Raw genomic sequence first — 54,490 nt, forward strand, 5'->3', positions numbered from 1 at the left:
TGGTCAATATGGGGATCGGCGGCAATCGCCTGCTGGCCTATGGCCGTGGCCCGTCGGGGATTGAACGGTTCGGGCGCGACGTGCTCGCGGTTCCCGGGGTCACGCATGTCGTGCTGCTGGAGGGGATCAACGATATCGTCCGCAGCGCCAGCCCGCGCGAGCGCGCGATCGGATCGGCACAGCTGATCGCCGGCTATCGCCAGATCATCGAGATGGCGCACAAGCGCGGGATCAGGGTGATCGGCGGCACCATGACCCCGGCATGGGGATCGCGCTTCATCACGCCGGAACTGGAGCGCATCCGCCGGGAAACGAACCGCTGGATCGTCGAACCGGGCAATTTCGATGCATCGATCGACTTCGAATCCGCGCTTGCCGACGGCACCACGCCGCCCGCGCTGAAGCCCGCGTTCGATTCGGGCGATCACCTGCATCCCGCCGATGACGGCTATGCCGCAATGGCGGCGTCGGTGCCGCTGAATCTCTTTGCTGCCTCTGTCCCGATGTCTGGAGCGAAACCGGAATGACCTTTATCCAGACCCCCGAAACGCGATGGGCGGGTACCAATCTCGAACGTGCCGCGAACCACAATCAGCGCATGACGCTCCACGCGATCCGGGTGCATCGCGAACTCACCCGCGTCGAACTGGCGGCGATCACCGGGCTGACCGCGCCGGCGATCTCGAACATCACCCGCCGCCTGCTCGATGAAGGGCTGATCGTGGAGAGCGGGCAGCGGCGCGGCGGGCGTGGACAACCGGCGACGCGGCTGACCGTGCGGCCCGACGCGCGACATGCGATCGGCCTGAACATCGATCGCGATCACATCACGCTGGTGGTGCTCAACTTCACCGGCCAGGTCCTCGCCCGTGCCACCCGCGACGTGCGTTTCGCCCTGCCGGAACAGGTGCGCAGCTTCTATCGCCAGGCGATCGTCCAGCTGCTCGAAGAGGCGGGCGTGCTCCATGAAACGCTGATCGGGATCGGCGTCGCCGTGCCGGACGATCTGGGCGTGGTGGATCTGGAGGGGCGCCCGGCCGCCTACGCCCAATGGTCTTCGACCAACCTGACCGAGCTGCTGTCCGATCCGTTCAACCTGCCCGTCTTTGTCGAGAACGACGCCGCCGCCGCCGCGCTGGGCGAGTTGCAGTTCGGCCTGGGCCAGCGGCACCGCAGCTTCTTCTACATCCTGGTGTCCTCCGGCCTGGGCGGCAGCCTGGTCATCGACGGGTCGCTGTTTCGGGGCGCCAACGGACGCAGCGGCGAACTCGGCTTCATGCGCAGCGCGCCCGATGGCGGACGCGAGACGGTGCAATCCTTCGTCTCGCTGTCCGGACTGGGGCGCATGCTTGGCGCGGCGGGGCTGGGGATCGAGGATGTGGTGGATCGTGCGGTGCCGACCGCGGCCGCGTCGCGCATCGTCGATGAGTGGATCGACGGTGCGGCCGCCCGGCTTGAGGCGCCGGTCGAAGCGATCAACTGCCTGATCAACCCCGACGCCGTCCTGCTCGGCGGGCGGCTTCCGCCGACGATTTTTGACCGGCTTGCCGATGCGATGCGTGCGCGCCTGCTCGCCCAGCGGTCAAGCGTGCCGGTCGTCTGCCCGATCATGCGTGCCGCCTTTTCGACCGATGCGCCCGCCGTGGGCGCGGCCATCCTGCCGATCAACCATTTCTTCCTCCCTGCCGCGGGCGGCTCATGGAAGAAGATGGCGGATCAGGGCGGCACGCTTGCCGACATGATCGCGTGACGCCGGTGGCTGCGCGGCAGGCCGTTACGCGCGGCCTGATCGCATCGATCGCGTGCGCCGCGCTTGCCGGCCTGTTGTTCGGCTTCGACACCGCCGTGATTTCCGGCACGACCACCGCACTTTCACGCGAATTCCGGCTGGACGCGACCTGGCTCGGCGTCACCGTGTCGGCGGCGTTGTGGGGAACGCTGCTGGGGTCGCTGGCGGCGGGGCGGCCGGGCGACCGTTTCGGCGCGCGCGACGCGCTCAAGGGGGTGGGGCTGCTGTTCCTGGTCGGCGCGTTGGGGTCGGCCCTCGCGACCGGATGGGGCGTTCTGGTCTTCTTTCGTATCCTCACCGGTCTGGCGGTGGGCGGAGCGTCGGTGCTGGCGCCGGTCTATATCGCGGAAATCGCACCGGCGCGGCATCGCGGCGCGATGGTGGTGGTGTTTCAGCTGAACATCATCCTCGGCATCCTGATCGCATTCATCTCCAATGCGGTGATCGGTGCGATTGATCTCGGGCCGGATGACTGGCGGTGGAAATTCGGGGTCGGGGCGGCACCCGCGTTGCTGCTGCTGGCGATGCTGTTCCGCATTTCCCAAAGCCCCCGCTGGCTGGTCGGACGCGATCGCGCGGACGAAGCGGCCGCCGCGCTCATCCGGACCGGCCGAACCAGGGAGGACGCGATCCGCGAGATCGCCGAAATCCGCGCCAGCCTCGCCAGCGAGCCGGTGGGTGAGCGGCTGCGCTGGTCCGCCCATGCCCGCCCGATCCTGCTCGCGATCCTGATCGCGCTGTTCAACCAGCTGTCCGGGATCAACGCGCTGCTGTATTATATCAACGACATCTTCGTCGCCGCCGGCGCCGGCGGCAGCGCCGACGCACAGGCGATCGTGATCGGTCTGGCCAATGGCGTCTTCACCTGTCTGGGGCTGGTCCTGATCGACCGGGCGGGCCGGCGGACGTTGCTGGCGGTCGGGTCGATCGGCATGGCCGGATGCCTCACGGTCGCGGGGCTGGCGCTCGACGGGGTCCTGCCAAAAGGGGCGGTGCTGTTCGCGCTGATCGGCTTCATCGCCTGTTTCGCGTCCAGCACCGGGGCGGTGATCTGGGTCTATCTCAGCGAGATATTTCCGACGGCGGTGCGCAATCGCGGCGCCGCGCTCGGCGCATCGGTTCACTGGGGCGCCAATGCGGTGATCGCGGCGGCCTTCCCATGGATCGCGGCGCGCTCGGCGGGCCTCCCGTTCCTGTTCTTCGCCGCGATGATGGCGTTGCAATGCGTGATCGTGCTGCGCTTCTTCCCGGAAACGAAGCGGGCGTCACTCGAACAGCTTCAGCGAAAGGAGGCGCTTCATGGCTGACACCGCCCCACCGGTCGTCGCGCCGGCTAGCGGCACGCTCGCCGCCTATTGCACCGTCACCACGCTTTTCTTCGCATGGGGCTTCATCACCTCGCTGGTGGATCCTCTCGTCGCGGCGGTAAAGGGGATTTTCGAGCTGAGCGATGTCGAGGCACAGCTCAGCGCGTCGGCGTTCTTCATCGCCTATGGCGTGATGAGCTTTCCCTCCGCGGTCCTCCTCGCCCGGATGCGGGCGGCGAACACGATCGTGCTGGCGCTTGGCATGATGCTCGCCGGGTGTGTGGTCATGCTCGCCGCCGCGAACGCGGCCGTTTATGGTCTCGTCCTTCTCGGCCTGTTCGTGCTCGCCAGCGGGATTACCGTGCTTCAGGTCGCGGCCAATCCGCTGGCGTCGATCCTTGGCCCTCCGCATCGCAGCCATTTGCGACTGACGCTGGCACAGGCGCTGAACAGCCTTGGCACGTTCATCGGCCCCTATCTGGGTGCGGCGCTGTTCCTTCAGCAGATCGAAATTCGTCACGACGCGGTGGTCACCGACGCGGCGCGCGACGCCGCCCTGGGCGGGATCGATCGCGCCTTTTTCTGGATCGCGGGGCTGTTGCTGGCGCTGATCGTCTTCTTCGCGACGACGCGCGGGCTGATCCGGCGCGCGACCGACGCGCATGATGCGGATGGCGGCGAGAGGGCGGGGATGTTCGCGTTGCTGTCAGAGGCGATCGCATCGCGATGGACGCTGTTCGGCGGGCTGGCGATCTTTTGCTATGTCGGGGCGGAAGTGGCGATCGGCACGCAGATGGCGTTCTTCCTCAGCGGGCCGGACGTGTTCGACATGCCGCTGCAACAGGCGGCGAAAATGGTCAGCCTTTACTGGGGCGGGGCGATGGTCGGCCGGCTGCTGGGATCGGCGGTGCTGACGCGGGTGCCGGCGGGCCGGGTGTTGCTGTTCGCCAGCATCGCCGCGTGCCTTATCTGCATCCATATCTTCACCATCGGCGGATCGACAGCGGGCTATGCCGCGCTCTGCATCGGTCTCATGAACTCGGTGATGTTTCCGGTCATCTTCACGCTGACCCTGGAACGATCGACCGCGCGGCCGGCGGCGACGTCCGGGTTTCTGTGCTTTTCGATTGTGGGCGGCGCGGCGATGCCACCCCTGACGGGGCTGGTCTCGGGAATGGCGGGTTATGCCGCAGCCTTTGTCGTACCGGCGCTATGCTATGCGGTCGTCGCCGGCTTTGCCGCGCTGGCGGCGCGCGCAGGCGTGCGACGGCCGATCGATCCGGGGCTGTCCCCGGCGCATTGACCTCAATCATCAAGACGCGGACGATGAACGACAACAGACAACAGGGGGGAGCGATGGACGAGGAACTGCTTGAACGGGTCGCGCGGGATCCCCGCTATATCCGGCTGGTCCGCGAACGCGCGCGCTTCGCATGGACGCTGTCGGCGATCGTCGTGACCGCCTTTGCCGCGTTCATCCTCGTCATCGCGCTGGACAAGCCGTTGCTCGCCACGCCGGTCGGCGATCTCGTCATGTCCTGGGGCATTCCGGTCGGCCTTGCGCTGATCGTGCTGGCGATCGCGTCGATCGCGCTCTTCACGACGCGTGCGAACCGGCGCTTCGATCCGGTGATGGCGGAAATTCTGGCGGAGCATGCGCAATGAACCGGATCATGATCGCCGCGGTGCTGTTGCTGGCGCCGCTTCCCGCGCTGGCCGACGCGTTGCAGGGACAGGCCGAGCAACAGCCGCGCAACTGGATCGCGATCGGCATGTTCGCAGCCTTTGCCGCGCTGACGATCGCGATCACCCGCTGGGCCGCGCGCCGGACGCGAACCGCGTCGGATTTCTACACGGCGGGCGGCGGGATCACCGGTTTCCAGAACGGGCTGGCGATCGCGGGCGATTTCATGTCGGCGGCCTCGTTCCTCGGGATTTCCGCCCAGATCTATTCGGACGGGTATGACGGGCTCATCTATTCCATCGGCTTTTTGATGGGCTGGCCGATCATCTCGTTCCTGATCGCCGAACGGTTGCGCAACCTTGGCCGTTTCACCTTTGCCGATGTCGCCTCGTTCCGCTTTGCCCAGGGACCCGTGCGCAGCTTCGCCGCGATCAGCACGCTGCTGATCGTCGCCTTCTACCTGATCGCGCAGATGGTGGGGGCGGGACAGCTGATCAAATTGCTGTTCGGCCTCCCCTATCCGGTCGCGGTCGTGCTCGTCGGCGTGCTCATGATGATCTATGTGCTGGTCGGCGGCATGACGGCGACGACCTGGATCCAGATCAGCAAGGCGGTGCTGCTCCTCGCCGGTGCGACCTTCATCGCGCTGTCGGTCCTGTGGCAGTTCGGCTTTTCACTGGACGCGCTGTTCGCCCGGGCGGTCGCGGTAAAGACCGACCTTGCGCTGGGGCAGGGCATGGCGCCGGCGGAGGCCGCGGCAAAGGGCGCGGCGATCATGGGGCCGGGCGGGTTCATCAAGGATCCGGTGTCCGCCCTGTCCTTCGGCCTCGCGCTGCTGCTCGGCACCGCCGGGTTGCCGCACATCCTGATGCGCTTCTTCACCGTTCCCGACGCGCGCGAGGCGCGCAAATCGGTGCTGTGGGCAACGACATGGATCGGCTATTTCTACATCCTCACCTTCGTCATCGGGTTCGGCGCGATCGTGCTGGTCACCAATGACAGCCAGTATCAGGCGCCGGGCGGCGGGTTGATCGGCGGGGTGAACATGGCGGCGATCCATCTGTCCCGGGCGGTCGGGGGCGACCTGTTCCTCGGTTTCATCTCGGCGGTGGCGTTCGCGACGATCCTTGCGGTGGTCGCGGGGTTGACGCTGTCGGGCGCGTCGGCGGTCAGCCACGATCTCTACGCCTCGATCTGGCGGCGTGGCGCTGCGAATTCGGCGGACGAGCTGCGCGTGTCCCGCATCACGACGGTCACGCTCGGCGTCGTCGCGGTCGTTCTGGGCATCCTGTTCGAGAAGCAGAATGTGGCGTTCATGGTCAGCCTGGCCTTTGCCCTTGCCGCGTCGGGCAATGTGCCGGCCCTCATTCTTTCGCTCTACTGGCGGGGGTGTACGGGCATCGGGGTCACGATCGGCGGCATGATCGGCCTGTCCTCCGCATTCGTCCTGACGCTGCTCTCCCCCGCCGTGTGGACCCAGACGTTCGGGCTGGGCGACGCGCCATTTCCCTATTCCTCGCCGGCGCTGTTTTCGGTGCCGCTCGGCTTCGTTGGAATCTGGCTCGTCTCGCTGCTCGATCGATCGGCGACCGCGCGCGCGGAACGGGCGGCGTTCCGCGCGCAGCAAATCCGCTCCGAAACGGGAATCGGCGCCTTTTCCGCCTCCGGACACTGATCGCCCGATCCGCGCGCGGACGCGCCGTGTCTATTTGCCCGGGCGCGGGACCTTGCGCGGCGTCATGCGTTGAAGCGGTGGATACGCTGTTTTGGAGATCGCCATGTTGAAGGCCGCATTGCTGTTCGCCATCCTTGCCCTGGTTCTGGGTCTGCTCGGGTTCGGAGGTGCCGCCGGCGCGGCATGGGGGATCGCCAAGATCCTGTTCTTCATCGCGGTCGCGATCGCGGTCATCCTCTTCGTGCTGGGACTGACCGTGTACAAGAAGGTCACCTGAAGCGGCCACCTACCTGTCGCCGGTCAGCGGCGGACGCGCGTCACATGCCCCATCTTGCGGCCCGGGCGCGCGTCGCGTTTGCCGTAGAGGTGAAGATGCGCGTCCGCCTCCGCCAGCAGGTCGCGCCAGCGATCGGCATCGTCGCCGATCAGGTTTTCCATCTCCACCCGGTCGCCGGTCAGATCCGCCGTGCCGAGCGGCAGGCCGCAAATGGCGCGGACATGGTTTTCGAACTGCGACGTCGTCGCCCCCTCGACGGTCCAATGCCCGCTATTGTGGACGCGCGGCGCCATTTCATTGAATATCGGGCCGTCATCGGTGGCGAAAAATTCGCATGTCAGCACCCCGACATGCTCCAGCCGGTCGGCCAGCGCCCGCGCCAGCGCGATCGCCGCTGCGGCCTGCCGGGCCACGATATCGGGCGCCGGAACAAGCGAGCGGGCGAGGATGCCCTCGACATGGATATTGTGCGGTGGCGGATAGGCGACCGCATCGCCATCGATGCCGCGCGCGAGCAGGATCGAAAATTCGTGGGTAAAGCCGACAAACCCCTCCAGCACGCATTCGCGCCCGTCCATCGTCGCCCATGCTGCCGTCGCCTCGCCCGCATGGCGCAGCCGGATCTGGCCCTTGCCGTCATAGCCTTCGGTCGCGGTCTTCAGGATCGCCGGCGTGCCGATTTCATCGAGCGCGGCGCCCAGCTGGTCGAGCGAGGCGACGGCGCGCCATGGCGCGGGGCGTCCGCCGCAATCCTGCGCCAACGTCTTTTCCCGTCCGCGATGCGCGCCGATTTCCAGCGAGGCGCGACCGGGCCTTACGGGCGCGCATTCCGCAACGACATCGATCGCGGCGGGATCGATATTCTCGAATTCATAGGTGACGACGTCGCACCGGCGCGCGAACGCGGCCAGCGCCGCCGCGTCGTCATAGCCGCCCCGGGTAAAGGCGGCGGCGACGTCGCATGCCGGGCCGCTCGCCGGGGCATAGACATGGCAGCGATAGCCAAGCTGCGCCGCCGCGACCGCGATCATCCGGCCGAGTTGGCCGCTGCCCAGAATGCCGATCGTTGAGCCGGGCGGGATCATTCGGGATCGGTCGCGACGCTTTCGGTCTGGGCGGCGCGCCACGCCTTCAACCGGGCCGCCAGCGCGTCGTCCGCCGTGGCGAGGATCGCGGCGGCGAGCAGGCCGGCATTGATCGCACCCGCCTTTCCGATCGCCAGTGTGCCGACCGGGACGCCGCCTGGCATCTGGGCGATCGACAACAGCGAATCCATGCCCTTCAGCGCCTTTGATTCGACCGGGACGCCCAGCACCGGCAGGTGCGTCATCGACGCCGCCATGCCCGGCAGGTGCGCGGCGCCGCCAGCCCCGGCGACGATCACCCGGATGCCGCGCGCGTCGGCGCCGGTCGCATAATCGTACAGCCGTTGCGGGGTGCGGTGCGCGGACACCACCTTCGTTTCGTGCGCGACACCCAGTTCGCGCAGCATGTCGGCGGCGTGGCGCATCGTCTCCCAGTCAGAGGTGCTGCCCATGATGATGCCGACCTGCGGCGCGTCCGCCATTGCCCAACCCCTTCGCTGCGGGAAGCCGTCCCCCTAAAGACGCCGCGCGCCTGCTTCAAGCCTTTGACCGCAATGCGCGGGAAGCGCGCGGCGGCGCATCGGTCTATAGCGGGTCCATGAGCAACGTCATTTCAGACGAAGAGGCCTGGGCCGCCTTTCTGCGCCGCGACCGCGCCTATGACGGGCGGGTGATCGCGGGCGTCACATCGACCGGCATCTATTGCAAGCCGAGCTGTCCGGCGCGGCATGCCCGGCGCGCGCATGTCGTTTTCTATCCCGATACGGACAGTGCGCGTGCGGCCGGGTTGCGCGCCTGCCTGCGCTGCAAGCCCGACGAGATCGGTCGCGAGCGGGTGGCGGTGGCGCAGGCGGTCGCGATGATCGATGCCGCAGAGGCGCCGATCGGACTCGACACGCTGGCGCGCGCGGTCGGCTACGCGCCGCATCATTTTCAGCGATTGTTCAAGCGCGCGACCGGCGTCACCCCGGCCGCCTATGCCCGCTCGCTGCGTGCGCGCCGCGCGGCCGACGCGCTGACCCGGGAGGCCAATGTGACCGACGCCATTTATGAGGCGGGCTATTCGGCGCCCAGCCGCTTTTACGAAACCGCGAATGCGCGGCTCGGCATGACGCCCGGCGCCTGGCGCAACGGCGGCGCGGGGGTGACGATCCGGTGGACGATCGCCGACACCAGCCTGGGTCGTCTGTTGATCGCCGCGACCGACCGTGGCCTGTGCCGGGTCGCGTTCGATGAGGACAGCCTCAGCCTCGCCGCGCGCTTTCCCCGGGCGGAGGTCGCCCCCGGCGGGGCGGCGCTCGCCGATCTGGCCGCGCGGGTCGTGGCGGAGGTCGAGCAGCCCGGTCGCCATACCGACCTACCCCTCGACGTGCGTGGCACCGCCTTTCAGGAGGCGGTGTGGCAGGCGCTGCGGTCGATCCCGCCCGGCGAAACGCGCAGCTATTCCCAACTTGCCGTCGCCGCGGGAAACCCCGCCGCGGTCCGCGCCGCCGGCAGCGCATGCGGGCGAAATCCGGTCGCGGTCCTGATCCCCTGCCACCGCGCGCAACGCAGCGATGGCGCGATGGGCGGCTATGCCTGGGGCCTGGACCGCAAGACCGCGCTGCGCCGCCGCGAGGGGGTGGAGGAATGAGCGTAGCCTCAATCGCTGCGCTTGCCGATCGGGTTCGGACCTTCAATCGCGCGGCGTATCCGCGTTCAGCGCCGCGAGCCGCTTTTGCGCCATGTCTCGCATGGGCGAAGGGTCGGGCCGGTTTGCCATCGGCGCGAGCAACGCGATGGCATCCGCGCGCAGGCCGATCCGCGCATAGAGATCGATCAACTGCCAGACGACGAAATCCACACTGGGATCTGCTTCATGGGCGCGGCGCAGATAGCTTCCCGCTTCTGCCGATACGCCATCCTGCGCGATCATGTTCCGATATCGAGCATAGAGGGCGAGGAAGTTTCGCGGGTCCCGCGCCAGCGCCTGGTCGATCAAGGCCCGTGCGGCGCGCATCCTGGTGTCGAAGCCCGCGCCCGGATCGTCCATCCCGACCCCGGTGAGTGCGAGCCCTCTCATCGCCAGTATATCGGCATTGTCCGGACTGACCGCCAGCATGCGATCGGCGATCGCGAGCAATCGGGGAAACTGATTCAACCAAAGCGCGGACAGCGCCATGACTTGCACGCCGCCGGTTTCTTCCGGATGGGTCTGCGAAAGCGCCTCGAGCCTGTCGAGCACCTCGCCCATCTCCGTGCTGCTTTCGGTATCGACAAGATCGCGCCGGGTCGCGAGCGCGATCCGGATAAGGTCGATCTCACTTTCGCCCATCTGCCGCACGGTGGCCGCGATGACGGGCGAAGTCGGCACCGGGACGTCCCGCGCGGCGGGCATCGCCAGGCGATAGCGTGCGAGCGCGGCGTCGAACCCGGCCATGCCGCCGGTGAAATAGCTGTCGGCGTTGCGCGCGAGCGTTCCTTCGCGAACCGCGCGCAGATAGGCGGCGATCTCCCGGTGACGCGGCCCGTCGAAATAGTAATGATGCACGATCAACCATCCCGAGGCGTACAGGGCGGGAGAAGGCGGTGCATCGACGCGATCCGCGGTCATGCCCTGGATCTGTGCGAACGGCGTCGATCCGCCATCGTTCAGAATCGACAGCATTTGCGGGTTGGGACCGAAGCGAACGACGCCACCGGACCTGAACTGCGCGGTTTCGAACAGGCCGGCAAATCCCTCGATGAACCAGCCAGGCTGGTTCGCACCAAGCACCGTCGCCATGAAGAGGTGCGCATATTCGTGGAACAGCGTTTCCTGCGGAACGATGCCGCCGGCCTTGTCAGGCGCGACGATCGCCATGCGGCCGAACGGCGTCGTGCGCGTGAACCCGCCGCCAAAGCCGCCGATGCCGGTTGCCCTGCGCACCGTTTGCACATCCGGATAGATGATCACCCGATGCCGGATCCGGGACTCGATCGACGGCGCGCCCACGACTTGCCGTAAAAAGGCGTCGAACCGCTCCAGATCGCGGGCCACCGCCTGGACCTGCTCGGCCGGCGCATCCGCCTGCACCGCAAGATGGGTGGTTTCGGCGATCATCCATGCGGCCTTGGCATGCGGTGCCATCACGATCGACACCAGGACAAATAGCCCCCGAAGCATGTCGCGCATGTCGCGCCCTATCCCGCCGGCTTGCAGCTGTAGACCAGCCGTTCGTTGAACACCGGCGGCAGGGCGGTGCGGATCACCTGCTGCTTTGCGGCGAGGTCGGCGCGGGCCGCGGGTTCGGCGGAGCATGCCTTCACCTTCACCTCCGCCCGGCGCTTGCGCGCCTCACCCATCTGCTTGGCGGACAACAGGTAGCGGGTGACCGAATAGGTGCGGGTCGTCGGCGCATATTCCAGTACGGAGACGGTCTGCTCCTCGTCCGGCACCAGGATGCGCTGCCAATTCTGCCCGGCCTCGGCATATTGGGTGCGGCCGTTGACGCACCCGTCGGGATTGATGTCGATCGACTGGTCGCGGGTGTCCGACACCGTGATCCGCGAACGTGCCGGGTCGATCGAGCAGACCATCTTGCCCAGCCCGCCGGTCGCGATCGCCGCCGGCACCGCGATCGGCGCGCCCGCCTCGATCGCCTTGGCGTCGAAGGCGGGGCGCATGAAGAAGGTGACGATCGCGCCGATCATCAGCACGCCGCCGCCGCTCGCGGTCCAGATCGCCTCGCGCTGCTGGCCGCGGGTCAGGAACAGGCCGCCGGCGCCGATCGCGAGCGCGCCGAGCACCAGCAGCAGCGTGGCGGCCGCCATGTAATTCTCACGCGTGACGATATTGGCGCTGCGTGCCTGCTGGATCGCGCTGTCGCGGTCGTCGGCGGCGCGCGCGGCGGCCTCGCGCTGGCGCACCTCTTCGGCCATGCGCGCCTTTTCCGCCTCGCTGCGGTCCTGGGCCAGCCGTTCGGCGATGCTGGTACAGGCGACGCCATTGGCGGGCATCGGCTGCTTCGACTCACGCAGGAACGCGGCGACCTCTTCGTTGCTGATCGCGAAGCCGAAGCTGGCGTCGCCGTCATCGGCGCGGGTCAGCGCGGCGTTGACCCCCAGCACCCGGCCGCATCCGTCGAGCAGCGGCCCGCCCGAATTGCCGCGCGCGATCCCGGCAGTATGCAGCAGCACCTGCACCCCCTGAAGATCGCGGCGGCCGGAAAAGACGCCCTGCGACCGCACCGGGCTGAGCGGCGTGATGAAATCGGCGGCGGTGCGGGCAGTGGCGAGATCGACATTGCCCGGATAGCCGAGCGCGATCATCGCGTCGCCTTCGTTCACCGGACCGTTGTAGAAGGTGAGCGGCGGCAGGCGGATGCCGCTGAATTCGATCAGCGCCAGATCGCGCACCGGATCGATCGCGATCAGCCGGCCCTGAAACGACTTGTCGCCCTCCGACGGGACGACGCCGATCATCACATTGCCGGGATAGCGGTCCGCAGCCTCGACGACATGCGCGTTGGTCAGCACCCGGTTGGGCGCGACGGCAAAGCCGCTGCCATGGCCGAATCCGACCACTTCGCCATCGACCATCGCGATGGTGACGATCCGTACCACGCCGCGCCCCGCAGCCGAGATGTCGTCGGCACGCGCCGGCGCGATCCATGCCAGGATCATCGTCACCGCCAGCAACAGTCGCGTCATCGCCCAGCCTCCACCCGCCCTCCATCGCGGAAGCGGGCGCGGGGTTCAAGCGCCCCGGCGGTTATTTCGCCCCCGGTTTCGCCTGCTTGGCCTCGGCCTGCTTTTTCAGCAGCCGGTCGTACATGTCGCGCGGGGTTTCGCGATCGACGTCCTCGCCGACCAGCGCATATTCCTTCTTTGCCTTGTCGCGGTTGCGCTTTTCGCGGGGCGACAGCTCGCTGTCGGGCTTGATCGTGTAGGCGAGCGGCCGGATCACCGCGATCGCTTCGGGGATCATGTCGCGCGTTTCATAGTCCTTCGCGACCAGATAGCGCAGGTCGTCGTCATTCGGCACCAGCTTCAGCGCATAGGCCAGTCCATTGAGCGCGCCGGGCGGCGGCGGATAGCGGCCCGCGTCCACCCAGCTGTCATAATAGACCTTGTAGACGCGCGGCACATTGGGGGCGAGCTTGATCGCGGCGAGGATGTCCTGCCGTGCCGCGTCCCATGCGGCCTCGCTGGTCGATTTCGCCGCCTTGAGCCGTTCGGTCGCCAGCTTGCCCTTGAACATCAGCGCCATCGCGTCGCGCGGCGCGACCGCGATCCAGCGTTTGAGCGCGGCATCCGCCTCCGCCGCGTTGCCGGCAAGGTCCTCGGTCTCGGTCAGGACGCCGAGCGCATAGGGGTCGTTCGGAAATTTCGCGGCGCCTTCCCGCACGCGGCGGACGAACGCGTCGATGTCGCTCTTGGCGATACCGCCGCTCAGTCGCTGGTCCTCGTCCAGCAACTCGTTTTCCGCCGGGGTCGTCGCGCGGATCGTGATGTCGCCGGTCGGGATCGGCTTGAACGAGATCTGTTGCGTGCCGAGCTTGGTGCTGCGCGCATAATCCTTCAGCTCGCTGTCCAGCGCGTTGAGCGTCGTACCGAACCCTTCCTTCGCCGCATCGGCATAGCTTTCGCCGCGGTTGATCGCGGCGAGATAGGTTTGCAGCTGCTTGTTCCGTTCCGAATTGATGAACGAATAATGGGTCAGCAGCCAGCCTTCGGCATAGAGCAGGCCGATCGCGTCGCCCGCGTCGGCATAGCTGCGTGCGGTGAGCAGCTTTTCGGCCGGCAGCCAGCTGCCCGAGCTATTGATCTGCGACAGACGCGACGTCTGGGGCAGGCCGAACCGGACCACGTCGCCCTTGTCGCTGGTATCGATCTGGAACCCGCCCCAGAATTCGGCGAACCCCTCGGAATACCAGCTGGGATAGGCGGCTGGCGAATATTGGAACATGAAATGGTGCGTCAGCTCGTGATAGAAGACGCCGTCGGCGGAGAAGGAATCGTCCACCGCGCCGACCTTGTAGGCCGAACTCATCCGCGTTCCGCGCAGACCGCGCCGGGGCGTCACCAGGAACGGGCCGCGCAGCACCGGATTGTAATAGCCGCCGACGCCATAGGCGGGGAATGGCATCGTTGCGACCACCGCCGGCACGCTCGGCACCATATAGACCTTGAGCTTCACGGGTGAGGGCGGGACGTCCTTCTTCCCCTGGACCACCGCCTGCACAAAGGCGAATTTCTCCATATTCTCGGTCGCCTTGCGCAGCTCCTCCTCGGACCCTTCGCTGAAGACGATGAAGTTCTTCGACTCGGCGCGTTTCCATTCGGCATGTGCCACCGCCGGTGCGATCAGCGCGGTGCAAATCGCCAACATCTTGAGTTTCATCGGTAAATTATCCCTGCCCCGTGATTCCCCAAGGCTATTGGCGGGGAGCCGGAAGGGCAAGGGCATCGTCAGAGGAAATTATAGGGATCGACGTCCACCACCACCCGCACCTTTGCGGGCCATGCGACGCCGCCCAGCCAGTCGCGGATCACATCCTGCACGTCGAGCGCGCGGCGGGCATGGACGAGCAGGCGGAAACGATGCCGCCCGCGCAGCATTGCCAGTGGCGCGGGGGCGGGGCCGAACACCTGCATCGCCTCCACGCGCGGTGCGGTTCGGCCGATCGCGCGCGCGATATCGAGCGCGGCCTCCTTGTCCTCGCTCGAGACGATGATCGCGGCAAAGCGGCCGAAGGGCGGCGCGCCCGCTTCGCGGCGTGCCTGGGTTTCGGCCTCGTAGAAGCTCTCGGCATCGCCGCTGACCAGTGCCTGCATCACCGCCGCCTTTGGACTGTGCGTCTGGATCAGCACCTGCCCCGGCTTCTCGCCCCGCCCGGCGCGCCCGGCGACCTGCATGATCTGTTGAAAACTGCGTTCGGCGGCGCGCAGGTCGCCCCCCTCCAGCCCCAGATCGGCATCGACCACCCCGACCAGGGTGAGATTGGGGAAATGATACCCCTTTGTCACCAGCTGGGTACCGACGACGATGTCGATCTCACCGGCCTCCATCCGGTTGACGAACTCGGCCGCCTTGGCCGGCGACCAGATCGTGTCGCTGGTGACGATCGCCGTGCGCGCGTCGGGATAGAGTGCCGCCACCTCGTCCGCGATCCGTTCGACCCCGGGTCCACAGGCGATCAGGCTGTCCTCGCTGTCGCATTCGGGGCAGGCGCGCGGGGTCGGGATGATGTGGCCGCAATGGTGACAGGCGAGCCGGTCGATCAGCCGGTGCTCGACCATCCATGCGGTGCAATTGGGGCATTGGAAGCGATGGCCGCAGGTGCGGCACAGCGTCAGCGGCGCATAGCCGCGCCGGTTGAGGAACAGCAGCACCTGTTCGCCGCGCGCCAGCGTCGCATCGATCGCGGTCACCAGCTTCGGCGCGAGCCAGCGTCCGCGCATCGGCGGCTGTTCGATCAGGTCGATCGCCTCGATCGCGGGGAGTTCCGCCGCGCCATAGCGGCCGGGCAATTTCAGTTCCGCGTACCGGCCCAGCGCAACCTGCTGCCGGGTCTCGATCGCCGGCGTCGCACTGGCGAGCACCACCGGGCATCGCTCGAAATGCCCGCGCATCACGGCGACGTCGCGCGCGTGATAATGGACGCCCTCTTCCTGTTTGAAGCTGGTTTCGTGCGCCTCATCGACGACGATCAGGCCGAGATCGGGATAGGGCAGGAACAGCGCGGAGCGCGCCCCCACCGTCACCAGCGCCTCGCCGCTGGCGATCGCGCGCCATGCGCGGCGGCGCTGCGACTGGCGCAGGCCGGAGTGCCATGCGACGGGTTCGACCCCGAACCGGGCGTGAAAGCGTTTGAGGAACGGTTCGGTCAACGCGATTTCGGGAAGCAGGACCAGGCTCTGCCGGCCCGACGCGATCGCCGCCGCGACCGCTTCGAAATATACTTCGGTCTTGCCCGAGCCGGTAACGCCGTCGAGCAGGAAGGGTTGAAACGCGCCGGCGCCGACGGCCTGCCGCAGGATCGATGCGACATCGGCCTGGCCGGCTGACAGGTCCGGCGGGGCGAAACCGGGGTCGGGGACGGGATAGGGGCTGTCCAGCTCGACCGTCACCCCCTCGATCGCGCCGGCCTTGACCAGCCCGCGGATCACGCCGTCGGACACATCGGCAATGGCCGCGAGTTCGCGGATCAGACCCTGTCGGTCGCCGATCCGTTCGAGCGCCTGTTCGCGCTGGGGCGTCATCCGCGGCGGAACCTGACCGGTCGCGCGATATTCGACGATCGTCCTGCCCCCCTCCAGCGCGGAGGTGGAAGCGAGCGCCATGCGCAGCACCGATGCCAGCGGCGCGAGATAATAGTCGGCGGTCCATTCGATCAGGCGGCGCAGCGCCGCGGGGATCGGCGGCGCATCGGCGACCCCGATCAGGTTGCGCAGCCGGTTGTCGCCGACCTCCTCCGCCGGCAGCCGGTCGGCCTCCCACACCACGCCGACCAGCTGGCGGGGGCCAAGCGGTGCGACAACGATCGATCCCGGCTCGACCGACATGCCGTGCGGCACGCGATAGTCGAGCGGGCCGAGCGCGGAGTTCATCACGATGACGCGGGCGCGGGACATGTCCGCCCATATCGGGTTTTGTAAACCGGCTGCAACGCGCTAACGGCGGGAGATCGGAGGTTCGTCGATGTTGGTAGCCGCCCTGTTGCTCGCTCAATCCGCCGCGCCGCAATGCGCCGTCCCCGACGGCAACCTTCCGCCCTCACTCGCGGGCTGGACGCGGCCGGCGGAAGATCTGGCCCCCGGCGGAGCGGTGGTGGTCGATACCGGCGACACGGCGAAACTGTCCGGCGTGCCGGCGGGCGCGAAGGCCGGGCGCGGGGCGATGATCGGGTTCCGCGTCGCCAGGGCGGGGCGTTATGGCGTCGCGCTGGACCAGGCCGGATGGATCGATGTGGTGGCGGGAACGTCCGGTGGCGTGAAAATCGCCTCGGTCGCGCATGGCCATGGCCCCGCCTGTTCGACGGTCCGCAAGATCGTCAGCTTCGATCTGGCGCCGGGCGTGTACCGGTTGTACCTGACCGGGCTTGCCACGCCCCGGGCAAAGGTCATGCTGGTCCCCGCGCCGGACCGTTGATCCGTCAGCGCCGGCCGCGCGCGGCGCCGCGATCGCTTCGCTTTGCCTCGTCCAGCGCGGCCTGGGCCGCTTGAATCAGCGTGCGGGAGGTCGGGTGGTCGGCATTCGCGCGGGCGAACCCGATCGTTCCCTGGACCGCGATCGGCCCGTCGCCGGTCTCCACGGGCCGCGCCAGATCGTCGAGGATATGGTCGATCACGCCTTCGATCCCGGCGCAGAGCATCGGATCGGTGACCACCACCGCGAAGGTCTCCGCGTCGATCCGCGCGGCATAGCTGTCGGCCAGGTGCGGCTGGACGAGGCGCCGCGCGACGACGCGCAGGACATGGTCGGCGAGCGCGCGTCCGTGCAAGTCGGCTGCCCGGCGCACGCCGTCGATATCGATCAGCAGTAGCCAGGTGTCGGCACCGTCGGCACTGTCGGCATCGGTGCGCGCCAGCGCCGAGTCGAGCGCCCGGTTGAAGCCAACGCGGTTGCCGATCTGGGTCACTTCGTCGATCCGGGCGGCGCGGCGGAGCCGTTGCTCCAGCGCATAGGTGCGGGTGATATCCTGAAACACGCCGACCACGGCGACGGGCCGGTCGCCATCCATCTCGACCTCACCCAGCGCGCGGACGCGCCGTCGACGGCCCTTGGCCGTGTCGAAATCGGATTCGAACCGGTAACCCTTGCCGTCGTTCACCGCCGCTTCCAGCAGCGCGGCGATCCGCGCCCGCTCATGTGGCGGATAGAAGTCCAGTGCCTGTTCCACCGCCGGTGGATCGCCCGGTTCGAGATCGTGAATCCGGAACACCCCGTCCGACCAGGACAGCGCGCCAGAGGCGATTTCGTATCGCCACGACCCGATTCCGGCCATCCGCTCGGCCTGGTTCAGCGTCGTCTTGCGTTGCCAGATGACCCGGTTCTGCGCGTGCAGGCGGTCGGCCAGCCCGATTGCCGCCGTCGCGGCGGAGCGCGCGGCGATCAGCGCTTCGGCCAGTCGTGCGAAATGGCCCAGCGCAGCACGTTGCGCGTCATCGAATGTGCGCGGGCGCGTGTCGATCCCGCAAAACGCCCCGATCGCGTGCTGAACGCCGTCTTCGTCGCGCGCGAAGATCGGAACGCCGCCATAATAGCGGATGCCCGGCGTGCCGGTCACGAGCGGGTTGTCGCGAAACCGCCGATCATGGAGAGCGTCGGGAATTTCCAACAGCCCGGTCTGGGCGATGGTCGCGTTGCAGAACGCGATATCGCGCGGCGTTTCGCGAAACCGCAGGCCCGTTCCGGCCTTGATCCACTGGCGGTCCCGATCGATCAGCGAGAGCATCACGGTCGGCAGGTCGAGCATCCGCGCGGCCAGTTCGACAAGGCTGTCGAACTCCACGTCCGGCGCGGTTTCCATCAGCTTCAATGCCTCGAGCGTGCGGAGACGGGCTTCCTCGTCGGGTATGGGTGGCGTGGCACTCTGGAACATCGCCCGCATGTGGCCCGCAGTCGGTAAATAACCCGCTAAGCCACGGACTGAAAAGCGAACAGATCGAGGGTCAGAGCGTCAGGCCGATGCCGATCGAAAGGACATGGTCCATCGTGTCGCGACGCCCGGCGCGGCGATAGCGATACTGGTTCAGATACCCGGCCTCGATCGCGAGCGTCCTGTTCGCCTTCCAGGACAGGCCGACCATGTTTCGCATCCGATCGTACCGCCCGGTCTCGCCCCAGTCGGTGCGGTCGAGCGGAATCAGGCTTTCATGGCTCGCGAACAGCGCGAGCCGTTCGGCGAGCGGCAGCGCCGCCTTCACCTGCGGGCGCAGGCGATAGCCGACATCGCTTCCCGTCGATGTGGTGCGCCGTTCCAGGCGCAGGCGGCCGGATAGCTGCACCGCGCCAAGACGGGTCGAGCGGCCGATCTGGATACGCAACCGGTCCTCGCCCCGGGTCACCACTCCGCGCGATCGATTGACGACCCGGACATAGCCGCCCCCCAGCGACCACCCGTCGCCAAGCCGGTGCGAGAGGCCGCCGGCCAGTTCGGTCTCGTAAAGGCCGCCCGAATCGTCGCTGATGCGGTTGACCGTCTCCAGTTCCAGCACCGTGCCGCTGGCCACCGGGACCTTGACGCTCCCGGTCAGCCACAGTTCGCGGTCCGCGTCCTGCGCGAGTGCGGGGAACGGCATCAGCGCGAAAGGGGCGACAAGGAGGATGGAGCGCATATCGATCCGATGCTAGAGGGCGCGGTCACCGATGCGTCGGGGCGATAGCGCCCCGTCATCGAAATGTCACATTCGCGCCCGGGGAGCCTTGCATGAAATTCTTTGCCGACACCGCCGACACCAACGATATCCGCGAGCTGGCGGAGGCGGGGCTGCTCGACGGGGTGACCACCAACCCCTCGCTGATCCACAAGGCGGGTCGCGATTTTCTGGAGGTGGTGGCCGAAATCTGCCGCATCGTCGATGGGCCGGTGTCCGCCGAAGTGGTCGCGCTCGACCATGAAGGCATGATGCGTGAGGCAGAGGTGGTGCGAAAGATCGCCGACAATGTCGCGGTGAAGGTGCCGCTGACGATCGACGGGCTGAAGACATGCAAGGCGCTGACCGACGACGGCACGATGGTGAACGTCACCTTGTGCTTTTCGGCGAACCAGGCGCTGCTCGCGGCAAAGGCGGGGGCGACCTTCGTTTCGCCGTTCGTGGGGCGGCACGATGATGTCGGCTTCGACGGCATGTCGCTGATCAGCGACATCCGCCTGATCTATGACAATTACGACTATGCGACCGAAATCCTGGTCGCCAGCGTCCGCAACCCGATCCACATTCTCGAATCGGCAAAGATCGGCGCGGACGTGATGACCGCGCCGCCGGCGGTGATCCGCCAGCTGGTCCGTCACCCCCTTACCGACAAGGGGATTGAGGGGTTCCTCGCCGACTGGGCGAAGACCGGCCAGACCATCGCCTGACCGGTCCGCCCGCCCGTCATCCGGCGTTCGTCATTCGGCGAGAAAGCGCGTGACGGCGTCCGTGAAGAACGCCGGCTGGTCCAGCATGATGAAGTGATAGCTGCCGGGAACCGCGACCAGTGTCGCGGGCGTCCCGGCATAGGCCGGTTCCCACACCTGGGCCGCGCCGGGCGTGCCGGCGGCATAGAGCACGGTGAACGGGCGCGCGGTCACCCTGCCGAGTTCGGGGCCGATATCGGTCGTCATATCCTCGAACATCGCCTGGGCGACGACGCGCATGTCGGCCTTCATCGCCCAGTTGGCGATTCGGATGCGGCCTTCGGGCGTCATCGACAGGTCCCCGCCCGGATCGGTGGTCACCGGCGTCGCGGCGGCCGCTTTCGCCCGGGCATAGGCGCCGGCGGCCATCACCCGCATCTGTTCGGCGCGCGGCTTCACGCTTTCGGGCGTCGCGCCGGGGCCGAACAGCCGCCCGAAAAAGGGCAGCGCATCGACGACCATCACCCGGCCCACCCGGTCGGGATGGCGCGCCGCGATCATCATCGCGGTCAGGCCGCCCAGCGAGTGGCCGATGATCGCCGGCTTCGTTGCCCCGCGCGCCCGCGCGTCGGCCAGAATGTCGGCGATCACGCCGTCGATGACGCCGGGGTTCAGGTTGGCACCGGGATCGTCGCCGGCAAAACCGTTGATCTGCACCAGCACCACCCGGCGCGCCTTCGCGAGCTGCGGCGCGATGCCGTCCCACACCGCCCGCGGCGAGGAGAGGCCCGGGATCAGGTAGACCGGTTCGCCCTTCGCCCTTTCCGGACCCATTTCGACGATCGAGATATGGTCCATCCGTCGTTCGGCGCTGGCGGTCTTGGCTGTAGCGGCAGCGGCATCGGCGCGCGGCGCGGCATGGGTGGCGGGGGCGATCAGGCAGGCCGTCAGCGCGGCCAGGGCGGTCATCATCGTCGTACGCATCGGATCAATCCTCTTTGGAGGGGTTCTGGAAAATCGCCTCGATCGACAGATCGAACAGGTCGGCGATCCGAAAGGCGAGGGGAAGGGAAGGGTCGTAGCGGCCGGTCTCGATCGCATTGACGCTCTGGCGCGATACCTCGAGCCGCTCGGCCAGGTCCTGCTGGCTCCACGCGCGTTCGGCACGCAGCACGCGAAGGCGGTTCTTCATGCGCCTGCCCCCGCAACCCGGTCGCGCAGTGCCAGCCCGCACTGGGCCAGCCCCCATGCGAAGCACCACAGCGGAAAGCCCCAGAACACATCGACGCTGGTGACGACGCCGGCATATTGCAGGAAGCCGATGACCGTCGAGACCGAGAGCACGACGCCGATGCCGAACAGCATCGCGGTGACGATCCGCTGCCGCACGAACTCGTCGGTCTCCTCGACCAGATACAGGCCCATCGCCACGAGCGCGCCGATCACCGGAAGCGCCGGCATCACGGACAGCGCGATCAGTGCCGCGCCATCGGGGGCGAACGACGTGCGCCCCCACGACCAGGCGAAGACGGCAAGGACATAGAGCGCCATGGTGACGGCAAAACGCCGCTGATACCGTTTGGCTGCTGGCGTACGCATTGGAAAGCTCCCTTGTTTGAATGACAAGTGAGCTTTACGCCGATTCGCATCGGCATGTCAACTGTACTTTCCAATGTGACGCGTTAGCTTGCCAAATCGTCCAGCATGCTTTGCGCCATCACGCTCAATGTGTCGTCGCGCGCGCCCATGATCAGGATGCGGTCCCCGGGCCTTGCCGCCGCCACCAGATAGGCCGCCGCCGTCGCGCGGTCGGCGATGTGGCGCGCGTTGCCGCCCGCCGCGGCGATGTCGGTGGCGATGTCCGCGCTGGTGACCTCGCGGACGACGGTGCCGCCATGATAGACGGGATCGGGAAGCACCAGCAGGTCGTCGGGGCGCAGGCGGGTGACGAAGGTATCGACCAGCTCGCGCCGCATCGATCTGAGCGGGCCGAACCCGTGCGGCTGAAACATCGCGAGCACGCGCCCGGGAAACTGGTGGAGCGTGTCCAGCGTGGCCCCGATCTTGTCCGGGTTGTGGCCGAAATCGTCGATCACCGACACGCCATTTGCGGTTCCCACCAGTTCGAACCTGCGGCGCAGGCCGGCAAAGCCCTCGATCGCGGCGCAGACCGCGTCACGATCCAGCCCCGCCGCGATGCAGGCGCCGATCGCGGCGAGCGCGTTGGCGACATTGTGGCGACCGGGGACCGCAAGCCGAACCCGCCGCGTTTCGCCGGCCATCCGCAGGTCGAACGCGATGGCGAACGGTTCGGGCGAAAGCGCGTCGGCGGACAGGTCCGCATCCGCCTCCACCGCGAAGGTGAAGGTACGTTCGCGGTCGAGGGCATGGAACAGCGCGGCGCTCTCCGGGTCGCCGATATTCACCACGGCGGTCGCCGCCTTGCCCGCGAAATCGCCGAACAGCCGGCGCAGCTCGTCCAGCGTCTTGTGGTCCAGGCTCACATTGTTGAGCACCGCGACCTTCGGCGAATAGAGCGCGATCGACCCGTCGCTCTCATCCACTTCGCTGACATAGGTGTCGCCGCGCCCGACCAGCGCGCTGGCGAAGGGCGCGTCGGCGCGGACGAAATTCTTCATCACCGCGCCGTTCATCACCGTCGGATCGCGGCCGAGCGTGTGGAGAATCCATGCGATCATGCCGGTCACGGTCGATTTGCCGCTGGTCCCGGCGATGCCGATCGACATGGGCGCGGCATTGAACAGTTCCGCGTTCAGCTCCGCACGCGTCATCTGCGGGCAGCCCAATGCGCGGGCGCACACCATGTCGGGGACATGGTCCTCGACCGCGGCAGAGGCGATCACCGTCTGTTCGACGGACACGATCCCGCTGCCATCCTGGGGGAACAGGTCGATGCCCAGCGTGCGCAACGCGTCGAACTTGGGCGTCAGCCGTCCCGAATCGAGGCTGCGGTCCGAGCCGGCGACCTTGGCGCCTTGCCCGGCGAGGATCATCGAAAGCGGCATCATGCCGCTGCCGCCGATCCCGACGAAAAAACAGGATTTGCCGTGTTGCATCGCCCCGCGCTATCGACGCTTGCACGCGGTTCAGCAAGGCTGAACCGGTCCAGGCCGGCACGGCGGCAATGGCGAAGGGGATTGAATGCGTATCGGCGTCGTCGCACCGGCACGGACCGTCAGCGAGGAATCGGCGGCGCGGATGAAGGCGTTCATGGCCTTTACCTATCCCGCGCACGAAATCGTCTTTCACCCGCAATGTTTCGTGACCGAGGGGCATTTTGCCGGGCCGGACGAGCTGCGCGCGCGTGCGTTCCTGGAGTTCGCCAACGATCCGGCGTTCGACGCGATCTGGTTCGCGCGGGGCGGCTATGGTTCGAACCGCATCCTGCACAGCATCATGCCCCAGATCGGGCCGGCCGCGCGGCACAAGACCTATATCGGCTATTCGGACATGGGGTTCATGCTCGGCGCGCTGTACGCCCGCCGGATCGGCCGCCCGGCGCATGGATCGATGGCGAGCAGCATGGGCCGCAACGACAAGGGCGTGGATGCCGGATGGGTGCTTGGCTGGCTGATCGATGGCGACAGGCGGGGGCTGGAGCCGACGCTCGACGGGCGCCCGGCGGCTGCCTTCAACCTGTCGATCCTGACCGCGATGATCGGTACGCCCTGGCTCCCCGATCTGGCCGACCATGTCCTGCATATCGAAGAGGTGGGCGAGCCGATGTACCGGATCGACCGGATGCTGTTCCAGATGGCCCACGCCACCCAGTTGAAGGGGATTGCCGGCGTCCGGCTGGGCGCGGTGACCGACGTCGTCGATAATGACGTGCCGTTCGGGGAAAATATCGAACAGATGATCGTGCGGTGGTGTCGCGAGATGGACGTGCCGTATCTCGGCCGCTCGGGCATCGGCCATATCGCGCTCAACCGGGTGGTGCCGTTCGGCGTATCGTGACTCCGGCCCCGATCCCGGGGACAGGGACATTTCGGGATTTCGTCGATGCCAGTCGCACCGCCGCCGCCGGGACTTCGAAAGAGTTGGATGGATCCGCTGCCCGATTCGGACCCGGCCGCGCTCGCCGCGATCGGCGCCGCCGTCGAGGCGCGGCTGGATGCCGATCCGGCCGTGCGCCGCATCGCCAGCCCGCGGATCGACATGTTCGCGATGCCGGCCTTTCTCTCCCCCGCCGATTGCGCCGCCTTCATCGGCCTGGTCGATGCCGACGCGAAACCCTCGACCAGCCTGCGCGCAAGCGGCGCGCCGTTGCGCCGCACCAGCTGGACCTGCCGCTTCGGCGGCGATCATCCACTGGTCGCGGCGTTCGATGCCCGGCTGAGCGGCCTGCTCGGGATCGATCCGGCGCATGGCGAAGCGCTACAGGGGCAGCGATATGAGGCGGGGCAGGAATTCCGCCTGCACAACGACTATTTCTCGAGCGGTGAGAGTTTTTCGGCGGATATCGCGGCCGAAGGGGGGCAGCGGACCTGGACCGCGATGGTCTATCTCAACCGGCCGGGCGGGGGCGGGCAGACCGCATTCCCGCTGGTCCCCGTGGCGATCCCGCCGACGCCCGGCGTGCTGCTGATCTGGAACAACCTGGCTGCGGACGGGCTGGCCAACCCGTTCGCCCACCATGCCGGCACCCGGGTCGAGGATGGCGTCAAATACGTGCTCACCAAATGGTATCGCGAGCGTCCCTGGGCGCCCCGCGACGGGCTTTCGCACTACCGGGCCTGATCCGCGACCCGCCCCACCCGCACCAGCACGCCGTCGGGGTCGCTCACCGCGAATTCGTACATGCCCCATGGTTTGAGCTGGGGTGCGCCCGGCTCGATCACCAGCTCGCGGACGCGCTCCGCCACCGCATCGACATCATCGACATACAGGTACAGGCCGAACGGATTTTCGGGCGGTCCCGGCGTGCTCGGCTCGGCGCGCAGATGCAGGTGCCAGCCCTTGTCGTCGGCGAGAATACGATATTCGCCCCAGTCGCCCGCGAGCGTGAAGCCGAGCCGCGCATAGGACGCCGTACTCGCGATGAGGTCACGGCAGGGCAGGATCGCGGCGACGCGGTGGTCAGACATCGTCAGTCTCTTCCTCTGGCATTCCGCGCGCACCGCCCCTATCCTTATGGCATGGCACAGCGTTTCGCCACGACCACTAGCACCGCTCCCGCTCCGGCGGGAGGGCTGGTCGTGCGCGGCTGACGCGCGGCCGGACCTCCCCCGGAAACGGGGGAGGCCGGCGCTCCGCTTCCCCCGTTCCGGCATCCATTCGCGGGCGCGGGGATACCGGAATGCGCTACTATATCGACACCGAATTCAACGGCAGCGGCGGGCAGCTGCTGAGCATCGCGCTGGTCCGCGAGGATGGCGCGCAGTTCCACGAGGCACTTCACCCGCATGAGCTGATCGTGCCATGGGTGCGCGAACATGTGATGCCGCAGATGGATCGCGAGCCGGTCGATCGCGCCACCATGGTGAGGAAATTGCAGAAATTCCTGCGCAAGGATGGCGGCCCGTTCCTGTTCGTGGCCGACTGGCCCGAGGATCTGGCGCATTTCTGCGCCCTGCTGATCCGCGACCATGGCAAGCGCAACGATCCGATGAGCCTTTCCTGCCTGCTGGTCCATCTGCCCGGCTTCGACACTGCGGCGCACAGCGCCCGCCCGCACAATGCGCTGGCGGATGCCATCGCGCTGAAGGAGCGGGTCGAGGCCAATCTGCGCGGTGCGCATGCGGAGCTGTCCGAACATGACCTTGCGCGATTGCGGGTGGGCTGACATGCCGCAAGCCTTGCCTATTTCCCCGCCGCGCGGGCATAAGCCGCGCCACTTGCCCTGCCCCTCCAACAGAAAGTCCGATTCCGTGTCCGAGATGTTCCGCATTACGCTGCCCGACGGTTCCGTCCGCGAGGTTGCGCCGGGGACCACCCCCGCGGATATCGCCGCCGCGATCGGTCCCGGCCTTGCCAAGGCGGCGATCGCCGCGCGCGTCGATGGCGAATTGCGCGATATCGGGCGCGCGTTCGAGGGCGATGCGCAGCTGGCGCTGGTGACGTCGAAGGACGAGGCGGACGCGCTCGAACTCGCGCGGCACGATTATGCGCATGTGCTGGCCGAGGCGGTGCAGGCGCTGTGGCCGGGGACGCAGATCACCTTTGGCCCGGCGACCGATGACGGTTTCTATTATGACGTGATGGCGCCGGCGTCGCGCGACCCGTTCTCGATGGACGACCTGCCCGCGATCGAAGAGAAGATGCGTGAGATCATCCGCGCCGACAAGCCGCTGCGCCGCGAGGTGTGGAGCCGCGAGGCGTTGATCGCCAAATGGCAGGCCGATGGCGAACGGTTCAAGGCCGAATGGGCCGCCGAACTGCCCGAGGGGGAAGAACTGACGGTCTATTGGTCGGGGTCCGACTGGCTCGACATGTGCCGCGGGCCGCATCTCGCCTCGACCGGCAAGCTCGACCCCCAGGCGTTCAAGCTGATGCGCGTCGCCGGCGCCTATTGGCGCGGCGACCAGAGGAATGCGCAGCTCACGCGCATCTATGGCACCGGCTGGCTGAACAGGAAGCAGCTCGACGCGCATCTTCACAAGCTGGAGGAGGCGGCGAAGCGCGATCACCGCCGGCTGGGCCAGGAGATGGACCTGTTCCACCTCCAGGCCGAAGCGCATGGCAGCGTTTTCTGGCACCCCAAGGGCTATCTGATCTGGCGCGAGCTCGAGGCGTATATGCGCCGCGCGATCGACGCCGCCGGCTATCGCGAGGTCAAGACGCCACAGGTGATGGACGCGCGCCAGTGGGAGCAGTCCGGACATTGGGGCAAATATCGCGAGAATATGTTCGTGATCCCGGACGAGGTGCCGAATACCGAGGACGAAGGTCCGATCGTCAGCAACGAGGCCGACTGGATGGCGCTCAAGCCGATGAACTGCCCGGCGCACGTCCTGATCTTCCGCCAGGGGATCAAATCCTATCGCGACCTGCCGCTGCGCCTTTACGAAAATGGCTGCTGTCACCGCAACGAACCGCATGGCGCGCTGCATGGCCTGATGCGCGTGCGCCAGTTCACACAGGACGACGCGCATATCTTCTGCCGCGAGGATCAGATCGTCACCGAGGTGCAGGCGTTCTGCGAACTGGCGGACCGGATTTATCGCGATTTCGGCTTTACCTATTCGATCAAGCTGGCGCTGCGCCCGGAAAAGCGGTTCGGCACCGACGCGATGTGGGACAAGGCCGAGGCCGAATTGCGCGACGCCGTCATGCGCGCCGGCCTCGCCACGGCCGAATATGGCTGGGAGGAACTGCCGGGTGAGGGCGCCTTTTACGCGCCCAAGCTGGAGTGGCACCTGACCGACGCGATCGGGCGGACGTGGCAGGTGGGGACGATCCAGTCCGACCGCGTGCTGCCCGAACGGCTCGACGCGAGCTATATCGGCGAGGATGGCGAGCGCCATCGACCGGTGATGCTCCACCGCGCGATCTTTGGCAGCTATGAACGCTTCATCGGCATCCTGATCGAGCATTTCGCGGGCCGCCTGCCGGTCTGGCTGGCGCCGGTGCAGGCGGTGGTGGCGACGATCGTCTCCGACGCCGATGCCTATGCCGGCGACGCGGTCGCTAAGCTGAAGGCTGCGGGAATCCGCGTCGAGAGCGATCTGCGCAACGAGAAGATCAACTACAAGGTGCGCGAGCACAGCCTGGCGAAAGTCCCCTATCTGCTGGTGGTCGGAAAGCGCGAGGCCGACGAAGGCACCGTCGCGATTCGCACGCTCGGGCAGGAGGGGCAGAAGGTCGTCGCGCTCGATGAAGCGATCGCGATGCTTGCGAAGGACGCTGCGGCTCCCGATATGCGATCGTAGCCTTCGCGCCACAGCGTGTGGCTTTTTCGCCAGTTGCCGCGCGGCGGGGCTACCCTGCCGCGCGGTGCTGCGCTAAACTGAATGCGCGGCGCCGGCCCGCTTTCCATCCGGCCACCCGATGTCGAGATCGAAGGGGTGGCCGGATGGAAAGCGGGGCGGGACCGCGAACGTACCGATAACCACCACAGGAGAAGCATCCATCCGTCCTCCCATGTCCCGGCGCGGTTTCGCGCCCCCGGTGCCGACCGGCCCGCGCTACAACGAATTCATCCAGTCGCAGAAAGTCCGCGTGATCGATCATGAGGGCGAGAATCTGGGCGTGATGTACACGCGCGAGGCGATGGAACAGGCGCAGGAACTCGGTCTTGACCTGGTCGAGGTATCGCCGAACGCCGACCCGCCGGTCGCCAAGTTCCTTGATGTGGGCAAGTACAAGTACGAGGCTCAGAAAAAGGCGAACGCCGCGCGCAAGACGCAGAAGACGCAGGAGATCAAGGAGATCAAGATGCGTCCCAACATCGACGATCATGACTATGATACGAAGATGAAGGCGATCCACAAATTCATCGGTGAAGGCGACAAGGTAAAGGTCACGCTGCGCTTTCGTGGCCGCGAACTTTCGCACGGCCAGCTCGGCATGGCGCTGCTCCAGCGCGTCCAGGCGGATACCGCCGAAGATGCGAAGGTGGAAAGCTATCCGCGCATGGAAGGCCGTCAGATGCTGATGGTGCTCGCGCCGAAATAACGCCGGAGTCTCCCTCCCCGGCTCCGGGGAGGGAGCGTCCCGCACGCGGGCGGCGGCGTCACTCGGCCCGTTCCAGCACCCGATAGGTCAGGGTCGATCGCCGCTCGAAGCCGAGCGCGCGGTACATCGAAATCGCGGGGTTGTCGGGCAGGCAGTGCAGGAACGCCGCCTCACCGCGCGCCAGCGCGCGTGCGATCACGATCCGCATCAGCCCGGCGGCGAGTCCACGCCCGCGCCAGTCCGGATGCGTCGCGACCGCGCTCACTTCGGTAAAGCCGGGCGCCTTCAGCCGCTCGCCCGCCATCGCGACGAGCATGCCCCCATCCCGGACCCCCACAAAGCCGCCCAGCTGTGGCGTGCCGGACAGAAAGGGGCCGGGGCGGCACAGCATCGCCAGCGCGTAGATGTCGGACGCATCGGCGGCACCGAGTGACCGGGCGGCGATCGATTCGCCCGGCGCAAGTCGCGTCAGAACCATCTGGTCCAGCTGCGCCTGCGTCGTCACCCGCGCGCCGGGCAGATCGGGGGGTGTCGGCGTCTCCAGCAGACTGATCGAACCGCCCGGCGGAATCAGCGCGAGCAGCGCCGACTGAGCCGTCGCGCCGCCATCGGCCGCCGCCGCAAATGGATGGACGTGCGGATCGAAACGACAGGCCCGCGCATCCCCGACCGCGAATGCGGCCTGCCGGCCGGTCAGCGCGCTCCAGATCGGGCGGTCGAGTGGGTGGGACATGTCCGGTCGCTAAACGCTGGGGGCGGCAAGGTCATCCCGCATGTTGCGGTCAAGCCGGCTCCCACAATTCGATCGGATTGCCCTCCGGATCGTGGATCCGGGCAAAGCGGCCCATCCCGCTCGAATCCCACTCCTCGCGCGTCTCGATCGCGATGCCGGCGGCGTTGAGCTGTTCGAGCATGCCCTCAAGGTCGCTGACCCGCAGGTTCAGCATGAACGCCTTGTCGGCGGCGAAATAGTCGGTGTCGGCCTGGAACGGCGCGAACACCACCGGGCCGCCGGTCACCCGCCATGTCCACGCATCCGCTTCGCCGTCCGCGCCATCGGCGATGCAGCCGCCGCCGATGCCCAGATGCTCGCGATACCAGTCCGCGAGCGCTTCGGGATCCTTCGCGCGAAAGAACAGTCCGCCGATACCCAATACGCCCATCCTCGCCTCCCTCCTGCACGCGCGGACCTATGCCGCGCTGGCATATTCCCCCAGCCCCGCCGCCGCGTCGAGCAAACGCCGTTCGAGCGATTTCAGCCGCAACACGGCGGTGATCTTGTCCCCGGTCAGATCGGTGACATAGAAGGTATCGACCGCGCGCTCGCCATAGGTGGCGACATGGGCGCTGTGGATCGTCACCTTCGACTGGAACAGCGCATAGGCGAGGTGGTGGAGCAGCGCCGGGCGGTCGCGCGCATTCACCTCGATCACGGTGAAGCGGTTCGACGCCTTGTTCTCGATCGATACATTGGGTTCGATCCGGAACGCGTCGGCGCGCAGGCGGGGGAGGGGCTTGGCGGCCAGCCGCTCGGTCAGCTTTGCCCGGTTCGCCAGGGCGTCGGCGATCGCGCCTTCGATCCGTGCCAGCTGCCCGGTGTCGTCGAACGGGCGGCCGAGCGGGTCCTGCACCAGGAAATTGTCGATCGCCATGCCGTCGCGCGTCGTGTGGATACGCGCATCGATGATGTTGCCGCCCACCGCGTGCAGCGCCCCGGCGATGCGATAGAACAGGCCCGCATGGTCGGCCGCATAGACGCTGACCAGCGTGGCGCCGCGATCGGGATAGACGGTCGCCTCGACCGACAATCGGGCATCGCCGACGCGTTCGATGAAGCGCGCGTTGCGCTCGATCACGTCTTCCGGCTCCGCCACCCAATAGGCATCGGTCAGCCGTGCGGTCAGCGCGCCGATGTCGCGGCCCAGCGCGCGCTCCAGCGCCTCCTGCTTGGCGGCGATCCGCTCGCCGCGCCCCTTTTGCTTGTGGCCAAGGCGCAGTACCTCTTCGGCGTTGTCATAGAGGTTGGACAGCAGCTGCCGTTTCCATCCGTTCCACACGCCGGGACCGACCGCGCGAATATCGACCACGGTCAGCACCAGCAGCATCATCAGCCGCTGCGGCGATTGCACCACTTCGGCGAAATCGAGGATCGTCTTGAAGTCGCTGAGGTCGCGCTTGAACGCGGTCGCCGACATCAGCAGATGGTGACGCACCAGCCATGCCACCGTCTCGGTCTCCGCCGCCGACAGGCCGAGCCGGGGGCAGAGCCGCATCGCAACCTCCGCGCCCAGCACGCTGTGATCGCCGCCGCGCCCCTTGGCGATATCGTGCAGCAGCACCGCGACATAGAGCGCGCGGCGCGACGCCACCTGATCGAGGATGAGTGTGGAAAGCGGATGATCCTCCTTCAGTTCACCCTTCTCGATCCGATTGAGCAGCCCGACCGCGCGGATCGTGTGCTCGTCCACCGTGAAATGATGGTACATGTCGAACTGCATCTGCGCGACGACACGACCGAAATCGGGAACGAACTGACCGAACACCCCGGCCTCGTTCATCCATCGCAATACCGTTTCGGGATCGCGGGGCGACGTCAGCACGTCCATGAACAGCGCGTTGGCGCGCGGATCGTCGCGCTTGTCGGCGATCAGCTTCGCATCGCGATTGGCGGTGCGCATCGCTAGCGGATGTACCTCCAGCCCGTGCAGGTCGGCCAGCTGAAACAGCTCGATCAGGCGCACCGGATCTTCGGCGAAGAAATCGTCCCGGGGCAGCGCCAGCCGCCCGCGATCGAGCATGAAACCCTTCAGCTTGGCCGGGGAGCGCCGGATTCGCGGCAGGCCGAAACGGCTGCCCCGTGCGGCGAACTTCTCGTCCAGATGCGCCAGGAAAACGCCGGTCAGGTCGCCGACCATCTTCGCCTGGAGGAAGTAGAAGTGCATGAACCGCTCGACCTTCGACTTGCCCGGCCGGTCGGCGTAGCGCATGCGCTCGGCGATCTCGCGCTGATAGTCAAAGGTCAGGCGATCCTCGCCCCGCCCCGCCAGATCGTGCAGGTGGCAGCGCACGGCCCACAGGAAATTGTCGGCACGCCGGAACTGGCGATATTCCAGTTTCGTCAGCAGGCCCGCCTCGACCAGATCGGCGGGTTCGCGCACGCCATGGGCGAACTTGCCGATCCAGAACAGCGTGTGGAGATCGCGCAGCCCGCCCTTGCCCTCCTTGACGTTCGGCTCGACGACATAGCGGCTGTCGCCCATCTTGCGGTGGCGTTCGTTCCGCTCGTCCAGCTTCTGGGCGATGAAGGTGCGCGCATTGCCGTTCTGCACATCGTTGCGGAACCGCGCCGCCGCCTCGTCATAGAGGGCGGTGTCGCCCCAGACATATCGCGCCTCCAGCAAGGCGGTGCAGACGGTGACGTCGTTCTTCGCCTCGCGCACCATCTCGTCCAGCGAGCGCGAGCTGTGACCGACCTTCAGCCCCATGTCCCACAGCGAATAGAGGATCGATTCGATCACCTGCTCGCTCCAGCTGGTCTGTTTCCACGGCGTCAGGAAGCCGATATCGACATCGCTGAACGGCGCCATCTCTCCCCGGCCATAGCCGCCGACCGCGATCAGCGTCATCCGCTCGGCAGTACTCGGATTGCTGTTGCGATACAGGCGTGCCAGCGTGAAATCCCACAGCACGCGCAACAACTGGTCCATCAGGAAGGCCCCGCTCGCCGCGCTTTCATGGCCGCGTGCGGGATGCTCGATCAGGCGCCGCGCGATTTCCGCGCGACCGGTCTCAAGCGCCAGCTTGAGCCGCTGGGCGGCGGCCTGGCGCAGCCGCATCGTATCGGGGGCGTCGAGCGCCGCCAGTTCGTCGGCCAGCGCGCGGCGATCAACGATCGCGCGGCGATGGGGGATGGAATCGAAACGCCCGGACATGCCCGCCAGATAGGGCAGGCGCTGTCCGAGCGCTACACTGGTTTGGATATGAGGGTCGGGGGCGGCGGAGGTCTATTCCGCCTTCTTCGCCACGCCGACCAGCGCCGGGCGCAACAGCCGGTCGCGGATCATGTACCCCGACTGGATTTCCTGGACGATCGTACCCGGCTCCGCATCGGTGCTGGGGACTTCCATCATCGCCTGGTGGCGATTGGGGTCGAGCGTTTCGCCGAGTGCGGAAATCTTCGATATCCCGTGCCGCGCGAACACGCTGTCGAGCTCGCGGCCGGTCGCCTCCAGCCCGGTGACCAGACCCTTCATCTTGTCGTCCGCACGCAGGTCGTCGGGGATCGCCGACAATGCGCGGGTAAGGTTGTCCGCCACCGAAAGAATGTCGCGCGCGAACCCGGTCGCGGCATAGGTACGCGCGTCCTCCGCCTCCTTCTGCGCGCGGCGCAGCAGGTTCTGGGCCTCGGCACGGGCATAGAGCGTCGCCGATTTCGCTTCGGCCAGTTCGGCCTCCAGCTCGGCCACGCGATCATGCGCCGCCACCTCGGGCGCGTCCTGCGCGGTTTCGTTTCGCACCTCTTCAGCGGTCGGGGCCGCGTCCTGCGTCTTTTCGTCTTCGGTCATCATTCCTGTTCTTGTCCTGTCAGGCGAGCAGCCTGGCGAGCGTTGCCGCCGTGAAATCCACCATGGGCACGACGCGGGCATAGTTCAACCTTGTCGGGCCGATGACACCGACCACGCCGACCACGCGCCCATCCATCGCGCGCACCGGTTTGGCGATCACCGACGATCCGGACAACGCGAACAGCTTGTTTTCGGATCCGATGAAGATACGCGCCGCCTCCGCCTCGCGCGCGCTGTCGAGCAGGCGCGCGATCTCCTGCTTGCCCTCCAGCTCGTCGAGCAACTGCCCCACCCGGTCGAGATCGTCCGCCGCCGCGCTGTCGAGCAGCCGCGCCTGGCCGCGCACGATCAGCACCGGGCGATCGTCACCGTCCTGCGACCACACCGCCAGTCCGCGCGCGACCAGCCCCTGCGCCGCGACATCGAGCGCCGCCCGTTCGGCGCGCAGTTCGCGGGCGATCCGGGTGCGGGCTTCGCTGAGCGTGAGGCCGCCCAGCGTCGCCGTCAGATAATTCGCCGCCTGCTCCAGCGCACCGGCGGGCATCCCGGCGGGAAGTTCGACCACGCGGTTTTCGACCGATCCGTCGTCGCCGACCAGCACCGCGAGCGCACGCCCCTCGCCCAGCGGCACGAAACCGAATTGCTTGAGCACCCGCTCCGCCTTGGGAACCAGCACCAGCCCGGCACATGCCGAAAGGCCGGACAGCGCGGCGGTGGTATTCGCCAGCGCCTCCTCGATCGGGCCGGCGGCGCCGGCGCGCGATTCGATCGCGGCGCGTTCCTCCACCGATGGTTCGCTCGCCTGCATCATCCCATCGACGAACAGGCGCAGACCCAGTTCGGTGGGCATCCGCCCCGCGCTGGTATGCGGCGCGGCGAGCAGGCCCAGTTCCTCAAGATCCTGCATGACGTTGCGGATCGAGGCGGGGGACAGGTTGAGCGGCGACACGCGCGAGATCGTCCGCGATCCGACCGGCTGACCCGCGTCGAGATAGGATTCGACCACGATGCGAAAGATATCGCGCGCGCGGTCGGTCAGTTCGGAGATCGGCGGGGTGCTCACGCGCCAAGATGTAGCGCGCCGCCGCCGTGGCTCAAGTCCGTCAGGATCGAACCGCTGCACTGGCGCGTTCCCCGCGTCCGGTCTAGGGCCGGCCCGACAGTCACAGGAGAATTCGATGCGCCCCAGCGGCCGCGCCCCCGATCAGATGCGTGGAATCACGATCGAACCCCATTTCACCCGCCATGCCGAGGGATCGGTGCTGATCGGGTTCGGCGATACCAGGGTGCTGGTCACCGCCAGCGTCGAGGAGCGCATTCCCCCCTGGCTGCGCGGCAAGGGCGAAGGCTGGGTGACCGCCGAATATGGCATGCTCCCCCGCGCCACCCATACGCGCGGCAGCCGCGAGGCGGCAAAGGGCAAGCAGTCCGGCCGCACCCAGGAGATTCAGCGGCTGATCGGCCGCTCGCTGCGCGCGGTCACCGACCTGAAACTGCTTGGCGAGCGCCAGATCACGCTCGATTGCGACGTGATCCAGGCCGATGGCGGCACTCGCACCGCGTCGATTTCCGGCGCGTGGGTCGCGCTGCGCCTGGCGATCGACAAGCTGATGGCGGCGGGCGCGATTTCCGAAGACCCGATCCGGCAGCAGGTCGCGGCGATTTCGTGCGGGATCTACAAGGGGGCGCCGGTGCTCGACCTTGATTATGACGAGGACAGCAACGCCGATGCCGACGCCAATTTCGTGCTCCTGTCCGACGGCAAGATCGCCGAGGCCCAGGCGACTGCGGAGGGCGCATGCTATGATGAAGAGGGGCTGCTGCGCCTGCTCCGTCTCGCGCGGATCGGGTGCAAGGAGATCTTCGCCGCCCAGCTGAAGGCGGTCGGTCGGTGAGCGGCGAGGGAAAGGACCCGCAGGCGATCCGCAAGCTCGTCCCCGGCCGGCTGGTCATCGCCAGCCATAATGAGGGCAAGGTGCGCGAAATCCGCGACCTGCTCGCCCCCTATGGGATAGAGCCGGTCAGTGCCGGATCGCTCGGTTTGCCCGAGCCGGACGAAACCGGCACCACCTTCGTCGCCAATGCCGAATTGAAGGCGATGCAGGCGGCCGACCTTTCGGGGCTTCCCGCGCTGGCCGATGATTCGGGACTGTGGGTCGAGGCGCTGGGCGGCGAACCGGGCATTTTCTCCGCGCGCTGGGCAGGCCCGGAAAAGGATTTCGGCAAGGCGATGGCGCTGGTGAACGCGCATGTCGCCGACAAGGGACCGGATGCCAGCCGCGACGCGCATTTCGTCTGCGCGCTCGCGCTCGCCTGGCCCGACGGGCATGTCGAATGGTTCGAAGGACGCGTCGATGGCACGCTGGTCTGGCCGCCGCGCGGAACCAACGGCTTCGGCTATGACGCGATGTTCGTGCCGGACGGCCGCGACCGGACGTTCGGCGAGATGGACCCGGCCGAAAAGCACGCGATCAGCCATCGCGCAGACGCCTTTCGCCAGCTCGTCGCCGCCGTGCTCTGATCGGGGACCCAGATCGATCGCGCATCGGATCGACTGACACATCCGGTCACGCCGTGGCGCGGGCGCCCCACCCGCGCTAAGGGGCGGTCCATGGCGACGTTCGTCCACCTGACCAGCCATCGCAACCTGCCCGGCATCCGCCGGAACGGTATCGGCTTCGTCAAGAAGGACGGATGGCGGCGCGACCGCATCTACGCGATGCCGGTGACGCGCGAGTTCAACATCTCGCACCAGTGGCTGCGCGAATTGCGGCGTGAGGGGCGGGGGACGATCGCGGGCGTCTATTTCCGCATCCCCGACGACACGATGGTCGAGGTCGGACACTATAACAGCCCGTCGGTCGAGATGACCGCGGCCCAAGCGGTGGCCCTGCTGCTCGCTGCCGAGCAGACCGATCCCGCCGCAGCACGCGCCGCCGCCAAGGCGTCCAGAGCGGTGCAGAGCCGCCGTCGCCTGCCCAGCTCGCCCGAGGGATTCCAGGTGCTGATCCCCCGCCCGATCGCCAAGTCCGAAATCCTGCGCGTCAAGGCGCTGCCCCAGGTCACCGGCTGGCGCTACATGCCCGGCGCCAACGGCACCGCCCCGTGCGGATGCATCTGTTGCGAAAAGGGCAATTGGGGCATCCGCAAGCTCGAGCGCCGGGTCGAGGCCGACGAAGTGGCGGGGCGCATGCCGAAGGTCCGGCTCGCGGGGCGGAGCGACAAATCGTTCGAACGGGTCGAACGGATGAAGGCGGCACGGGGCGGGCGGAGTAGCGCGATTCCGTGAGGCTCCGGCCGCAAATGGCGCCGCGTTGGCCCCACATATTGCCGGCGGGCGACCACAGGCAGGACAGAGGGGCGCCGCCGCCGCCCTGGTCGCTACGATTCAGCGGCTGCGCGCATTCTTGCTATAGACGGGGAACATGCCGGCGTCGCCATAATCAGCGATCGGGTCGATGTTGCGAAGCGCCACCATGTCGTCGTCGGCGATTTCGAACGCCACTGCGGCGTTGCTGCGCATATGGGCGGGATTGGCGGTCTTGGGCAGCGGCAGCATGCCGAGTTGCAGACAGTAACGGATGGCCAGCTGGTTGACCCCGACGCCGTAACGCGACGCCATGGCGATCAGCGTCGCGTTCCGCAAAATCTCGCCATGACCAAACGGCGAATAGGCCTCGACCAGCATGTCCGCGTGCCGGATATCGTCGACCAGCGCGGCGGGCGTATTACCGACATGCGCCAGAATCTGGTTGACCGCCGGCCGGATCGAGGCGTGCTGCACGATATTGTCGATATCGATTTTTTCGAAGTTCGACAGGCCGATCGCGCGGATCTTGCCGGCCTGATACGCCTCCTCCAGCGCGCGCCATGCTTCGAGATTTCCCTCGAAGAAATGCTCGCCCTCGCGAAACGCGGCCCAAGGTTGCGGGCTGTGGATGATCATCAGATCGATCACGTCCAGACCCATCGTCGCGAGCGAGAGGTCGATGGCGCCACGCGCCTCGGCATGCGACTTGATCTCGGCGGCGAGCTTCGTGGTCACGAACAGCTCGTCGCGCGGGACCCCGCAATCGCGGACCCCTTCCCCCACGCCCCGTTCATTGCCATAGGCCTGGGCCGTGTCGAAGTGGCGATAGCCGATGGCTGCGGCATCGCGCACCGCCTGTGCGGCCGCATCGTCGGGGATGAACCAGGTGCCAAGACCCAGGCTCGGGATCCGAACGCCGTTGTTCAGCGTGTAGCTTTGATTGAGCATCATTTGTCCTTCTCAGGTGTCGAAGGGGCCGGGCCGGGGCCGTAGCCGGGCCGTTTGGCCAGCCGGTGCCACTGTCGCGCGATATCGGGGCCATAGACGCTGTCCGACCAGTCGGCGGAAGCCACCTCCTCCAGCGCGACTGAGATCCAGTCCGGGCCATAGCCGAGGATGTCGGTCACATCATCGACGATGGCGGCGGTCAGCCGGCGCTTCCGTTCGGCAGATTTGCCCGGCCATAATTTGACGATGACGTTCGGCACGCGATTCAGTCATGCGGGATATCGGCGAGATATTCCGCGTCGGTGACATGTTCCATCCAGGTCACGTTGGTGCCGTCCAGCATTTCCTGAAGTGCGATATGGGTCATCCCCTCATGCGGGGTTGCACCGTGCCAGTGCTTCTTGTCGGCTGGACACCACAGGACGTCGCCGGCGTGGAATTCGATCTTCGGCCCGCCCGCCACCTGCGTCCAGCCGACGCCTTCGGTGACAATCAGCGTCTGGCCCACCGGATGCGAATGCCAGGCGGTCCGTGCTCCCGGCTCAAAATGCACGATCGCTCCGGTCAGTCGCGAGGGTTCGTCACGCTTGAACTGGCCGGTGATTGTCGCCTTGCCGGTAAAATATTCCGCCGGCCCCTGGACGGTTTCGAGCTCTTCCTTGCGCGTGATTTCCATGGGGCCGTTACCTTTCAGCTTGGGGGTGCGATCGGTCGATGACTGGGGTGCGGCCATGATCGCCAGGATCGGCAGGATGAACGACACTGATTGCTCCCCGATGGGTGATATTCCGCAATTTAGGGGGCGGTCCGGTGCGTCATAAGCCGGCCTCTCTGCAATGATCTGATGAATTTGGCTCATCAATTTGCTAGGACGTGACCATGGAACTCAGCCGCTCCGACCTTGCCGATTTCGCCTATTTCCTCGCGATCGCGCGGCATCGCAGCTTTCGCAAGGCGGCGCTGGAGATGCAGGTTACCCCCTCGGCGCTCAGCCATGCGATGACTGCGCTGGAGACGCGACGCGGGGTTCGTCTGTTGAACCGGACGACACGCAGCGTGACGCTGACCGCTGCGGGGGAGGATCTGTTCGCGGCGATCGCGATGCCGATCGAGCGGATCGCGGAGGCGTCCGGAAATCTCGATCGCCTGCGCGATGCCCCCGCCGGGCGGATCAGGATCAACGTGCTGGAGGACGCGGTGCCGCTGGTGCTGGATCCAGTAATGCCGGTCTTTGTCGATCGCTATCCCGACGTCGAAATCGATATTGCGGTGAACAATCGCATGATCGATATCGTCGGCAACGGCTTCGACGCGGGGATACGCTATGGTGGTACGGTGCCGGAGGATATGGTCGCCCGCCGGCTGTCGCCGTCGCTACGCTGGATCGCCGCGGCCGCGCCTGCCTATCTCGACCGGTTCGGCGCCCCGGCCCATCCGCGCGATCTGGCCAATCATCGTTGCATCGGAATTCGGCTGGGCAACGAGTTGGTGTACAAATGGGAGTTCGAGCGGGACGGTGAATCGCTCGAAATCGCGACGCCCGGCCCGGTGACGGTCGATGAAAGCCATGCCGCAGTCGCCTTCGGACGGGCCGGGGTCGGCATCATCTATGGCGCGGCGCCGATCTTGCAGCCGGATATCGATCGTGGCGCGCTGATCCCGCTACTGCCCGAATGGGCGTCGGTTGGGGAGGGGTTCCACATCTATTATTCCGGGCGGCGCCAGGTGCCGACCGCGTTGCGGCTGCTGACCGATCTGATTCGCGAAGTCAGGCCGCTGGATGCGTGGTCTCACGGCAGCGCGCGCTGGCCCCACACATTGCCGGCGGGCGAATAGCGGCACACCAGATAGTCGTCGGTGCGGTTGCTGGCGAGCGCGCAGCCGACCCGGGTCGTCCCCTGCCAGACGATCTGGCTGTAATGGCCGGCCTCGACGAACCTGCCGGTACGGCTGATGTTCGGGATCGGCTGGTTGAGAAAATTGCGCCGCTCGTCGATCCAGTGCTGCGCCATCTCGCCATAGCGATAGGCGCCGCGCGTGCCGGTCCACAGATTTTCGCCCTGCGCCGCCGGGCCGACGGGTTGCGGCGCATGTTCCATCACGCCGCGCCGCGCCAGCTCGCGGGCATAGCCCTCCGCATCGCGCGCGAGCGCCGCGTCCCAGGCGAGCGGCGGCATGCCGACCGCCGCCCGCGCCGCATTGTGGCGTTCGATCATTGCCGCGCGCAACCGCGTGTCGCCGCGCGGCGCATTGCCGTCGAACGCGCGCGGCTCGACCACCCGGTCCGGCGCCTCCTGCACGCTTTCCGGCGCGGTGCAGGCGGCGAGCAACGTCAGCATGAGCAACAGCATCTTTCGCATCACCTCGAACCCCGTCATAGCGCGCGTGAGATGAACGCTTGCCCACCGACCGAGGCTCCGCTGGCGCTCTACGTCCATTGGCCGTTCTGCGTCTCCAAATGCCCCTATTGCGATTTCAACAGCCATGTCCGCGAGGTGGTGGATCAGGCCGCGTGGCGCAAGGCGCTGCTCGCCGACCTCGCGCATGAGGCTGCGCTGCTGCCCGGCCGGACGCTCGGATCGATTTTCTTCGGCGGCGGTACGCCCTCGCTGATGCCGCCGATGACGGTCGCGGCGGTGATCGACGCGGCGACCGCCTTGTGGCCAGCTGCCGACGACCTGGAGGTGACGCTGGAGGCGAACCCCTCGTCGGTGGAGGCCGCGCGCTTTGCCGACCTTGCCGCGGCCGGCGTCAACCGGGTGTCGCTCGGGCTTCAGGCACTCGACGACGCCGCGCTGGGCTTTCTGGGGCGCGCGCATGACGTGGCCGAGGGGCTGGACGCGCTCGCCACCGCGCAACGGCATTTCGGGCGCGTCAGCTTCGACCTCATCTATGCCCGCCCCGGCCAGAGCGTCGCGGCGTGGGAGGCTGAACTGGCCCGCGCGCTCGCCTTCGGAACCGAGCATCTCTCGCTCTACCAACTCACGATCGAACCCGGCACGCGCTTCGCGACCCTCGCCGCCAGGGGCGATCTCACCATTCCCGACGAGGATGTCGCCGCCGACCTGTGGGACGCGACCCAGGCGCTGACCGCTGCCGCCGGGCTGCCGCTATACGAGGTGTCGAATCATGCGCGGCGTGGGGCGGAGAGCCGCCACAATCTCGCCTACTGGCGGATGACCGACTATGCCGGCATCGGGCCGGGCGCGCATGGACGCCGGCTGGGCATGGCGACGCAGCGCCACCGCAAACCCGAAAACTGGCTCACGGCGGTGACGCGCAACGGTCATGGCCTGTGTGAGGAGGCGATTCTGTCACCGTCGCAGCGCGCGACCGAAATGCTGGTCATGGGGCTGCGGCTGGCAGAGGGGATCGACCGCGCGCGCATCCCCGCCGACCGGATCGACATGGCGAAGGTCGATCTGTTGGCCGGTCAGGGCCTGCTCTCCCTCACCGCCGACAGGATGCGCGTCACACCGGCGGGCATGCCCGTGCTGGAGGCGATCCTGCGCGAGGTCGTGCGGCCCTAGCGCCCGCCAAAGCCCTGCGGTGCCGGCGAGACGGTCACCGTGGTCCCGCCGCGAATTTCCTGCACCTCCAGCGCGCGTTCGGCCACGCCGTCGCGACCGAAGCGGAACGCGCCGTCAAGGCCCGCGAACCCGTCCCGATCGATGAGGCGCGCCGCCGGGAAATTGTTTCCCGGCCGCCAGTCGCGCGCGATTCGCACGGTGAGCAGCACCGCATCATAGCCCAGCGTCGACAGGCGGTAGGGGGCGGCGCCGAACCGGGCGCGGTATTTCGCGGCATATTGGCGATAATAGGTGTCGGAGACGCTGGCGAACCACGCGCCGTTCAGCGCGGTCATTCCGCCAATCCCCGAATCGCTGTTCCACAATTCGGTCCCCAGCACGCGCGCGCCGGGATTGGCGCGGCGGATGCCCGGGACGGCAGTGACCGCGCCGGTCGCGGCGTCGGCGATCAGCACCGCCTGGAACGGGTTGCGGGCAAGCCGGGCGATCGCTTCGTTCATCGATGCGGCGCCGCGGTTGTAGCTTTCCAGCGCGGTGACGCGTCCGCCAACGCCTTCGACCGCGCGCAGGAAGGTCGTCGATGCGCGCTGCCCGTACAGGCCCGTCGGCATCAGCCCGGCAAAGTCGGTGATGCCGCTGCGGCTGGCATAATCGACCACGCGCTCGATCGACTGGGACGGGGCGTAGCCCATGATGAAGGTGCCGTTTCCGGCGGCATCGACATCGTTGGAAAAGCTGAGCACCGGAACGTCGGCCCGGCGTGCCAGCGGGGCGATCGCCCGCGCGTCCTCCGCCAGCAGCGGGCCGAGGATCAGCTTGTTGCCGTCCGCCAGCGCGCGGTTGACCGCCGCCGTCGCGCCCAATGCGGTATCATAGGTGGTGATGCGGATATTGTTGGCCTTGGTATCCAGGATCGCGAGCTGGGTCGCGTTGGCCAGGCTGCGGCCGACGCCGCCATTGACGCCGGTCAGCGGCACCAGCAGCGCGACTCGGTGGCGCTGCACATCCTCTTCGGGCAGTCCGGGACGAACCGGCGTGGGTGTCGGACGACTCGGGCCGACCGGGCCGGGATTGACCGGCGGCGGTGGCGGCGCGGAGGGACGGACGCAGGCGGACAACGCCATCGCCCCCGCGATCACCGCGTTGCGGACCAACGTAGCGATGCCCCGTTGCCGTTTCGATGCTGCCTCTGCCATGACACGTCCCCGATGACTTCTGTTCTTGCGCCTGGCCTCTATATCGTCGCGACGCCAATCGGCAATCTCGGCGACCTGTCTTCCCGCGCTGCTGACATACTCCTGAACGCCGATATCGTTGCGGTGGAAGATTCGCGAGTGACCGCCGGCCTGTTCCGCCACCTTGGCGCGAAACGGCCGATGACCCCCTATCACGATCACAATGCGGAGGCGGTCCGCCCTGGCCTGGTCGCGCGGATGGCGATGGAGGCGGTGGCGCTGGTGTCCGACGCCGGGACGCCGCTGATCTCTGATCCCGGGTACAAGCTGGTGCGCGACGCGCGCGCGGCGGGGCATATGGTGACCACCATCCCCGGCCCCTGTGCGGGCATCGCCGCGCTGACGCTTGCCGGCCTGCCCACCGATCGCTTCCTGTTCATGGGCTTCCTGCCCAGCAAGCAGCAGGCGCGCGCGGATGCCATCGCCGAAATCGCCGCGATTCGCGCCACGCTCGTCTTCTACGAAAGCGGGCCGCGACTGTCCGCCGCGCTGACCGCGCTGGCGGCGGGGCTGGGCGACCGGGAAGCGGCGGTCGCGCGCGAGATCACGAAGAAGTTCGAGGAATGCGTGACCGGATCGTTGACCGGCCTTGCCGCGCGCTATGACGCCGCCCCGCCCAAGGGCGAGATCGTGATCGTCGTCGCCCCGCCCGGGGAGGCGCCGCCCGCATCGGCGGAGGACGCCGACGCGGCGCTGGCCGAGGCGCTGACCCGCTTGCCTGCGTCGAAGGCGGCGGGCGAGGTGGCGAAGAAGCTGGGGCTGGACCGCAAGGCGCTTTACGCGCGGGCGATGGAGATGAAGCGATGAGGGACCGCCGCGCCGCAGAGCAATCGGGGCGCGACGGCGAAACCCGTGCCGCCTGGTATCTGCGGCTGCGCGGATGGCGCATCCTCGACCGTCGCGTGCGCACCCCCGCCGGCGAGGTCGATCTGGTCGCCAAACGCGGTAAGCTGGTCGCCTTCGTCGAGGTGAAGACGCGCAAGTCCGCCGCCGAACTCGACTTCGCGATCGATGAGCGTCGCCTGTCGCGCGTCGCCGCTGCGGCCGAATATCTCATGCCGCGCTATGCGGCGAACGGCGAGGACATTCGCGTCGATGTGCTGCTGCTCGCCCCCGGGATCCGCCCGCGCCATATCGAGAATGCCTGGATCGGGTGACAAGTCGCCCCGGCGTCCCTACCTGCGCTGAAGTCCGGCACCGGCCCACTCCCCCACCCGGCCACCCAACGGTGGCGTGATATGGGTGGCCGGGTGGGGGAGTGGGCTGGAACCGCATCCGCGCAAGCGGATCAAACAATGCAGGAGATCCCGCTTGTCGCTTACCGTCGCCGTCCAGATGGACCCGCTCGATTCGATCAATATCGCGGGCGATTCGACCTTCGCGCTGATGCTGTCGGCGCAGGCGCGGGGACACCGGTTGTTCCACTATGCGCCCGAGGCGCTGAATTATGCCGACGGGCGGGTGTGGACGCGCGCCCATCCGGTGACGGTTCAGCGGGTCGCGGGGGATCATTTCAGCGTCGGCGATCCGGTGAAGCTCGATCTGGGCGAGGAGGCGGACGTGGTGCTGATGCGACAGGACCCGCCCTTCGACCTGGGCTACATCACCGCCACGCACCTGCTCGAACGCATTGCGGACCGGACGCTGGTGGTCAACGACCCGGCAAGCGTGCGCAACGCGCCGGAAAAGGTGTGGGTGCTCGACTTCGCGCGCTTCATGCCGCCCACCCTGATCACCCGCAGCCATGAGGAGGCAAAGGCGTTTCTGGCGACGCATGGCGCGATCGTCGTCAAGCCGCTGCACGGCAATGGCGGCAAGGCGATCTTCAAGATCGATGCCGACGGCGCCAACCTCTCCTCGCTGATCGAGGTGTTCAACACCGCCTATCGCGAGCCGCATATGGTCCAGGCGTTCCTTCCGGAAATCGCGAAGGGCGACAAGCGGATCGTGCTGGTCGATGGCGAGGTCGCGGGCGCGATCAACCGCCTGCCGGGGGAGGGGGAAATCCGCTCCAACCTCGCGGTCGGCGGCAGCGCGGCGAAGACCGAACTGACCGCGAAGGAGCGCGAAATCTGTGCGGTGCTGGGGCCGGAGCTGAAGCGGCGCGGGCTGATCTTCGTCGGCATCGACGTGATCGGGGGGGAGTGGCTGACCGAGATCAACGTGACCAGCCCGACCGGCATCGTCGCGATCGACCGGTTCAACGGCACCGACACCGCGGCGATGATCTGGGACGCGATCGAGGCGCGGGTCGCGGCGCGCGCCTGATCCTTTGCGCTGGGGACGCGTTGCCTTCATCCCGTGACCGAATTCATTCTCAACCTGATCGCCTGGGGCGGCTATGTCGGGATCTTCATCCTGATGACGCTCGAAAACGTCTTCCCGCCTATCCCGTCAGAGGTCATCATGGGATTTGGCGGCATGGCGGTGGCGCGCGGGGACATGGCGATGACACCGCTGTTGCTGTGGGGGACCGCCGGGACCGCGCTCGGCAATCTGTTCTGGTACGCGGTCGGGCGCTGGATCGGCTATCACCGGCTGAAACCGATCGTCGATCGCCATGGCCGTTGGCTGACGATGACGTGGCACGACGTCGAGGCGCTGCACCGTTTCTTCGTCCGGCATGGCTGGTGGATGGTGTTCGTCGCTCGCTTCATGCCGACCTTTCGCACGATGATTTCGCTGCCGGCGGGCATGGCGAAGATGGGCCTGCCGCGATTCCTGATCGCGACCTTTGCCGGCAGCGCGATCTGGAACGCGGTGCTTGCCTATGCCGGCCTGATCCTGGGGTCGCGCTTTGGACAGGTGCAGGATTATGTCGGGCCGGTCGCGATCGCCTTCACCGTCGCGATCATCGGCATCTGGCTGTGGCGGGTGGCGCGGTGGAAGGCGCGCGATTAGGCGCGCGGATGCGCGTTGCGATAGACGTCGAGCAGGTGCGCGGCATCGACGGCGGTATAGATTTGCGTGGAACTGAGGCTGGCATGGCCGAGCAGTTCCTGAAGCGCGCGCAGGTCCGCGCCCCGGCCCAGCAGATGCGTCGCAAAGCTGTGGCGCAGCGCGTGCGGGGTCGTCCGCGCCGGCAGCCCCAGCCGCACCCGCGCCGCGCGCACCGATCGGCGCACGATCGCCGGTGACAGCGGCCCGCCGCGCGCCCCGCGAAACAGCGGCGCGTCGGGCGCCACGCCCCAGGGGCAGCGCGCGACATAGTCCTCGATCGCCGCGCGCACCTGGGGCAGCAGCGGCACCATGCGGGTCTTCTCGCGCTTGCCGGTCACGCGCAGAGTCGGCCCCAGCGGCAGGATCGCGCCGGTCAGCCCCAGCGCCTCGCCGATCCGCAACCCCGCGCCATAGAGCAGCAGCAGCACGGCCAGGTCCCGCGCGCCGATCCACGCTTCGCGGGCGTCTTCCGCCACCTCCTCCGCCAGCGCCACCGCCTCGTCCGGGGAAACCGGGCGGGGTACGCCTTTCTTTACCCGTGGCCCGCGCAGCCGGGGCAGGTCGCGATCCCCGCCGCCGGCGAATTTGAGGAATGCGCGCACCGCCGACAATTCGCGCGCGGCCGACACGTTGCCGATCCCCTGACCCCGGCGATGGGCGAGGAAGGCGCGCAGGTCCCCGGCCTCGACCGTCGCCAGCGCGGCCGCATCGACCGTGCGCCCCCAGTGACCGGTCAGAAAGGCGATCAGCCGGATCGCCGCGCCTTCATAGGCCCGCACGGTATGCGCCGACCGCCGACGATCGCGCGCCAGATGCTCGGCGAACCGCAGCGGCAGGGGAGGGTGCTCCATTCGAGGACTCTAACATGCTTCAACGACGTGACGAATCCGCTAAATGCGGACGGCATGAGCCAGTCCGACAGCCACGGCGTGCGTATCGCCTATCACCATAGCGAGGGCGAAGGCCCCACCATCGTCTTTCTGCCCGGCTATGCCTCCGACATGAGCGGGACGAAGGCGCTGGCGATCGAACAATGGGCGCGCGACGCGGGCCGCGCCTTTCTGCGCTTCGACTATGCCGGTTGCGGCGAGAGCGAGGGCCGGTTCGAGGACCAGACGCTGACCAGCTGGCGCGACGATGCGCTGCTGCTGATCGACGAACTGGTCGAGGGGCCGGTCGTGCTGGTGGGATCGTCGATGGGCGGGTGGATCATGCTGCTGGTGGCCAGGGCGCGTCCGGAGCGGGTCGCGGCGCTGGTGGGCATCGCCGCCGCGCCCGATTTCACCGATTGGGGATTCGATCAGGAGCAGAAGATGAAGCTGCTCACCGATGGCCGGCTGGAGCGGCCGTCGCAATATGGCCCTGAGCCCATGGTCACCACCCGTGCCTTCTGGAGCTCGGGCGAATCGAACCGGATGATGCACGGGCCGATCGATCTGTCGATGCCGGTGCGGTTGATCCATGGCCAGCGTGATCCCGATGTCCCCTATACGCTCAGCGTGACGCTCGCCGGGTTGCTGCGTTCAGACGATGTGCAGACTGTGCTGGTCAAGGATGGCGATCACCGCCTGTCCCGCCCGCAGGACATCGCCCTGATCCTGCGCGCCATCGAGGATGTCTGCTGATCCCATGATTTCACTGTTGGTGCTTGCCCAGGCTGCCGCCGGCCCTCCCGCGCCGGTGCAGAAGCGCTGGGAGGATTGCGTCGAGCTGGCGATCGGCGACCCGGTGCGCGGCATTGCGGAGGCGCAGCGCTGGAACCTGGCCGGTGGCGGATTCCTGGCGCGCCAGTGTCTGGGAATGGCCTATGCGGCGCAGCGGCGCTGGACGAGCGCGGCCGGCGCGTTCGAGGCGGCCGCGCGCGAGGCGGAGGTCGCAAAGGATACACGGGCATCGAAATACTGGTCGCAGGCGGGCAATGCCTGGATCGCGGCGGCCGAGCCGGTAAAGGCGCGCGCGGCGCTCGACGCGGCGCTTGCCGCGGCCACGCTCGCTGGCTTGGAACTGGGTGAGGCGCATCTCGATCGCGCCCGCGCGCTGGTGGCGACCGGCGATCTCGCCGGTGCGCGCCGCGATCTCGACAAGGCGGTGGTCGAGGCGCCGGCGGACCCGATGGTGTGGCTGCTCTCCGCCACGCTCGCCCGCAAGATGGGCGACCTGGCGCTGGCCCAGCGCCATATCGCCGAAGCGGTGAAGCGTGCCGCCGACGATGCCTCGGTGCAGCTGGAGGCGGGGAATATCGCCCTGCTGTCCGGCGATCAGGCGGCGGCCAGGGTGGCCTGGCAACGCGCGGCACAGATCGCGCCCGGCACGCCGCAGGGCGCGTCCGCGCTCGCCGCGCTCCGCCAATTCGATGGCGCGCAATAGACTCTCGCGCCGGACCGCCTATCTCTGGGGTCAACCACAAGAGGGCGCGATGAAATATCTGCACACGATGATCCGGGTGGCCGATCCCGACGCGACGATCCGCTTTTTCGAACTGGTGGGTCTGAGGGAAGTGCGGCGCATGGAAAGCGAGAAGGGGCGGTTCACGCTCATCTTCCTCGCCGCGCCCGGGGATATCGAACGCGACGGCGAACGCGCGCAGGCGGAGGTCGAACTCACCTATAACTGGCCGCCAAGCGACGGCAGCGCGCCGGAGGAATATGCCGGCGGTCGCAATTTCGGCCATCTGGCCTATCGGGTCGATGATATCTACGCGACGTGCCAGCGGCTGATGGATGCGGGGGTGACGATCAACCGCCCGCCGCGCGACGGGCATATGGCGTTCGTGCGCAGTCCCGACGGCATCTCGATCGAACTGTTGCAGGACGGCCATCTCGATCCCGCCGAACCATGGGCGTCGATGCCGAACACGGGCAGTTGGTGATGATCGAGGTCGTCGGCATCCCGGCGCTCAGCGACAATTATATCTGGCTGGCGCATGACGATGGCACGGGCGAGACGGTGGTGATCGACCCGGCACAGGCCGATCCGGTGCTGGCGGTCGCCGAAGCGCGGGGGTGGAAGGTCGGCGCGATCTGGAACACCCACTGGCACCCCGATCACACCGGCGGCAACGCGGCGATCAAGGAAGCGACCGGCGCGACCGTGATCGCCCCGCGCGCGGAGGCGGAGCGGATCCCGACCGCCGATCGGCTGGTCGATGAAGGCGATGTCGTGATGCTCGGAAAGGTGGCGGCACGGGTGATGGCGGTGCCGGCCCATACGGCGGGCCATATCGCCTATCATCTGACCGATGCGCACATCGCCTTTGTCGGCGACACGCTGTTCGCGATGGGCTGTGGCAGGCTGTTTGAGGGGACGGCGGAGCAGATGTATGCGAACATGCAGCGGCTGGCGGCGCTGCCCGGCGACACGCGGGTCTATTGCGCGCACGAATATACCGAATCGAACGGCCGCTATGCGTTGACCGCCGAACCGGACAATGCCGCCCTCGCCGAACGGATGCGCGACGTCGTGGCGCTCCGGGCAAAGGGGCTGCCGACCGTTCCAACGACGATCGCGCTCGAACGCGCGACCAATCCGTTCATGCGCGCGACGAGCGCGGCGCAGCTTGCCGAACGCCGCGCCGCCAAGGACGCTTTTCAGGGCTGATCCGGAACGATCCCGCCCCCCGCTCATTGCACGGACATATCCGAAAGGGAGAGAAGACATGTTTCGACACGGATGCGCGATCGCCGGCCTGGCACTGATGACCACGGCATGCGGATCGCCCACACCCAGTCAGAATGTCGGCGAGACCGATGTGACGATGCCGGCCGAACCCACCGCCATGGACAATGCGATGGCGATGGATAACGCGATGGCGGGCGGCGAAACCGCCACCGCCGCCTTGCGAAAGGCGGACGGCACGCCCGCCGGCAGTGCCACCGCGACCACCACCGCCGACGGATTGAGCGTTACCGTCGCGGTGACCGGCATGACCCCGGGCGATCATGGCGTCCATGTCCATATGACCGGCAAGTGCGACGCCCCCGATTTCAAGAGCGCCGGCGGCCATTGGAACCCGTCGAACATGAAGCATGGCCTCGACAATCCCGCCGGATCGCATGCCGGCGACATGCCCAATCTGAAGGTGGCGGCGGACGGCAGCGGCTCGCTGACCTTCACGCTCAAATCGGGGACGATGGCGCAGCTGATGGATGCCGATGGCTCTGCCTTCGTGGTCCATGCCGGCAAGGACGATCAGAAGACCGATCCGTCCGGCGACAGTGGCGACCGGGTCGCCTGTGGCGTCTTCAAGGCCGCCTAATCGGTTTCATCGTCAAGCGGGTAGCGGGCGACCGCGCTGTAGGTCGCCCCGCCCTTGCCGAGTTCGCTTTCGAACAGCGTGAAATGCGCGACGCGGAACGGCGCGCTCGACAGCGAGGCATGTGCCGCCACGAATCGATCGACATGCGCCGACCCGCCCGACAGCCGGGCCAGCGTGATGTGCGGCAGATAGGCGCGCCGTTCGGGGGCGAGGCCGATGCGGACGAGCGCCTGATCCAGCTTTCGGTGAAGCGCCGCGAGGGGCGCCTGCGGGGCCACCCCGGCCCAGATCGCGTTGGCGCGCCCGCGCGTGTCGAACAGCCCGCACCCCGCGAGGCGCAGGTCGGGCAGCGGGGATCGGACCGATCCCAGCACCGCGGCGATATCGTCGGCGGTCCGACGATCCACCTCGCCGATGAAGCGGAGCGTCAGGTGCAGCTGATCGTCATCCTGCCACCGGGCGCGCGGAATGCCGCCCATCATCGCCAACAGACGGGAACGCACCATGCGCGGCGGGCGAAGGGCGACGAACAGGCGGTGCATCGCCGCCGTCCTTAACCGTTTATGTCAGACGCGGCGATTCCGGTTTTCCTTGAAATGCCGGGCTGGACCGATGATATTCCCGTTATCCGGCACCGCTGCCGGGCAAAGGAGTTTGAGATGGCTAATTGGTCTGACCCCCAGACGACCGCCGCCCCCTATGCGACGGCCGCAGGTACGCGCGGCGCCGCGTATGATGCGGGGCTGCGGTCCTACATGCTTTCGGTCTATAATTACATGGCGTCGGGCGTGCTGCTCAGCGGCATCGTCGCCCTGCTGTTCGCATGGGGTGGCGATCAGTCCGTCGCCTATTCGGTGTTCGCCAATGGCGGCCCGCTGGCGTGGATCATCACCCTGTCGCCGCTGGCGATCGTGTTCGCGATGAGCTTTGGCCAGAACAAGATGTCCACCGGCACGCTTCAGGTGCTGTTCTGGTCGTTCGCGGTGCTGATGGGGCTGTCGCTCTCGACGGTGCTGCTGATGTATACCGGCGCTTCGGTGGCGCAGGCGTTCTTCGCGGCTGCGGCGGGCTTTGCGGGTCTCAGCCTCTATGGCTACACGACGCAGCGTGACCTGTCGGCGTTCGGCAGCTTCCTGATCGTCGGCCTGATCGGCATCATCGTCGCCAGCATCATCAACCTGTTCGCCCAGTCGGGTCCGCTGTCGCTGGTCATCAGCGCGGCGGGTGTGCTGATCTTCGCGGGTCTGACCGCTTATGATACCCAGCGCATCAAGAGCATGTACCAGTATGTCGCCGGAACCGACATGGTGGGCAAGGTCGTGATCATGAGCGCGCTGTCGCTCTATCTCGACTTCATCAACATGTTCCTGTTCCTGCTGCGGCTGTTCGGTTCGTCGCGCAACTGATCGCGGCGCCGAAACACGCGAATCGGGGAGGTCCGGCCAGCGATGGCCGGGCCTCCTTTTCGTTCCGGCTCTCGTCACGCGGGCAAGAGGAACGCGCGACCGCATGGCGCGTTGGTTCGGACAGCATCGTGGAGTTCGAAACATGCCTGAGGACAGCAAGGAAAAGGCCGGCGACGCCGGCACCGATACCAGCATCGCGGAGCGGCTGGAGCGTAACCCGGAAAGCAAGCAGGCGCGGCTCGATCGCGCGCTGGACGAATCGATGGACGCGTCGGATCCGCCGGCAACCACCCAGCCGGTCCATTCGCACAAGCCCGCGCCCTCGTCCGGCTATGACGCCGACAAGGAGCGCGAACTGGCCGACGCGCAACGCCGGGGCGCCGGCACGGACGACTGAAACCCCGCTTGCGGCGCAGGCGCGCGATCCGGTAGAAGCCGCCCATGCTTTCCCGGATCGCGCGCTTCGCCGCTTTCGCCATTCTCGCCCTCACCGCGCTGCCTGCGCAGGCGCGGGTGACGATCACCTTCTGGTCATATGAACATGCGGGCCGGTTCCCGCACGCGTTCATCACGATGCACGGCACGCTCGATCGCAGCGGCAAGCCGATCAAGGAATCCTATGGGTTCACGCCCAAATCGGTGACCCCCGCGATGCTGATCGGCAACGTTGCGGGAAAGATCGATTACACGACGAAAGCCTATGTCGATGTCGGTACGCCCCATTTTTCAGTCGAGATCAGTGACGCGCAATATGACGCGGTGACGAAGATGGTGCGCGAATGGGATGCGAAGGGCGGCAATACCTACAGCCTCAACAAGCGCAACTGCGTCCATTTTTCGGCCGAGGCGATGCGGCTTTCAGGCCTGCGCGTGGTCGAGGACAAGAAGTTGATGAAAAAGCCGCGCTCGTTCACCCAGTCGATCGAAACGCTGAACAAGGGGCGGGTAAAGGTGATCGAAACCACGTCTGCCGCCTATCTCGCCGCCACCCCCGCGCTTGTCGGGGTGGGCCGCTAAGGCCGACCGGGCGGACGCCGGCGGCCTGATGAAAGCGCGGGTGCTTTCCCGCGCTTCAGCGCCCGGGGCGGCTCACCGCTTCAGGATATCGAGTGCCGCGCCCGTCATCGCCTCGGCGGCGGTGCCGATCACCTTTTCCGCGTCGGGCGCCCATTTCGCGCTGTGCAGCGAGGGCAGGCCCTTGCCGCCATTGGCCTGTGCCGCATCCCATTTGGCCTGCGGAACGCCGCCCACCCAATAGATCACGCTCTGGATCGACGGATCGGCGATGTGGAAACGGCCGAAATCCTCCCCGGCCATCGTCGGCGGCACTTCCTTCACCCGATCGGCGCCGAACCGGGTGGTGAACAGGGCCTGGAGCCGATCGGCGAACGGCTTGGTGCTGACCGCCGGCGGGGTAAAGGGTTCGCGCACCGTAACCACCGGCAGCATGTCGTCCGGCAGGCCGGCCGCGATCGCCTCCCCCTTGGCGATGCGGGCTATGCCGTCGATCAGTTGCTTGCGGACCTCGGGCGTGTAGGCGCGCACGGTCAACAGCAGCAACGCTTGTTCGGGGATGATATTGTGGCGCGTTCCGCCCTGAAAGCTGCCGACGGTGATGACCGCCGAATCGAGCGGGTCGATCTCGCGGGCGACGATCGTCTGCAATGCGGTGACGATCCGGCTGCCCAGCACGATCGGATCCTTGGTCGTTGCGGGATAGGCGCCATGGCCGCCGATCCCCTTGACCAGGATATCGACCGAATCGACGCTGGCGAAGGTGGGGCCGGACCGGATGCCGATCGTTCCGGCGGGCAGCGCGGCGCTGTCGTGGAACGCCATCGCATAATCGGGCTTGGGAAAGCGGGTGAGCAGCCCGTCCTTCAGCATCGCGATCGCGCCGGCGCTGTTCTCTTCGGCCGGCTGGGCGATCATCACCAGCGTCCCGTTCCACCGGTCCTTCATCGCCGCCATGTTGCGCAGCGTGCCGACCCAGGCGGCCATGTGCGTGTCGTGGCCGCACGCGTGCATGATGCCGGTCTCGACGCCTTCGGGCGTCTTGCCGCGCACCGTTGACGCGAAGGGTAGGCCGGTTTCCTCGGTCACCGGCAGTCCGTCCATGTCGGTCCGGATCAGCAGCGTCGGTCCCGGCCCGTTGCGCAGCACCGCGACGACGCCGGTGCCACCGACCTTTTCGGTCACCTCGAACCCGGCCTTGCGCGCCTCCGCCGCCATGCGTGCCGCCGTCTTCACCTCCTGCTGGCTCAATTCGGGGGCCGCGTGGAGATCGCGATAAAGCGCCATCAGCGATGGCATTTCCTTCGTCGTGGCATCGCGAATACTGTCGGCGTGCGCGGGAAGAGCGGCTATGGCCGCGGCGAGGATGAGCGAGGCGCGAAACATGGCCGGACTGTTGTCGAACCCCCCGATCTTGTCAAACCGTCGCGCGCTGCTGGGGGCGATGCTGTGCCTGCCGTTCGCCGCGCGGGCGGAAGCGGCGCAAGGCTTCGTGATCGACTGGCAGGGGGGTGGGATGGACGCGGCGATCGCGCAGTCGCTCGCCGTGCAGATCGCGCTGGTCGAGGCGCTGCCGATATCGGCGGAGGCGATGGCGTTCTTTCGCGCCCAGCCGATCGCGGTGGACCGGGAGATGGGGGCGCGGACGCGCGCGGGACCGCGCGGGGTCTTTTTCGCGCGGCGGGAACAGCCGGCCGCCAATCCGGTCCTGCTGCACGAGCTGATCCATCGCTGGCAATTGCTGCGGATGCCCGGCGGGCGTGCCAACCCGGATGTGCTGAGGCTCTATGCGCAGGACAGGGCGGGCGGACGCTATCCCGCCGCCGCCTATATGTTGACCAACCCGTTCGAATATTTCGCGATGATGGCGAGCGTCGTCCTGCATGGCGAGGCGGCGCGACCGCCGTTCAAACGCGCCAATGTGGAGACCAGGTCGCCCGAAACCTATGCGCTGATCGTGCGGGAGTTCGGATTGCGGATCTAGGCGGGGACCAGTTCGATCACGTCGAGATCGGATTCGAAACTGGGCGCGGGCAGGACCAGCCGCCAGCGCGTGGTTCCGACGCGCTCCAGATAGCCTGCCACGTCGCGTTTCGCATCCTGGCCATAGGGCAGCGCGATCGTCTCATCGCCGAGCTTGAGCGTGCCGAGGAAGATCGCGCGCGCATCGGTGTCGGTATAGAGTTTGCCGGCGGGCCGTTGCGCGCCGTCCAGCTTTTCCAGCACCGGCATATCGCCCTCTCGCCCGACGCGGCACTTCGCCCATGGCCGCGCCCGGAAGTCCGCGGTGAACGGCGGCTGCGACCCGAGCTTGAACGCGCGGCAGCGATAGTCGCCGACCGGCGGCATTGCGGTCGGCAACGCCTGATCGGGTTCGAACAGCGCGCCCTGTGCGGCGACGGCGGGGGCATCGATCGCGCGCGCCTTTTCCAGTGCCGTCAGCCAGGATTTGCGCCAGTCGCGCAGCCGGTCGCGATCCGCGGCGGTAGCGACGGTGCGCCACCGCGTTTCGGGCGGCTTTTCCGCGACATCCGCCTTGCCGGACCGGGCGCAGCCGGCGACCAGCGTCAGTGCGACCAGCGCCGGGATCGATGGGTTCCTCATGCCGCCGTCCAGCCGCCATCCATCGAATAATTCGCGCCGGTGATCTGCGCCGCCTCGTCCCGACACAGGAACAGCGCGAGCGCGGCGACCTGTTCGGGCTGAACGAACTGCTTGGTCGGCTGTGCGGCGAGGAGGACGTCGTTCATCACCTGCTCGCGCGTCAACCCGCGCGACTTCATCGTGTCGGGGATCTGGTTCTC

The 54,490-nt window shown here is 67.4% G+C and carries 61 protein-coding genes (2 of these 61 cut by a window edge); 33 read left to right on the forward strand and 28 right to left on the reverse strand.

Going from position 1 to position 54,490, the window contains the following annotated elements; all coding sequences use genetic code 11:
* The 7 genes from KF783_RS10105 to KF783_RS10135 all read left to right on the forward strand — a co-directional run.
* A protein-coding gene (locus tag KF783_RS10105; protein WP_294078839.1) for an SGNH/GDSL hydrolase family protein crosses the window boundary here: on the forward strand, positions 1–527 show its 3' portion. The gene continues 718 nt to the left of window position 1, outside the view; only the last 527 of its 1,245 coding nucleotides appear in the window; the start codon falls outside the window, past its left edge; its stop codon occupies positions 525–527.
* Positions 524–1,750, forward strand: coding sequence for an ROK family transcriptional regulator (locus KF783_RS10110; protein ID WP_294078842.1), 1,227 nt, complete (start codon positions 524–526; stop codon positions 1,748–1,750). Before KF783_RS10105 ends, KF783_RS10110 begins: the two co-directional genes overlap by 4 nt.
* Complete coding sequence (locus KF783_RS10115; protein WP_294078844.1) at positions 1,747–3,096, forward strand: sugar porter family MFS transporter; 1,350 nt, start codon at positions 1,747–1,749, stop codon at positions 3,094–3,096. The genes KF783_RS10110 and KF783_RS10115 overlap by 4 nt, the downstream gene beginning before the upstream one ends.
* Complete coding sequence (gene gluP, locus KF783_RS10120; protein WP_294078846.1) at positions 3,089–4,399, forward strand: glucose/galactose MFS transporter; 1,311 nt, start codon at positions 3,089–3,091, stop codon at positions 4,397–4,399. Before KF783_RS10115 ends, gluP begins: the two co-directional genes overlap by 8 nt.
* A gap of 23 nt (positions 4,400–4,422) precedes the next feature.
* The gene (locus tag KF783_RS10125) at positions 4,423–4,761 is read left to right on the forward strand and encodes a DUF485 domain-containing protein (protein WP_294078850.1); all 339 of its coding nucleotides are present in this window, start codon (positions 4,423–4,425) and stop codon (positions 4,759–4,761) included.
* A gap of 8 nt (positions 4,762–4,769) precedes the next feature.
* Entirely contained in the window at positions 4,770–6,455 is a 1,686-nt protein-coding gene (locus KF783_RS10130) for a cation acetate symporter (protein ID WP_366511731.1), read from the forward strand.
* A gap of 103 nt (positions 6,456–6,558) precedes the next feature.
* Positions 6,559–6,732: a DUF1328 family protein gene (locus KF783_RS10135; protein ID WP_294078856.1), complete on the forward strand. Its 174-nt coding sequence runs from the start codon at positions 6,559–6,561 to the stop codon at positions 6,730–6,732.
* Positions 6,733–6,755: 23 nt separating this feature from the next.
* Here the strand turns inward: KF783_RS10135 and KF783_RS10140 are convergent, their stop codons facing one another.
* Positions 6,756–7,817, reverse strand: a complete 1,062-nt coding sequence (locus KF783_RS10140) for a 5-(carboxyamino)imidazole ribonucleotide synthase (protein WP_294078859.1) — start codon at positions 7,815–7,817, stop codon at positions 6,756–6,758.
* Entirely contained in the window at positions 7,814–8,299 is a 486-nt protein-coding gene (gene purE, locus KF783_RS10145; RefSeq protein ID WP_294078862.1) for a 5-(carboxyamino)imidazole ribonucleotide mutase, read from the reverse strand. The genes KF783_RS10140 and purE overlap by 4 nt, the downstream gene beginning before the upstream one ends.
* Before the next feature lie 116 nt (positions 8,300–8,415).
* On the opposite strand from purE, the gene ada reads away from it, so the two are divergent.
* On the forward strand, positions 8,416–9,450 hold the full coding sequence (gene ada / locus KF783_RS10150) for a bifunctional DNA-binding transcriptional regulator/O6-methylguanine-DNA methyltransferase Ada (RefSeq protein ID WP_294078864.1): 1,035 nt from the start codon (positions 8,416–8,418) through the stop codon (positions 9,448–9,450).
* Between the two features lie 42 nt (positions 9,451–9,492).
* Here ada and KF783_RS10155 read toward each other — a convergent pair whose 3' ends face one another.
* The 4 genes from KF783_RS10155 to KF783_RS10170 form a co-directional block, all read right to left on the reverse strand.
* The gene (locus KF783_RS10155) at positions 9,493–10,971 is read right to left on the reverse strand and encodes a hypothetical protein (protein ID WP_294078868.1); all 1,479 of its coding nucleotides are present in this window, start codon (positions 10,969–10,971) and stop codon (positions 9,493–9,495) included.
* Positions 10,972–10,979: 8 nt separating this feature from the next.
* Entirely contained in the window at positions 10,980–12,488 is a 1,509-nt protein-coding gene (locus KF783_RS10160; RefSeq protein ID WP_294078870.1) for a trypsin-like peptidase domain-containing protein, read from the reverse strand.
* A gap of 61 nt (positions 12,489–12,549) precedes the next feature.
* Positions 12,550–14,181 carry a hypothetical protein gene (locus KF783_RS10165; protein WP_294078872.1) on the reverse strand — a complete coding sequence of 544 codons (1,632 nt, stop codon included), beginning with the start codon at positions 14,179–14,181 and terminating at the stop codon, positions 12,550–12,552.
* Between the two features lie 68 nt (positions 14,182–14,249).
* Positions 14,250–16,415, reverse strand: a complete 2,166-nt coding sequence (locus KF783_RS10170) for a primosomal protein N' (protein ID WP_294078875.1) — start codon at positions 16,413–16,415, stop codon at positions 14,250–14,252.
* Positions 16,416–16,482: 67 nt separating this feature from the next.
* Between KF783_RS10170 and KF783_RS10175 the strand changes: the two genes are divergently transcribed.
* Complete coding sequence (locus KF783_RS10175) at positions 16,483–16,932, forward strand: hypothetical protein (protein ID WP_294078878.1); 450 nt, start codon at positions 16,483–16,485, stop codon at positions 16,930–16,932.
* 4 nt (positions 16,933–16,936) lie between these two features.
* On the opposite strand, the gene KF783_RS10180 is transcribed toward KF783_RS10175, so the two are convergent.
* On the reverse strand, positions 16,937–18,394 hold the full coding sequence (locus KF783_RS10180) for a diguanylate cyclase (RefSeq protein WP_294078880.1): 1,458 nt from the start codon (positions 18,392–18,394) through the stop codon (positions 16,937–16,939).
* A 61-nt stretch (positions 18,395–18,455) separates the two neighbouring features.
* Entirely contained in the window at positions 18,456–19,085 is a 630-nt protein-coding gene (locus KF783_RS10185; RefSeq protein ID WP_294078883.1) for a DUF2490 domain-containing protein, read from the reverse strand.
* Positions 19,086–19,213: 128 nt separating this feature from the next.
* Between KF783_RS10185 and fsa the strand changes: the two genes are divergently transcribed.
* Complete coding sequence (gene fsa / locus KF783_RS10190; protein ID WP_294078887.1) at positions 19,214–19,867, forward strand: fructose-6-phosphate aldolase; 654 nt, start codon at positions 19,214–19,216, stop codon at positions 19,865–19,867.
* Between the two features lie 30 nt (positions 19,868–19,897).
* On the opposite strand, the gene KF783_RS10195 is transcribed toward fsa, so the two are convergent.
* From KF783_RS10195 to KF783_RS10210, 4 genes are all read right to left on the reverse strand, one after another.
* The gene (locus KF783_RS10195) at positions 19,898–20,830 is read right to left on the reverse strand and encodes an alpha/beta hydrolase (protein ID WP_294078890.1); all 933 of its coding nucleotides are present in this window, start codon (positions 20,828–20,830) and stop codon (positions 19,898–19,900) included.
* Between the two features lie 4 nt (positions 20,831–20,834).
* Positions 20,835–21,038, reverse strand: coding sequence for a helix-turn-helix transcriptional regulator (locus KF783_RS10200; protein ID WP_294078893.1), 204 nt, complete (start codon positions 21,036–21,038; stop codon positions 20,835–20,837).
* Positions 21,035–21,445: a hypothetical protein gene (locus KF783_RS10205; RefSeq protein ID WP_294078895.1), complete on the reverse strand. Its 411-nt coding sequence runs from the start codon at positions 21,443–21,445 to the stop codon at positions 21,035–21,037. Before KF783_RS10205 ends, KF783_RS10200 begins: the two co-directional genes overlap by 4 nt.
* An 83-nt stretch (positions 21,446–21,528) precedes the next feature.
* Positions 21,529–22,923, reverse strand: a complete 1,395-nt coding sequence (locus tag KF783_RS10210; protein WP_294078897.1) for a Mur ligase family protein — start codon at positions 22,921–22,923, stop codon at positions 21,529–21,531.
* 85 nt (positions 22,924–23,008) lie between these two features.
* Here KF783_RS10210 and KF783_RS10215 point away from each other — a divergent pair, with 85 nt between their 5' ends.
* The gene (locus KF783_RS10215; RefSeq protein WP_294078899.1) at positions 23,009–23,824 is read left to right on the forward strand and encodes an LD-carboxypeptidase; all 816 of its coding nucleotides are present in this window, start codon (positions 23,009–23,011) and stop codon (positions 23,822–23,824) included.
* A gap of 87 nt (positions 23,825–23,911) precedes the next feature.
* Positions 23,912–24,607 carry a 2OG-Fe(II) oxygenase gene (locus tag KF783_RS10220; protein ID WP_294078901.1) on the forward strand — a complete coding sequence of 232 codons (696 nt, stop codon included), beginning with the start codon at positions 23,912–23,914 and terminating at the stop codon, positions 24,605–24,607.
* Here KF783_RS10220 and KF783_RS10225 read toward each other — a convergent pair.
* Positions 24,595–24,954, reverse strand: a complete 360-nt coding sequence (locus KF783_RS10225; RefSeq protein ID WP_294078904.1) for a VOC family protein — start codon at positions 24,952–24,954, stop codon at positions 24,595–24,597. The genes KF783_RS10220 and KF783_RS10225 overlap by 13 nt on opposite strands.
* Before the next feature lie 212 nt (positions 24,955–25,166).
* Between KF783_RS10225 and KF783_RS10230 the strand changes: the two genes are divergently transcribed.
* The 3 genes from KF783_RS10230 (at position 25,167) to infC (ending at position 28,483) form a co-directional block, all read left to right on the forward strand.
* Complete coding sequence (locus KF783_RS10230; RefSeq protein ID WP_294078910.1) at positions 25,167–25,652, forward strand: 3'-5' exoribonuclease; 486 nt, start codon at positions 25,167–25,169, stop codon at positions 25,650–25,652.
* A gap of 85 nt (positions 25,653–25,737) precedes the next feature.
* On the forward strand, positions 25,738–27,738 hold the full coding sequence (thrS, locus tag KF783_RS10235) for a threonine--tRNA ligase (RefSeq protein ID WP_294078913.1): 2,001 nt from the start codon (positions 25,738–25,740) through the stop codon (positions 27,736–27,738).
* A gap of 211 nt (positions 27,739–27,949) precedes the next feature.
* Positions 27,950–28,483: a translation initiation factor IF-3 gene (infC, locus tag KF783_RS10240; protein WP_294078916.1), complete on the forward strand. Its 534-nt coding sequence runs from the start codon at positions 27,950–27,952 to the stop codon at positions 28,481–28,483.
* Positions 28,484–28,541: 58 nt separating this feature from the next.
* On the opposite strand, the gene KF783_RS10245 is transcribed toward infC, so the two are convergent.
* The 5 genes from KF783_RS10245 to hrcA form a co-directional block, all read right to left on the reverse strand.
* Complete coding sequence (locus tag KF783_RS10245; protein WP_294078918.1) at positions 28,542–29,216, reverse strand: GNAT family N-acetyltransferase; 675 nt, start codon at positions 29,214–29,216, stop codon at positions 28,542–28,544.
* Positions 29,217–29,265: 49 nt separating this feature from the next.
* The gene (locus KF783_RS10250; RefSeq protein WP_294078921.1) at positions 29,266–29,646 is read right to left on the reverse strand and encodes a VOC family protein; all 381 of its coding nucleotides are present in this window, start codon (positions 29,644–29,646) and stop codon (positions 29,266–29,268) included.
* Positions 29,647–29,673: 27 nt separating this feature from the next.
* A complete protein-coding gene (locus tag KF783_RS10255; protein WP_294078926.1) occupies positions 29,674–32,415 on the reverse strand; it encodes a [protein-PII] uridylyltransferase in 2,742 nt (913 codons plus the stop codon).
* 72 nt (positions 32,416–32,487) lie between these two features.
* Entirely contained in the window at positions 32,488–33,048 is a 561-nt protein-coding gene (grpE, locus tag KF783_RS10260) for a nucleotide exchange factor GrpE (protein ID WP_294078928.1), read from the reverse strand.
* 19 nt (positions 33,049–33,067) lie between these two features.
* Positions 33,068–34,111, reverse strand: a complete 1,044-nt coding sequence (gene hrcA / locus KF783_RS10265; protein ID WP_294078930.1) for a heat-inducible transcriptional repressor HrcA — start codon at positions 34,109–34,111, stop codon at positions 33,068–33,070.
* 115 nt (positions 34,112–34,226) lie between these two features.
* Between hrcA and rph the strand changes: the two genes are divergently transcribed.
* The 3 genes from rph (at position 34,227) to KF783_RS10280 (ending at position 36,337) form a co-directional block, all read left to right on the forward strand.
* Entirely contained in the window at positions 34,227–34,943 is a 717-nt protein-coding gene (gene rph, locus KF783_RS10270; RefSeq protein ID WP_294078932.1) for a ribonuclease PH, read from the forward strand.
* The gene (gene rdgB, locus KF783_RS10275) at positions 34,940–35,569 is read left to right on the forward strand and encodes an RdgB/HAM1 family non-canonical purine NTP pyrophosphatase (RefSeq protein ID WP_294078934.1); all 630 of its coding nucleotides are present in this window, start codon (positions 34,940–34,942) and stop codon (positions 35,567–35,569) included. The genes rph and rdgB overlap by 4 nt, the downstream gene beginning before the upstream one ends.
* 90 nt (positions 35,570–35,659) lie before the next feature.
* Positions 35,660–36,337, forward strand: a complete 678-nt coding sequence (locus KF783_RS10280; RefSeq protein WP_294078939.1) for a hypothetical protein — start codon at positions 35,660–35,662, stop codon at positions 36,335–36,337.
* Between the two features lie 99 nt (positions 36,338–36,436).
* Here KF783_RS10280 and KF783_RS10285 read toward each other — a convergent pair whose 3' ends face one another.
* Genes KF783_RS10285 through KF783_RS10295 form a run of 3 tightly spaced genes read right to left on the reverse strand, consistent with a single transcriptional unit; the run spans position 36,437 to position 38,069 of the window.
* Entirely contained in the window at positions 36,437–37,309 is an 873-nt protein-coding gene (locus KF783_RS10285) for an aldo/keto reductase (RefSeq protein WP_294078941.1), read from the reverse strand.
* On the reverse strand, positions 37,306–37,566 hold the full coding sequence (locus tag KF783_RS10290; RefSeq protein ID WP_294078944.1) for a tautomerase family protein: 261 nt from the start codon (positions 37,564–37,566) through the stop codon (positions 37,306–37,308). Before KF783_RS10290 ends, KF783_RS10285 begins: the two co-directional genes overlap by 4 nt.
* 5 nt (positions 37,567–37,571) lie before the next feature.
* Positions 37,572–38,069 carry a cupin domain-containing protein gene (locus tag KF783_RS10295; protein ID WP_366511729.1) on the reverse strand — a complete coding sequence of 166 codons (498 nt, stop codon included), beginning with the start codon at positions 38,067–38,069 and terminating at the stop codon, positions 37,572–37,574.
* Between the two features lie 116 nt (positions 38,070–38,185).
* Here KF783_RS10295 and KF783_RS10300 point away from each other — a divergent pair, with 116 nt between their 5' ends.
* Positions 38,186–39,142 (forward strand): LysR substrate-binding domain-containing protein, encoded by a 957-nt coding sequence (locus tag KF783_RS10300; protein ID WP_294078946.1) that lies wholly within the window; start codon positions 38,186–38,188, stop codon positions 39,140–39,142.
* Here KF783_RS10300 and KF783_RS10305 read toward each other — a convergent pair.
* On the reverse strand, positions 39,097–39,657 hold the full coding sequence (locus tag KF783_RS10305; RefSeq protein WP_294078949.1) for a CAP domain-containing protein: 561 nt from the start codon (positions 39,655–39,657) through the stop codon (positions 39,097–39,099). The two genes, KF783_RS10300 and KF783_RS10305, sit on opposite strands and share 46 nt — an antisense overlap.
* Positions 39,658–39,696: 39 nt before the next feature.
* Here KF783_RS10305 and hemW point away from each other — a divergent pair, with 39 nt between their 5' ends.
* Positions 39,697–40,836 carry a radical SAM family heme chaperone HemW gene (gene hemW / locus KF783_RS10310; RefSeq protein ID WP_294078952.1) on the forward strand — a complete coding sequence of 380 codons (1,140 nt, stop codon included), beginning with the start codon at positions 39,697–39,699 and terminating at the stop codon, positions 40,834–40,836.
* Here hemW and KF783_RS10315 read toward each other — a convergent pair.
* Positions 40,833–42,032 carry a penicillin-binding protein activator gene (locus KF783_RS10315; protein WP_294078957.1) on the reverse strand — a complete coding sequence of 400 codons (1,200 nt, stop codon included), beginning with the start codon at positions 42,030–42,032 and terminating at the stop codon, positions 40,833–40,835. The two genes, hemW and KF783_RS10315, sit on opposite strands and share 4 nt — an antisense overlap.
* 12 nt (positions 42,033–42,044) lie before the next feature.
* Here KF783_RS10315 and rsmI point away from each other — a divergent pair, with 12 nt between their 5' ends.
* The 4 genes from rsmI to KF783_RS10335 all read left to right on the forward strand — a co-directional run bounded on the left by rsmI (position 42,045) and on the right by KF783_RS10335 (position 44,972).
* Complete coding sequence (gene rsmI, locus KF783_RS10320; RefSeq protein WP_294078964.1) at positions 42,045–42,878, forward strand: 16S rRNA (cytidine(1402)-2'-O)-methyltransferase; 834 nt, start codon at positions 42,045–42,047, stop codon at positions 42,876–42,878.
* Positions 42,875–43,228 (forward strand): YraN family protein, encoded by a 354-nt coding sequence (locus KF783_RS10325; protein ID WP_294078966.1) that lies wholly within the window; start codon positions 42,875–42,877, stop codon positions 43,226–43,228. The genes rsmI and KF783_RS10325 overlap by 4 nt, the downstream gene beginning before the upstream one ends.
* Positions 43,229–43,382: 154 nt before the next feature.
* Complete coding sequence (gshB, locus tag KF783_RS10330) at positions 43,383–44,339, forward strand: glutathione synthase (protein WP_294078969.1); 957 nt, start codon at positions 43,383–43,385, stop codon at positions 44,337–44,339.
* Between the two features lie 33 nt (positions 44,340–44,372).
* Complete coding sequence (locus KF783_RS10335) at positions 44,373–44,972, forward strand: DedA family protein (protein WP_294078971.1); 600 nt, start codon at positions 44,373–44,375, stop codon at positions 44,970–44,972.
* On the opposite strand, the gene KF783_RS10340 is transcribed toward KF783_RS10335, so the two are convergent.
* The gene (locus KF783_RS10340) at positions 44,969–45,862 is read right to left on the reverse strand and encodes a tyrosine recombinase XerC (protein ID WP_294078973.1); all 894 of its coding nucleotides are present in this window, start codon (positions 45,860–45,862) and stop codon (positions 44,969–44,971) included. The genes KF783_RS10335 and KF783_RS10340 overlap by 4 nt on opposite strands.
* Positions 45,863–45,916: 54 nt before the next feature.
* Here KF783_RS10340 and KF783_RS10345 point away from each other — a divergent pair, with 54 nt between their 5' ends.
* From KF783_RS10345 to KF783_RS10365, 5 genes are read left to right on the forward strand one after another with little or no spacing between them, the layout of a single operon-like run.
* Positions 45,917–46,636 carry an alpha/beta hydrolase gene (locus KF783_RS10345; protein ID WP_294078975.1) on the forward strand — a complete coding sequence of 240 codons (720 nt, stop codon included), beginning with the start codon at positions 45,917–45,919 and terminating at the stop codon, positions 46,634–46,636.
* 4 nt (positions 46,637–46,640) lie between these two features.
* Complete coding sequence (locus KF783_RS10350; protein WP_294078978.1) at positions 46,641–47,378, forward strand: tetratricopeptide repeat protein; 738 nt, start codon at positions 46,641–46,643, stop codon at positions 47,376–47,378.
* 49 nt (positions 47,379–47,427) lie between these two features.
* Positions 47,428–47,880, forward strand: coding sequence for a VOC family protein (locus KF783_RS10355; protein ID WP_294078980.1), 453 nt, complete (start codon positions 47,428–47,430; stop codon positions 47,878–47,880).
* Positions 47,880–48,608, forward strand: coding sequence for a hydroxyacylglutathione hydrolase (gene gloB / locus KF783_RS10360; RefSeq protein ID WP_294079142.1), 729 nt, complete (start codon positions 47,880–47,882; stop codon positions 48,606–48,608). The genes KF783_RS10355 and gloB overlap by 1 nt, the downstream gene beginning before the upstream one ends.
* 58 nt (positions 48,609–48,666) lie before the next feature.
* Positions 48,667–49,266, forward strand: a complete 600-nt coding sequence (locus KF783_RS10365; RefSeq protein WP_294078982.1) for a superoxide dismutase family protein — start codon at positions 48,667–48,669, stop codon at positions 49,264–49,266.
* Here KF783_RS10365 and thpR read toward each other — a convergent pair.
* Entirely contained in the window at positions 49,263–49,808 is a 546-nt protein-coding gene (gene thpR, locus KF783_RS10370) for an RNA 2',3'-cyclic phosphodiesterase (protein ID WP_294078986.1), read from the reverse strand. The two genes, KF783_RS10365 and thpR, sit on opposite strands and share 4 nt — an antisense overlap.
* Positions 49,809–49,925: 117 nt before the next feature.
* Here thpR and KF783_RS10375 point away from each other — a divergent pair, with 117 nt between their 5' ends.
* The 3 genes from KF783_RS10375 to KF783_RS10385 all read left to right on the forward strand — a co-directional run bounded on the left by KF783_RS10375 (position 49,926) and on the right by KF783_RS10385 (position 51,689).
* A complete protein-coding gene (locus KF783_RS10375; protein ID WP_294078989.1) occupies positions 49,926–50,672 on the forward strand; it encodes a Bax inhibitor-1/YccA family protein in 747 nt (248 codons plus the stop codon).
* Positions 50,673–50,814: 142 nt separating this feature from the next.
* Entirely contained in the window at positions 50,815–51,069 is a 255-nt protein-coding gene (locus tag KF783_RS10380; protein ID WP_294078991.1) for a hypothetical protein, read from the forward strand.
* A gap of 44 nt (positions 51,070–51,113) precedes the next feature.
* Positions 51,114–51,689, forward strand: coding sequence for a hypothetical protein (locus KF783_RS10385; RefSeq protein ID WP_294078993.1), 576 nt, complete (start codon positions 51,114–51,116; stop codon positions 51,687–51,689).
* Between the two features lie 72 nt (positions 51,690–51,761).
* On the opposite strand, the gene KF783_RS10390 is transcribed toward KF783_RS10385, so the two are convergent.
* Positions 51,762–53,072, reverse strand: a complete 1,311-nt coding sequence (locus KF783_RS10390) for an amidohydrolase (RefSeq protein ID WP_294078996.1) — start codon at positions 53,070–53,072, stop codon at positions 51,762–51,764.
* Here KF783_RS10390 and KF783_RS10395 point away from each other — a divergent pair.
* On the forward strand, positions 53,071–53,670 hold the full coding sequence (locus KF783_RS10395) for a hypothetical protein (protein WP_294079001.1): 600 nt from the start codon (positions 53,071–53,073) through the stop codon (positions 53,668–53,670). The genes KF783_RS10390 and KF783_RS10395 overlap by 2 nt on opposite strands.
* On the opposite strand, the gene KF783_RS10400 is transcribed toward KF783_RS10395, so the two are convergent.
* Together KF783_RS10400 and KF783_RS10405 are read right to left on the reverse strand one after the other, a co-directional pair.
* The gene (locus tag KF783_RS10400) at positions 53,667–54,290 is read right to left on the reverse strand and encodes a DUF4893 domain-containing protein (protein WP_294079004.1); all 624 of its coding nucleotides are present in this window, start codon (positions 54,288–54,290) and stop codon (positions 53,667–53,669) included. The genes KF783_RS10395 and KF783_RS10400 overlap by 4 nt on opposite strands.
* Positions 54,287–54,490 carry the 3' portion of a 3-hydroxybutyrate dehydrogenase gene (locus tag KF783_RS10405; RefSeq protein WP_294079006.1) on the reverse strand. Its footprint extends 582 nt past the window's final position, so only the last 204 of its 786 coding nucleotides appear in the window; its start codon lies off the right edge, out of view — the gene reads right to left on this strand; its stop codon occupies positions 54,287–54,289. Before KF783_RS10405 ends, KF783_RS10400 begins: the two co-directional genes overlap by 4 nt.

It is taken from the genome of Sphingomonas sp., from assembly GCF_019635455.1.
Lineage (GTDB): Bacteria > Pseudomonadota > Alphaproteobacteria > Sphingomonadales > Sphingomonadaceae > Sphingomonas.

Coding starts and splice junctions, on each gene's coding strand:
- KF783_RS10110 (WP_294078842.1), top strand. CDS start 524: ATGACCTTTATCCAGACCCCCGAAACGCGATGGGCGGGTACCAATCTC.
- gluP (WP_294078846.1), top strand. CDS start 3,089: ATGGCTGACACCGCCCCACCGGTCGTCGCGCCGGCTAGCGGCACGCTC.
- KF783_RS10125 (WP_294078850.1), top strand. CDS start 4,423: ATGAACGACAACAGACAACAGGGGGGAGCGATGGACGAGGAACTGCTT.
- KF783_RS10130 (WP_366511731.1), top strand. CDS start 4,770: ATGATCGCCGCGGTGCTGTTGCTGGCGCCGCTTCCCGCGCTGGCCGAC.
- KF783_RS10135 (WP_294078856.1), top strand. CDS start 6,559: ATGTTGAAGGCCGCATTGCTGTTCGCCATCCTTGCCCTGGTTCTGGGT.
- KF783_RS10140 (WP_294078859.1), bottom strand. CDS start 7,817: ATGATCCCGCCCGGCTCAACGATCGGCATTCTGGGCAGCGGCCAACTC.
- purE (WP_294078862.1), bottom strand. CDS start 8,299: ATGGCGGACGCGCCGCAGGTCGGCATCATCATGGGCAGCACCTCTGAC.
- ada (WP_294078864.1), top strand. CDS start 8,416: ATGAGCAACGTCATTTCAGACGAAGAGGCCTGGGCCGCCTTTCTGCGC.
- KF783_RS10155 (WP_294078868.1), bottom strand. CDS start 10,971: ATGCGCGACATGCTTCGGGGGCTATTTGTCCTGGTGTCGATCGTGATG.
- KF783_RS10160 (WP_294078870.1), bottom strand. CDS start 12,488: ATGACGCGACTGTTGCTGGCGGTGACGATGATCCTGGCATGGATCGCG.
- KF783_RS10165 (WP_294078872.1), bottom strand. CDS start 14,181: ATGAAACTCAAGATGTTGGCGATTTGCACCGCGCTGATCGCACCGGCG.
- KF783_RS10170 (WP_294078875.1), bottom strand. CDS start 16,415: ATGTCCCGCGCCCGCGTCATCGTGATGAACTCCGCGCTCGGCCCGCTC.
- KF783_RS10175 (WP_294078878.1), top strand. CDS start 16,483: ATGTTGGTAGCCGCCCTGTTGCTCGCTCAATCCGCCGCGCCGCAATGC.
- KF783_RS10180 (WP_294078880.1), bottom strand. CDS start 18,394: ATGCGGGCGATGTTCCAGAGTGCCACGCCACCCATACCCGACGAGGAA.
- KF783_RS10185 (WP_294078883.1), bottom strand. CDS start 19,085: ATGCCGTTCCCCGCACTCGCGCAGGACGCGGACCGCGAACTGTGGCTG.
- fsa (WP_294078887.1), top strand. CDS start 19,214: ATGAAATTCTTTGCCGACACCGCCGACACCAACGATATCCGCGAGCTG.
- KF783_RS10195 (WP_294078890.1), bottom strand. CDS start 20,830: ATGCGTACGACGATGATGACCGCCCTGGCCGCGCTGACGGCCTGCCTG.
- KF783_RS10200 (WP_294078893.1), bottom strand. CDS start 21,038: ATGAAGAACCGCCTTCGCGTGCTGCGTGCCGAACGCGCGTGGAGCCAG.
- KF783_RS10205 (WP_294078895.1), bottom strand. CDS start 21,445: ATGCGTACGCCAGCAGCCAAACGGTATCAGCGGCGTTTTGCCGTCACC.
- KF783_RS10210 (WP_294078897.1), bottom strand. CDS start 22,923: ATGCAACACGGCAAATCCTGTTTTTTCGTCGGGATCGGCGGCAGCGGC.
- KF783_RS10215 (WP_294078899.1), top strand. CDS start 23,009: ATGCGTATCGGCGTCGTCGCACCGGCACGGACCGTCAGCGAGGAATCG.
- KF783_RS10220 (WP_294078901.1), top strand. CDS start 23,912: ATGGATCCGCTGCCCGATTCGGACCCGGCCGCGCTCGCCGCGATCGGC.
- KF783_RS10225 (WP_294078904.1), bottom strand. CDS start 24,954: ATGTCTGACCACCGCGTCGCCGCGATCCTGCCCTGCCGTGACCTCATC.
- KF783_RS10230 (WP_294078910.1), top strand. CDS start 25,167: ATGCGCTACTATATCGACACCGAATTCAACGGCAGCGGCGGGCAGCTG.
- infC (WP_294078916.1), top strand. CDS start 27,950: ATGTCCCGGCGCGGTTTCGCGCCCCCGGTGCCGACCGGCCCGCGCTAC.
- KF783_RS10245 (WP_294078918.1), bottom strand. CDS start 29,216: ATGTCCCACCCACTCGACCGCCCGATCTGGAGCGCGCTGACCGGCCGG.
- KF783_RS10250 (WP_294078921.1), bottom strand. CDS start 29,646: ATGGGCGTATTGGGTATCGGCGGACTGTTCTTTCGCGCGAAGGATCCC.
- KF783_RS10255 (WP_294078926.1), bottom strand. CDS start 32,415: ATGTCCGGGCGTTTCGATTCCATCCCCCATCGCCGCGCGATCGTTGAT.
- grpE (WP_294078928.1), bottom strand. CDS start 33,048: ATGACCGAAGACGAAAAGACGCAGGACGCGGCCCCGACCGCTGAAGAG.
- rph (WP_294078932.1), top strand. CDS start 34,227: ATGCGCCCCAGCGGCCGCGCCCCCGATCAGATGCGTGGAATCACGATC.
- KF783_RS10280 (WP_294078939.1), top strand. CDS start 35,660: ATGGCGACGTTCGTCCACCTGACCAGCCATCGCAACCTGCCCGGCATC.
- KF783_RS10285 (WP_294078941.1), bottom strand. CDS start 37,309: ATGATGCTCAATCAAAGCTACACGCTGAACAACGGCGTTCGGATCCCG.
- KF783_RS10300 (WP_294078946.1), top strand. CDS start 38,186: ATGGAACTCAGCCGCTCCGACCTTGCCGATTTCGCCTATTTCCTCGCG.
- KF783_RS10305 (WP_294078949.1), bottom strand. CDS start 39,657: ATGCTGTTGCTCATGCTGACGTTGCTCGCCGCCTGCACCGCGCCGGAA.
- hemW (WP_294078952.1), top strand. CDS start 39,697: ATGAACGCTTGCCCACCGACCGAGGCTCCGCTGGCGCTCTACGTCCAT.
- KF783_RS10315 (WP_294078957.1), bottom strand. CDS start 42,032: ATGGCAGAGGCAGCATCGAAACGGCAACGGGGCATCGCTACGTTGGTC.
- rsmI (WP_294078964.1), top strand. CDS start 42,045: ATGACTTCTGTTCTTGCGCCTGGCCTCTATATCGTCGCGACGCCAATC.
- KF783_RS10325 (WP_294078966.1), top strand. CDS start 42,875: ATGAGGGACCGCCGCGCCGCAGAGCAATCGGGGCGCGACGGCGAAACC.
- KF783_RS10340 (WP_294078973.1), bottom strand. CDS start 45,862: ATGGAGCACCCTCCCCTGCCGCTGCGGTTCGCCGAGCATCTGGCGCGC.
- KF783_RS10345 (WP_294078975.1), top strand. CDS start 45,917: ATGAGCCAGTCCGACAGCCACGGCGTGCGTATCGCCTATCACCATAGC.
- KF783_RS10350 (WP_294078978.1), top strand. CDS start 46,641: ATGATTTCACTGTTGGTGCTTGCCCAGGCTGCCGCCGGCCCTCCCGCG.
- KF783_RS10355 (WP_294078980.1), top strand. CDS start 47,428: ATGAAATATCTGCACACGATGATCCGGGTGGCCGATCCCGACGCGACG.
- gloB (WP_294079142.1), top strand. CDS start 47,880: ATGATCGAGGTCGTCGGCATCCCGGCGCTCAGCGACAATTATATCTGG.
- KF783_RS10365 (WP_294078982.1), top strand. CDS start 48,667: ATGTTTCGACACGGATGCGCGATCGCCGGCCTGGCACTGATGACCACG.
- thpR (WP_294078986.1), bottom strand. CDS start 49,808: ATGCACCGCCTGTTCGTCGCCCTTCGCCCGCCGCGCATGGTGCGTTCC.
- KF783_RS10375 (WP_294078989.1), top strand. CDS start 49,926: ATGGCTAATTGGTCTGACCCCCAGACGACCGCCGCCCCCTATGCGACG.
- KF783_RS10380 (WP_294078991.1), top strand. CDS start 50,815: ATGCCTGAGGACAGCAAGGAAAAGGCCGGCGACGCCGGCACCGATACC.
- KF783_RS10385 (WP_294078993.1), top strand. CDS start 51,114: ATGCTTTCCCGGATCGCGCGCTTCGCCGCTTTCGCCATTCTCGCCCTC.
- KF783_RS10395 (WP_294079001.1), top strand. CDS start 53,071: ATGGCCGGACTGTTGTCGAACCCCCCGATCTTGTCAAACCGTCGCGCG.
- KF783_RS10390 (WP_294078996.1), bottom strand. CDS start 53,072: ATGTTTCGCGCCTCGCTCATCCTCGCCGCGGCCATAGCCGCTCTTCCC.
- KF783_RS10400 (WP_294079004.1), bottom strand. CDS start 54,290: ATGAGGAACCCATCGATCCCGGCGCTGGTCGCACTGACGCTGGTCGCC.